We start from the raw sequence: 56,969 nt of genomic DNA, 5'->3' as shown, positions 1-56,969 counted from the left end.
GGACGCCGAGACGCAGAAGTGGTGGAAGCTCACCGACCCCTGCCAGGAGCCCTGGCCCGACCGGGGCGACTCCCGCCAGTGGACGGAACTGACCGAGATCTGGCACCTCGGCCCGCCCGGCGAAGACGCCACCGTCTGACACGGACCGCCCCCGGACCGACCCGACTTGGATCCGCCATGACCTCCGCCCCCGCCCCCGTTCTCATCGACGCGCACCACCATCTGTGGGACCTCGACCAGCGTCCGCAGCCCTGGCTCGACGACCCCGACCTGACATCGATCCACCGCACCTTCACCCCCGACGACCTGCGCTCCACCGCGACCCGCCCCGTCGCGGGCCGTCACCTGCACGGCACGGTGGCCGTGCAGTGCGTGCCGGAGGTGCCCGAGACGGAGGACCTGCTCGCCCTCGCGGAGCGGGAGCCACTGATCGAGGCGGTGGTCGGCTGGGCGGACCTCACGTCGCCGGCGATCGGCGACACGCTCGACCGGCTGCTCGCCGGACCGGGCGGCACCCATCTGCGTTCCCTGCGCCACCTCGTCCAGGGCGAGACGGAACCGGCCTGGCTGCAACGCCCCGATGTCGAACGAGGGTTGGCGGCGGCGAGGGACCGCAGGCTCTCCTACGACGTCCTGGTCCGCAGCCACCAGCTCGACCAGGCGATCCGGCTGGCCGAACGCTTCCCCGACCTGCCTCAGGTGCTGAACCACGCGGGCAAGCCGGACATCGCCGGGCGCCAACTCGCCGAGTGGCGAGAACAGGTACGACGGCTGGCCGCGCACGAGCACGTGGTCTGCAAGCTGTCGGGACTGATCACCGAGGCCGACCACGACAGCTGGACCACCTCCGACATCCGCCCGGTCTGGGACGAGCTGCTCACGTCGTTCGGCCCGGACCGGCTGATGTTCGGCTCCGACTGGCCGGTCGCCAACCTCGCGGGCGGCTGGAACCGCTGGGCCGACACCGTGGACGAACTGCTCACCGACTGCGGGGAGAGCGAGATCCACGCGCTCCTCGCCGGCACCGCGACCGCCTTCTACCGCCTCCCCACCCGCGGCTGACCGTCGGCTCGTGCTGTAGGAACTCTGGAGAACACGATGACACTCGCCGTTCGCTACACGGCTGCCCGCACCCTGGACACGGCTCCCGCATCGAGCGTGGAGCCGGGCCCCGGCGAGGTGGTACTGGCCCCCGCCTACGTCGGTATCTGCGGCACCGACCTGCATATCTTCCACGGCGACATGGACGCCCGCGTCGCCACGCCCGCCGTCCTGGGGCACGAGATGTCCGGCCGGATCGTCGGGATCGGCCCCGAAGTGGAAGGCTGGCAGGTCGGGGACGCGGTGACCGTGATGCCGCTGCGCTGGGACGGCACCTGCCCCGCCTGCCGGGCCGGTCACCGACACGTCTGCCAGCACCTCGACTTCATCGGCATCGACTCCCCCGGCGCCATGCAGCAGCGCTGGACCGTACCCGCCTCCACCCTGATCCGCCTGCCCGAATCACTCCCGCTCGACCGGGCCGCACTCGTGGAGCCCACCGCGGTGGCCGTCCACGACGTCGGCCGGGCGCAGGTCACCGAGGGCGAGAAGGTCGTGGTCGTCGGCGGCGGGCCGGTCGGCGTGCTGATCGCACTGGTCGCGCAGGCCACCGGGGCCGAGGTGCGGCTGGTGGAGCTCAGCGCCCACCGCCGTTCGCTGGCCGAGGGACTGGGGCTGGCCACGTGGGATCCGGCCGCCGACGACATCGACGCCCTGGTCGGCGCCTGGACGGCCGACGCGGGCGCGGACGTGGCGTTCGAGGTGTCCGGCGCGGCAGGCGGTGTCGACACCGCCGTGGAAGTCCTCGGAGTGCGGGGGCGGCTGTGCCTGGTCGCCATCCACCCCCGGCCCCGCGAGGTGAACCTGCACCGCTTCTTCTGGCGCGAACTCACCCTCGTCGGCGCCCGCCTGTACGACCGCTCCGACTTCGAGAAGGCCGTCGCCCTGGTCGCCGACGGCACCATCCCCGCCGACCGGCTGATCAGCAAGGTCGTCCCCCTCACCCAGGCACCCGCCGCGTTCGAGGCACTGGAGAGCGGCGGCGACGTGATGAAGATCCTCCTGGACTGCACCGACGGCACCGACCACTCCGACGACGCCCAGGGAACCGCCGTATGAGCGCCTTCGGCCTCACCGGCAAGCTCGCCGTCGTCACCGGCGCCCGCCGCGGCATCGGCAGGGCCATGGCCCGCGCCCTCGCCGAAGCCGGAGCCGACATCATCGGCGTGAGCGCCAACCTGGAGGAAACCGGCAGCGACGTCGAGAAGGACGTCACCGCCGCAGGCCGCACCTTCGAAGCCATCCGCACCGACTTCGCCGACCCCGACGCCGTCCGCGCCCTCGGCACCGACCTCGCCGGACGCGAACGCCCCGTGGACATCCTGATCAACAACGCGGGCACCATCCGCCGCGCCCCGGCCGCCGAACACCCGGATGACGACTGGGAGTTGGTACTCCAGGTCAACCTCAACGCCCAGTTCGCCCTCACCCGCGCCGTCGGCGCCACCATGGTCGCCCGCGGCCACGGCAAGGTCATCTTCACCGCCTCGCTGCTCAGCTACCAGGGCGGCATCACCGTCCCCGGCTACACCGCCGCCAAACACGGCATCGCCGGACTGACCAAAGCCCTCGCCAACGAATGGGCACCGCACGGCGTCAACGCCATCGCCCCCGGCTACATCGCCACCGACAACACCCAGGCCCTGCGCGACGACCCCGCCCGCAACAACGCCATCCTCGACCGCATCCCCGCAGGACGCTGGGGCAACGCCGACGACCTCGCGGGCGCCACCGTCTTCCTCGCCTCCGACGCCGCCGCCTACATCCACGGCACCACCCTGCCCGTCGACGGCGGATGGCTCGGCCGATGAGCGGCGGCCTCGACTCCGCGCCGCTCGACATCCACGAGGAGGGCGTCATGCCACGCCGGAGAGTCGCCCGCACCTCCGTCGGACTCACCGCCCTCGGGTTCGGCGCAGCGGTGATCGGCAACCTGTACCGCACCACCTCGGCGGCCGACGCGTCGGCCGCCGTCGACGCGGCCTGGGACGCGGGCATCCGGTACTTCGACACCGCGCCGCACTATGGCCTCGGGCTCTCCGAACAGCGCCTCGGGGCGGCCCTGCGGCAGCGCCCTCGGGAGGAGTACGTCGTCTCCTCCAAGGTGGGCCGGCTCCTCGTCCCCAACGAGCGTCCCCAGGGCGTCGACAGTGAGGGCTTCGTCGTCCCGGACGACCTGCGCCGGCAGTGGGACTTCAGCCGCGACGGCGTGCTCCGCTCCATCGAGGACTCCCTGCGCCGCACCGGCCTCGACCGGCTCGACATCGTCTACGTGCACGACCCCGACGACCACTGGCGGCAGGCCGCCGACGAGGCCCTGCCCGCTCTGGCGGAGCTGCGCGACCAAGTGGTCGTCGGGGCCATCGGCGCCGGCATGAACCAGTCGGCCATGCTCGCCCGTTTCCTGCGGGAGACCGCCGCCGACGTGGTCATGCTCGCCGGGCGCTACACCCTCCTCGACCAGTCGGCGCTGGACGACGTGCTGCCCGCCGCGCGGGAAGCGGGCAAGAGCGTCGTCGCGGCCGGTGTCTTCAACTCCGGGCTGCTCTCGCGTCCACGGCCCGCCGAAGGCATGAAGTACGACTACCAGGACGCTCCCCGGGAGCTGGTCGCCCGCGCACGGGCGATCGCGGAGGTCTGCGAGGAGCACGGCACCAGCCTCCCCGCCGCCGCCATCGCCTTCCCGACCACCCATCCCAGCACCGTCAACGTCACGCTGGGCATGCGGGACCGCGCACAGGTGACGCAGAACGTGGCACTCCAGCGGAGCGCCGTACCCCGGGCGCTCTGGGCCGACCTCCGCGACCGAGGGCTGATCAGGCAGGACGTCCCGTCACCACCGGCGGTGTCCCTTGATGCCGCTGAGGGGCGAGCGCGCCCCCCGTCCAGCCTTCCTCGACCGACCCGACCGATTACCCGGGCCACTCCGCGTCCGTCGCCAGGGAAACCCGTACCGCTTCCGCCACTGAGGAAGCACTGAGGAAGCCGCCCCCGTCCGCGAAACCGCACCGACCGCACCCCCGGAGCCGCCGCATGAACGCTTTCCCCACCGACCGATCCAGCAGGAGGGGCAGACGATGAAGCCCTTCCCCTCCACCGTCCGCAGACTCTCGGCCGTACTGGCCACGGCCCTCTGCACGACGCCGCTGACCTCCCTCACCCTGTCGACCCCGGCCTCGGCCGCGACCCAGGCGACGTACTACGTCGCCCCCGACGGCAGCGACACCAACGCCGGGACGATCTCCGCGCCGTTCAAGACCCTGCGGCACGCGCGGGACGTCGTGCGCACCGTCAACGACGACATGACCGGCGACATCAACGTCTTTCTGCGCGGCGGCAACTACCCCGTGAGCAGCACCATCGACTTCACGTCGGCCGACTCCGGGACGAACGGCCACCGTGTCGTGTACGCCGCCTACCAGAACGAGAAGCCGGTGCTGAACGGTGGCGTCCCGGTGACCGGCTGGACGCAGCTCAGCGGGAACATCTGGAAGGCCTCGCTGGACCGCGACGACAAGCTCCGCGCGCTCTACGTCGACGGCAAGCGCGCCAAGATGGCCGAGAAGACGATTACCTCGGCCGGCTGCCACGGCACCTACACCGTCACGGCCGGCCAGGCTCCCTGGGCCTGGGAGTCGGGTTCGCAGTGCGACGGATCCAAGTACAGCCTCGCCGACCTGCCCGCCGTCGCCGCCAACCAGGACGACGTCGAGATCAAGTCGGCCACGACCTGGACCACGGCCATCGTGGGCGTCCGTCAGATCACCACGAGCTCGGACGGCGCCAACCGCGTGGCCCTGTTCCAACAGCCGGGCGCGGCCATCGCCCAGGGACCGCCGAACGGCAGATTCGACACCGGCGGCACCCACACCTTCATGAACGCGTTCGAATTCCTCGACCAGCCGGGTGAGTTCTACTTCAACAAGACGAACCACACGGTCTACTACTACAAGTCGGGCTCCGAGGACATGACATCGGCGAAGGTCTTCGCGCCGAACAACGTGTCCACCCTCCTCAAAATCGCGGGCACGTCCAGGACCGACCACGCGCGGAACATCACGCTCTCCGGGCTCACCGTCGAGCACTCCGACTGGGGCCTGACCAATGTGGCGGGCTCCGTCTTCCGGCAGGGCCAGCAGGGCAACTCCGGTTCCACCGTGTACGCGAGGAAGAACTTCCACGCGTACTCCTACCGCAACGTCGACCTGCCGCCGGGCATCATCCAGATCGAGAACGCCGACGGCATCACCCTGCGGGGCAACACGGTGCAGCACACGGGCGCCGACGGGATCAACATGGTCAACGACGTGACCGACTCGCAGCTGATCGGCAACGTCACCAATGACATAGGCGGCTCCGCGATCACCGTGGGGCACCCCCAGCACGTGTACATCGGGGACTACACCTCGACCAACAACGAGAAGTACCCGGTGAACGTCGAGGGGGTCTGCAAGAACATCTCGATCACGAACAACTACCTCTACGACAGCGCGGTGTTGTTCCAGGGCTCCAGCCCCGTGTCGGCGTACTTCGTGGACTCCCTGTCCGTGGAGCACAACCGGCTCGAGAAGTCCTCGTGGGCGGGCATCACCCTCGGCTGGGGATGGTGGAACTTCGACGGTTCGACGAACTCCATCAATCCCGGGAACCCGACCACCACGGCGAAGAACAACACCATCCGCCACAACCAGATCATCGACCCGATGCAGACGCTCGGCGACTCCGGCGCCATCTACACCCTGGGAGCGCAGCCGGGAACCGAGGTGAGCGACAACTACATCCAGGGCGTTCCAGCCGGCCACAAGTACGGACTCCACCCCGACGAGGGCTCCGCCCACATCAACTACCACGACAACGTGTTCAACGTGGACGTGCGCCTGAGGTCCACCATCCACTCCGGCAATTGGGGCCGGCAGCACGACCTGAGCATCACCAACACCTACGGCACCATCAACAAGATCTTCGACAAGAACGTCACGAACAGCACCATCCAGGACGTGCGCGCCTACCCGGACAACGTGTGGCCGTCACCGGCGTACGGCATCACGGTGAACGCGGGCCTGGAGGACGCCTACAAGGACCTCGTCCCCAGCAGCAGAGTGGCCCAGCAGGACTACGCGCTGCCCGCGAGCACATTCACCAGCAAGGGCGTGTCGTCCATCCCCGTCCGCAGCATCGGTGACGGGACCAGGACGCTCTGGCTGGCTCCCTCCGGTACGACGACGTTCGCCGTCGGCCCCACCATGACGAAGGCGGCCGGAACCGCGACGACCATCACCGTCCCGCCGACGGCCGGCGACTACCGCCTCTACGTCGTGGACGCCCAGGGGAACGCCTCGCCCGCGTCAAAGTCGCTCGTACGGCAGCTCTGGACCTACGTCGACGACAAGGACTCCCCCGTCACCTACTCCAGCGGATGGTCGAACTGGAACGACTCGCGAGACTTCAAGGGGTCCGAGAAGTTCACGAGCACCGCGGGCAACTCCGTCCAGTACTCGTTCACCGGGTCGGCCATCCGCTATCTCAGCATGAAGCAGCCGAACATGGGCAGGGTCGACGTCTACATCGACGGCACCCTGGCACAGGCGGGCATCGACGCGTACGCCCCGAGCGTGACGAAGCAGGCGGTGCTGTTCGAGAAGACGGACCTCGCCGCGGGACCCCACACGATCAAGGTCGTGTGCACCGGCACGAAGAACGCGTCGGCCTCCAACACCGTGTGTGCGCTGGACGCGTTCGCCTCCGTCGTCTTCCCCGTGAACAACGCCTTCTACAAGGTCCTCAACAGGAACGGCGGCAAGGTGGCCGACGTCTCGGGCGGATCGACCTCCGCCGGGGCGAAGGTCATCCAGTGGGACGACACCGGAGCTGCGAACCAGCTCTGGCGGTGGGTCGCGGTGGGTGACGGCAGCTATGAGATCGTCAACCAGAAGAGCGGTCTGCTGCTGGGCGTCACCGACGGGTCGAGCGCGGACGGCGCGGCCATGGTCCAGCAGGCCGACGACAACAGTGCGAGCCAGCGCTGGACACTGGTCGCCGACGGAGACGGCTACTTCTACAAGATCAAGAACGTGAACAGCGGCAAGCTGCTCTCGGTGCCCAACGCGAACGCGGGCGCGCAGCTCGTGCAGACGACGGACACGAACGCCGACAGCCAACTGTGGCTGGCGGTGATCGTGGACTGACCCTTCAGCCACCGCGACCCGCGGCGCGCGACGCGCCGCGGGTCGCGGTGCCGTCGGCGGAGGGCCGTGGTGACGGCACCTCCTGGGGTCCACGGTCTGTCGGCGCCGTCCTCCACGGCCGCCGACAGACCCAGCGTCGCCGTGGCGTCCAGCACGACGACGCCCCCAAGAGCCACCGCCGACGCGTCGTCCCTCTCCCCACCCTCTGCATCGCCCCACTACGCCGGCACCGCATGCGGCAGTCGGCTGCGCGTGTCAAGGCGGGGGAGCGGTGACACGGTGTGTCGTCAGACCTTGTCGACTCGTACGGAGTGTCCCGCGAGGAGCTGAGCCATGTCGTCGGTGTCGGACGTGAAGACGGTTGCCTCAGCTCCCTGCCCGGCTTCCCGCCCTGCCACAGCCGCCAGGATGGCGTCGATCGCGTACTGGTGACCATGCGGACCGGCTGCCTTCAGCATGTCGCGCGCCATGGCGATCACCTGGTCGTCCGTGTGGACGACGCGGATCCGGGCCAGCGTCCAGTTCCACAGCGCCTGCCTCGACGTTTCGCGAGGGTCCCATGCATCCAAGGTCGTGAGCGCCGACGTGACGATCGGGATGTCGAGCCCCGGAGCCGTTTTGATCAACGCGGCCATCTCCCGATCGCCGTGAACCGCCTTGGAGAGGGCCTCGGAGTCGAGCACTCGTATGAATGCGAGTGCTGCTCGTCGTGCCGGCCGTCAATGGCGGCGATACGGTCCAGCGCTGCTTGCTGCTCGTCGTCCGACACGGCGCCGTGCTCTTCTTCTCTCGAGATCCAGCATCCGGTTTTGGGCGTCCCTGGGGGTCGCGATGGCGGACATCGTCTTCGCACGGTCGTCGAAAGCCCGCTGGGTGAGTCCGGACCCCGAGGAGCGCTGAGACCCGGTACCGCGTGGACAGCGGTACCGGGTCTCGACGCGCGTACGCCCGAGGCGGGTCACGCCTCGAAGGTGTCACGGACCAAACGTTCGCGGCCCGTAGGTGTCACGGCCTGAGTGTCGACGCGCGCTCGATGTCACGCTTGTCCAGCCTGGCGTCGTGCTTCGCCAGCGGCTTGGCCGCGTCGGGGTTCGCTTGGACCTTGGCGGAGGCCACGCCGGCCCACTCCAGGATGCGGGCCGTGGCCAGGGCCTTCTCGTCGTCCACCAGAGCGGCGACTTTGGCACCGTGGTGGTTGGCGCCGGGCGTCGTGAAGACGTAGCTGTCGCGGGCGCCCTCGCCGAGGCGGAAGGGCTCGGCACCCCACGGGTCGTTCTCGCCGTACACGAAGAGCATGTGGTGGGCGTTGTGGCGGACCCAGGTGTCCACGTCACGCATCACCCACGGTTGGAAACTCATGGGGATGTCGCGGGGCACGAGGTTGCGCGGGGTCGGATAGCCGTAGCGGATGTACTTCTCCTCGATGTGCGGGAACTCGATCGTCGGCGCACCGAGCTGCGTACCCGCCTGGTACTTGTACGGCATGGTCGGCTGCAGGCCCTGGTCGGTGTACGAGGAGAGGCCGCCGATCGTGTTGACGGACGTCCAGATCTCGTCGTCCGTCGCGTTCTTCGCGTCCTTCGGGATGACGTTGCTGTCGCAGTCCGCCACCTTGCTGAGCTGCCAGAAGTCCCACACGTAGTCGAGCACGACCGCCTCGTACGCCTTGTCCAGGTCGCCGATCGTGTCGAAGGTGAGGCCCCTGGCCTCCGCGTACTCCGCGTACCTCTTCTTCAACGGTTCACGGCGTACGAGCGCCTCGCGCTGTACCGCGTTCAGCCGGTCGCGGCACTCCTTGGTGCCGACCGTCCGGAAGAAGCGGTCGTACGCCGAGTCTTCGTCGTTCACCGCGTCGTTGGGCGCGGTGTACGCGACGACGCCGTCCATGTCGCGCGGGTAGAAGCGCTCGTAGTACGTGGCGGTCATCCCGCCCTTGGAACCGCCCGTGGAGATCCACTTCTGGGAGTAGATGTTCTTGAGCGCACCGAAGATACGGTGCTGGTCGCTCGCCGCCTGCCAGATGTCGAGCTGGGACCAGTCGGCCGGGGCGGGGCGGGACGGTGTGAAGAAGCGGTGCTCCATGGAGACCTCGTTGCCGTCGACGATCCGGGTGGGCTCGCTGCGGCCGGGGGTCATGAAGAGGTTGTAGCCGGTGGTGGAGAAGACCGTCGGGCGGTTGACGTCCTTGTGCAGTACGGTGATCCGCTGCTGGAACGTGCCCTGCGAGGGGTGCCGGTGGTCGACCGGCTGGGTGTAGTTGAGGACGAGGAAGCGGTAGACACCGAGGTGCGGCTTCTCCTCGACAAAACTCATGCCCGGTATCTCGAGCAGCCTGTCCTTGATGTCGGCGCTCCCGGTGATTCCGGTGCTTCCGGTGACCTCCGGCTGGGCGGCGGTGGCCGCTCCCGCCGTGCTGATGGTGCCCGTGAGCAGAACGAGTGCCAGCAGCCATCTGAGCGCCTTGCGCATGTGGATTCTCTCCTGGGGGGTCAGGTGTACGCCGGAACCTAGCGCGGCGGCCGACGTAGACACCAGAAGAGAGGGTGTCAACTCGCCCTGAATCAAAGAAGATTAGGGAAAACCCTGTGGGTGGTGAAGGCACGGTGGCCGCATCCCGTCTGACGGATGACAGATGGGCGGACAGTCGGGCTCCCGCGCAAGGACTCAGACGCATTTCAGGTGGTGAGTCGGCGGTGGCATATGAGGGTGGCGGTGAAGGCGAGGAAGCGTTCCGGCTTTCGCTCCACCCCCAAACAAGCCGAGAGGGCCTGCCAGCAAGCTGACGGGCCCTCATGCAAGATCGAGGTCAGAGCTGAAGGGGACGACCTCCGGACCAGCCGAACCATCGATCGATCTCTACGTGGACCGTCACGAGCGGGTTCTCTCTGGCAGGGTAGTCCTTGCCGAGGAAGTGCCGTGAGAGTCAATCGATGTCGGCGAGTCCCTCATCAGGCTTGATGGACACGACGTGTCCCTGGACGGATACATGCGTGCCGAAGTCGTCCGCTCCCAGCACCGTCAGCGACACGTGGCCGTTGTTCTGCAGGTGTTTCAGGCGGGCGCGGTCGGCGTTCATGCACAGCATGAGAAGTCCGTCATCTTCGATGAGGTACCAGGTCGCTACCGATACGGGGCGGCCTTTCGCCGTGACCGTCGCCATGACGGCCGGGTTCGGCCTGCGGAGAAAGGCCAGGGCGGCCTCTGGCAACGGTGCATCAGACATTGGATCCATCCTTCCATGACGCGGGTCCCGCGGACGCGGCACCCTCCGCCAGATCACATCGCAGACCAACCGCACTGTGCGGTAGGGCTGTTGTCACGCCGCTGCGCGTTCGACCGGCGGCCGGCGCCTTAGTACTGCAACGGTGCTTGCCGTGACTGCTGGCCAGCTCAGTCGTTGGTGTGGTTATGGGTGGGGACCTTGCTGATGTCAGGCTCTGGGCCGGTGAACTGGACGTGCTGCATGAGCGGTTCGTGCACCGGTTCAACCGGGAGGAGCCGCGTCAGTCGGCGCTGGCTTACATGCGGGGACTGGTTGCGCCGCTTGAGCGGAAGAACGGCTGGACGCTGGCTCCAGGCTGTGGAAGCAGTCCAGGCCATCGAGGCCACCCAGGCCGTCGAAGAGGCGGCCAAGCCGCGCCGCCACCGCACCCGTAAGTCGGCGTCCGCGGAGCCCGCGGTGGCTGCCGCCGCCGAGACCGCGGAAGCCGCGCTCGACTCGGCCGAGGGTGCGACCGACACCGAGCCCGCCAAGCCGCGCCGCCGGACCCGTAAGGCCGCGGCGACCGTCGAGGCGGCGCCCGTCGAGACCGTCGCGGAGGAGGCCGCCGCCGAGGTTGCCGCGCCGAAGCGCCGCCGGACGCGGAAGACCGCCGAGGCCGGGGTGGAGGCCCCGGAGGCCGTGACCGCGGAGTCGGCCACGGCCGAGGCCCCGGCCAAGCCGCGCCGTCGTACGAGGAAGGCCGCGGAGGCCCCGGAGGCTGTGGTCGAGGTGGCGGATGGTGCCGCCGAGGCCGCCGTCGACGCGGTCGCCGAGGCGCCGAAGCCGCGGCGTCGCACGCGCAAGGTCGCGGCCGCGACCGAGGCCACGGTGCCGGCGCAGCCGACCGAGGAGCAGGCCACGAAGCCGCGGCGGACGCGGAAGACCGCGGCCGCGGTTGCCGCCGAGGAGTCGGGCGAGGCGCCGGCGCCTCGTCGGCGGACTCGTAAGGCTGCGGCTGTCGTGGAGGCGACAGAGGGCTGACCCCGCTCTCGACCAGGCGTAGGCCCGGTCCCCTTTCCGGGGGCCGGGCCTTTCGTGTGCCCGTCCGAAGTGCAGAACCGGCCATCAGCCCGCCCATCGGGCCCCACCGCCGGTTACCCTCCCCCCATGAGCCGTCCTCCCATGTTCACCCTGCCACCCGGTGCCCGCGCCCACCGTCTTCGTACCGCTCGTGGAGAGTTCGCCGTGATCGAAGCGGGAGTGGCGGTGAAGGGGTCCGTGCTGCTTGTGCCGGGGTTCACCGGCAGCAAGGAGGACTTCATCGCTCTTCATGAGCCGCTCGCGGAGGCGGGGTACCGCACGGTGGCCGTGGACGGGCGGGGGCAGTACGAGAGCGAGGGGCCCAAGGACGACGAAACTCCGTACGCCCAGGCCGAGTTGGCGCAGGATCTGCTCGCGCAGGCACGGGTCGTGGGCGACGGCGACCCCGTCCATCTCGTCGGGCACTCCCTCGGCGGTCAGATCTCTCGCGCCGCCGTGCTGCTGGACTCGGCACCCTTCGCCTCGCTCACGCTGATGGCGTCGGGGCCGGCCCAGATCTCGGCCTCCCAGCAGCAACGCGTGAAGCTGCTGCGGGACGCCCTGGCCGTGATGGGCATGGAGCAGGTGTGGGACGCGATCCAGGCGATGGAGCCGCCGGAGGAGACCGACACGGGCGCCCTCGACGAGGGGCTGGACGACCGCGCCGACCTGCGCCGCCGCTGGCTCGGCAACAGCCCCGCCCAGCTGATCGCCACGGGCCGTCAGCTCTGCGTGGAGCCCGACCGCGTCGCCGAACTCGCCGCCGTCGACCTGCCCAAGCACGTCCTGTCCGGTGAGCGCGACGACACCTGGCCGATCGCGATCCTCGACGACATGGCCGTACGGCTGAGCGCGCACCGCACCGTCGTCCCCGGCGCCGAGCACTCCCCCAACACCGACCAGCCGAAGGCGACGGCCGACGCCCTCATCGGTTTCTGGGACCGGATCAGCGGCTGAGCCCCGCTGGTGCCGCACTCAGTACTGGGCGCGCAAGTGCTCCCAGAAACCGTCCCGCAGGGCCCGTCGCAGGTCCGCCTGGCCCCGCAGCGAGTACTGGAGCAGCCCTTCCGCCTCGACGAGCAGATCCTGGTCGACCGAACCGGGCAGGTATGGGTGGCCGTGGAGGAGTTCCTGGAGTGCCTCCCGGCCCCGTGACGCGAGCCACTTCGCGGCGATCTGTGCGCCGACGAAACGGACATCCTCGCGGGTGGGGCGGACGCCCGCGGCGGCCTCGTAGGTCGCGGCGGTCCGCCGCGACACGTACGGCTTGAAGAAGTCGAGGTCGAACGTCCGCTGGCTGTCGACCTCCCAGAGCAGCGGCTCGGCCTGGTTGCGGCCCTCCGGCGCCTCGATGCCCCACAGATGGACCCGTGCCCCGTAGCCCTGCGCGGCCTCGACCGCCGAGACCAGGTCCTCGTCGCCGCCGAGGAGCGCCGCGTCGCTGATGGCGCGGTGCCGGGCCAGTGACTCCAGGTCGGTGCGGATCAGGGAGTCGACGCCCTTCTGCTGGTTGTTCGCGTTGAGGTTGCCGAGCCGCACCTTCACGTCCGGCAGTTCCGCGATGGACTGCTGTTCCGCCGTATGGATGCGGCGCCGCGCCCCGTCGTACCAGTAGACCCGCAGCAGCCGGCTGTCCGCGAAGATCGTGCGCGCCCTGTCGATCAGCGCGTCGATGAGACCTTCCGCATCGAGGTCGAAGGACCGCCGGTCCTCCGTCCCAGCGACGAGCCGCCCCACGGCCGCGTACAGATATCCGGCGTCGACGAAGATCGCATGCGTCGAGGGCGTCTTCGCCACCTCGGCGAGCATGCGCTGCAACAGCTCGTTCGTACGGTCGATGCGGGCGCCGAGCGCCGCGAGGTCGTCGTTCATATGCATCCATTGTCCCGGCGGTCACGCTGCGAACACAACCGGTCCCAATCAGTCTTCCAGTTTCCTGGTAGACGCACCCACACCAGCACTTACCGAGCACTCACCGAGAGGTACTTAGCTTCTCGAAAATTTTCCTTAGCGTAGGGAATGTTTGTAACATGCATAACGTTGAATCCTCATGGAACCCGGGCACCGAGGACCCGCGTACCACCACCAGTAGTTCTCCTCAGGAGGATGACCAGACGAAGGGAGAAGCCCTTGCGCTTCGAAATCCTGCGACTCGACGACGTCGACGGCACGCCCGTGGACAGCACCGTCGTGGACGCCGCCTCCGTCAACCGGATCGTGCAACAGGCCGCCGCCATCGGGCAGCGCATCTGGATTCGCCCGGCTGACGTGACCGCCTCGTAGGACGCGGTCCGTTCACACTTCAGAGCCCCGTACGGCCTCGATGCCGTACGGGGCTCTGCGTATGCGCGGGTGGCCGACGCGACCTCAGCCGCCCTGGATCACCTGGGTCACGCCGTTGATGATCTGCTGGACGGCGATGGCGGAGAGCATCATGCCCGCGAGCCTCGTCACCAGCACCACACCGCCGTCCTTGATGACCCGGATGATCAGCAGCGAGTACCGCATCGTCAGCCACAGCACGACATGGATCGCGAGGATCGCGACCCACACGGACACCTGGGTGGCCACGCTGTCCGCCTTCTGGACCGCGAGGATCACCGACACGATCGCACCGGGGCCGGCCAGCAGCGGCATGCCCAGCGGGACGAGGGCGACGTTCACGTCCTTGGTCTGCTTCGGCTCGTCCGTCTTGCCGGTCAGCAGGTCGAGAGCGATCAACAGGAGCAGCAGGCCGCCCGCGATCATCAGCGCGGGCACGGACACATGCAGATAGTTCAGGATCTGGTGACCGAGGAGCCCGAAGACGGTGATCACCCCACCGGCCACACACACGGCCTGAAACGCCATCCGCTTCTGCGTCCGCGCGGGACGACCGGCGGTGAGCCCGAGGAAGATCGGCGTGATCCCGGGCGGATCCATGATCACGAAGAGAGTGAGAAAGAGCGAGCCGAAGACGGCGAGATCGAACACAGGGGGACGCCTTGGAGGAGTGAAGAACAAGCGAGCAGCCCACTATGACCGCTGCTGTGACCGCGGTGTGACCACTGTGGGCAATCGTTCCGCAGGGCGATGGGGGCACCGCCCGCTCGAACGAAGTTGAGGTGTGGGGAGGGTGGGCACAGCCAGCAACCGCCGGGTGCCGTACAGCCAAAGGACCAGCTAACGAACCCCGTCGGCCCCCGGGACGGGAAACGCTCCGGTGGCCCGCCGCGTGATCTCCCCGTACACCTCGGGGTCGGTCGTGTACTCGCCGAGCACGCAGGTCTTGCGGCTGCCGTGATAGTCGGAGGACCCCGTGGTGAGCAGCCCCAGCTCCTTCGCCAGGCCGCTCAGTCGGGCCCGGGTCGCCGGGTCGTGGTCCATGTGGTCGACCTCAATGCCGTCGAGTCCGGCGGCGGCCAGTTCGGCGATCGCGGACTCCGGGACGGTCTTGCCGCGCTTGACCGCGGCCGGGTGCGCGAAGACGGCGACACCGCCCGCGCCCTTGATCAGCCGGATCGCCTCGAAGGGGTCGGTCTCGTGCTTCTCGACGAAGGCACGGCCACCGTCGGCGAGCCACTGCTCGGTGAAGGCGTCGCTCACGGTCGGTACGACGCCGAGTTCGACGAGGGCGGTGGCCACGTGCGGCCGCCCCACGGAACCGTCACCGGCGATACGGGACACCTGGTCCCAGGTCACGGGGACGCCGAGCTCGTTCAGCTTGGCTATCATCCCGCGGGCCCGGGGCACCCGGTCGTCCCGTACCAGCTCCCGCTCGGCGAGCAGGTCGGGCTCCTCCGGATCGAACAGGTAGGCCAGCATGTGCATGCTGACACCGTCCAGCCGGCACGACAGCTCGGCACCGGTGACCAGCGTGAGCCCCTCCGGCAGCGCGGCGATCGCCTCGGCGTACCCGCGCGTGGTGTCGTGATCGGTCAGCGCGACGACGTCCAGCCCGGCCTTGGCCGCGTTCCGCACCAGCTCGGCCGGGGTGTCCGTGCCGTCGGAGGCCGTGGAGTGACAGTGCAGATCGATACGCACGACGGGGACTCCAGGCGATGACGGGACACGAACAGAAGCGGACGCTCAAGGATAACGCGCTTCCGAACAGTACGTGTCACACCCGAAACCCCTGGGCGCCCCCTACACACCCAAGCCGAAGCCGCCCACCCGTCCGGCCGAACCGAGCGCTACGGCTCAAGAATCCGCGGCGAAAGCGCCCCGCAAGGCAGCAGCTCGACCTCCGCACCCGCGTCCCGCAGATCCGTCAGCACCAGCTCGTCGTACATCAGCAACCCGGTCTGCTCGGGCCAGACGATCGCCCACAGCCACAACCCGAGCGCCTCACCGGCGAACACCGCCCGGTCGTCGGGCGTACCGGAGACATGCCAGAGGGGCGTCGGGCGTCCGGCGGCCAGGACCTTCGCCTGAGGCGGCTTCTCGACGCTCAGATACGGGCCGGGGTCGGGGCCGTCGATGCCCGCGTACCGCGCGCCGAGGCCGACGCCGAGTTCCTCGGCGATGAGCACCAGCTCCCCTATCCCGCCGAGCGGCCCCGGGCCGGAGCAGGCCACGGCGGTGGCGCGGCCCCCACTACGGTCGTCACCGGCGAAGGCGGCCCCGGTGAACAGCCAGCCCACGGGCAGCGGCCAGGGCATCCACACGGGCACCTTGGCACGGTGCACCACGACACTGAGGGCCTCGACGCTGGGCGGGATCACGGGCTGCAGCGGGTGCACCGTCCCGTGCACAGCGCACTGCCAGGAGTCGGCAAAGAGGCCGGGAGCCCTGACCCGGCCACCACACTTCGGGCAACTGGGTTCGCCCCTCATAGGGCCCAACGGTCCTCCCCGTGCTTCCTCGCGTCAAGGACGATCACCCGTCCGGCGTGTGCGCGTCACATTCCGCTCACGAACACCGGATCCCGGACAGCGGTTCGCCCACTGGACCAACCAACGGGATCAACTACCCGCACGACCAAGGGAAGCGGCGATTTTCGGCCACCTGTCGGGCGTCGTCCGGTCACGTACGCCGTGCCGTCCGTCACACGGGGGAGTCGAGACCGGTCGGTCCCATCAGTCCAGGGGGACCGACTTGCGGACCGGGTCGCGCAGATCCGTGCCCTGCGTGAGCCAGCGCTCCTGGAGGGCCTGGGCGCCGTGCACCCGCTTCCAGGCGGCCTCGTTGGCGGTCATCGGCAGAAGGGGCAGGAAACGTACGGGGTCGGCGGGGGCGTCCAGTTCGAGGTCCTCCACGAGGCCGCCGGACTCGGCGACGAGGACGGAGGTGAAGGGGGCGCCGGGCCAGAGCGGCGCACCCACGTCGAGGGAGGCGCCGGGAGCCACGACCACGCCTTCGACCTGTGGTGACGCGGCGAGCACGGCGAGCGGGCGGAGCACCTTGTCGGTGTCGGCCGTCCCGTGCCGTACGGACAGGACGAGCTCGGCGCGCGGGCCCTTGACGGGGTCGGCGAGCATCGCGGCGGGGTCGGTCATCGGCTGGGCGGACATACCGAGGGTGGCGTAGCGGACGAGGTCTCCGTCGGTGAAGCGGAGGACCTCGATGCGGTCCGTGCCGAGGAAGGTGACCGCGGCGCGCGCGTCCGGTTCGCCCAGCGCGGTGCGCAAACGGGCCTCCACCAACGGAAGAACATCAACCATGAGCCGAGCATAGAACTCGTCAGGAACCGGCAAACGGGCACCTTGGCACTTCAGTCGACTGTTAGTCTTGGGCGCCGGTCAGGTCAACACACGAGCAGCACGCAGAAGCGTCGCTCTCACGACCTCGGCCGAGAACTGACTCCCCTACGGGGAACCCCGAGTGGGGTATGGAACGTCCCTTACGAGGGACCGGCCGGAGGAGGTGGGGCTGCGATGGACCGAAGTCGACCGTGCAGTACCACCCGCTCTTCCGCCCACTGAGTTCCGTAGCTCTGGCTTCAACTCTCTGCTTGGCTGCCACCCTCACTCGCGTCGTGCCGTCGCCGTCTGTCGGTCGCCGCGCAACGGAAGAGCACTTCTTTCCCGTCTTGATCTGAATCGCCGATCTGAATCGCTACCCCAAACGCTGTGCCGAACCAAGCGAACTGATCTGCATCAAGCGAAGCTGTCACCGCGACGGTGCGGTGCTCCCCGCTTTGTGGACGTGCCAAACATCCGCAGTCAAAACGTCCCCATTCCGGGTAGTTCCAACCGTCGTCGGCGGCCCTTTCGTTGCGAAGGAGTCTGCCCATGTCGATGATCAACAACCTGCGTGCCGCGGTCCGCCCGACCCGTACCTCGCGCCTGTCGCTGCGCAAGGACGGGGGCGCGTACGACGCCACGCGCCCGGCGGAGGCGACCACGGCCGTCGTGGACTGCGCCGTCTACCGCGACGGCGTGCGCGTCGTCACCGAGCGCAGCCTGACCCCGCACGAGGCGATCCGTCAGGTGCGTCGGGACGGCGGCTTCGTCTGGATCGGGCTGCACGAGCCCTCCGAGGCCGAATTCTCCGGTATCGCCGCGGAGTTCGGGTTGCACCCGCTGGCCGTGGAGGACGCGGTGCAGGCCCACCAGCGGCCGAAGCTGGAGCGGTACGACGACACCCTCTTCACCGTCTTCAAGACCATCCACTACGTCGAGCACGACGAACTCACCGCCACCAGCGAGGTGGTCGAGTCCGGCGAGGTCATGTGCTTCACCGGGCGGGACTTCTTCATCACCGTCCGGCACGGCGGTCAGGGTTCGCTGCGCGCGCTGCGCCACCGGCTGCAGGACGACCCGGAGTTGCTCGCCAAGGGCCCCTCGGCCGTGCTGCACGCCATCGCCGACCACGTCGTCGACGGGTACGTGGCCGTCGCGGACGCCGTGCAGGACGACATCGACGAGGTGGAGACGGAGGTGTTCTCGCCGGGCCGCAAGGGCACGCCGCGGGGTACGGACGCCGGCCGGATCTACCAACTCAAGCGCGAGGTCATGGAGTTCAAGCGCGCGGTGCTGCCGCTGGTGCGGCCCATGCAGCTGCTGAGCGAGCGGCCGATGCGGCTGGTCGACCCGGACATCCAGAAGTACTTCCGTGACGTGGCCGACCACCTCGCCCGCGTCCAGGAGCAGGTCGTCGGCTTCGACGAGCTCCTCAACTCGATCCTTCAGGCGAACCTGGCGCAGGCCTCCGTCGCGCAGAACGAGGACATGCGGAAGATCACCTCGTGGGCGGCCATCATCGCCGTACCGACGATGGTGTGCGGCGTGTACGGCATGAACTTCAAGTACATGCCGGAGCTGGGTTGGAAGTTCGGCTACCCGATGGTTCTGACCGTCACGGTCGCGATCTGCTTCGGCATCCACCGCACGCTCAAGCGGAACGGGTGGCTCTAGTAGCCGACGGGCGGTTGTGCGGGGCCCGGCTAGGCTGCTGTTCATGACGGAACAGCTGCTCGACCGGGCCCTCATCGAGGAGGCCACCAAGAAGTCCGGGCTCATCTGGGTGCGGGGCGACGGGGTGTCGTCGCGTGCACTGTGGCATGTCTGGCACGAGGGTGCGGTGTGCCTGATCGGCGACGGGCCGGGGGAGCAGCCGTTGCCGGGGCTCGTCGACGGGGGTTCCGCCGTGGTGACCGTGCGCAGCAAGGACAAGGGCGGGCGGCTGGTGACCTGGGACGCGACGGTCGTGGAGCTGGCCGCGGGCTCTCCCGAGTGGGAGGCCGCGGTGGCCGAGCTCAAGGGCAAGCGATTGAACGCGCCTGACGGTGAGGCCATGCCGGAGCGGTGGGGCCGGGAGTGCCGGGTGCTCCGCCTGGAGCCGACGGGGACCACGGTGCCATTGCCCGACGGCGACCTGGCGGCGGTGCCGTTGCCGACGCCCGCGACCACACGGAGGCCGATTCCGGCGGGGTTGCCCAGGCTGCTTCTGAAGCGGCGTAGGAAGGCGAAGAAGGCGAAGAAGTAACGCTCCGCCACTACGACGTCGGCAGCTGCTTGCCGTAGTCGACCACCGACTTCTCGTCCGGTTCCTTCAGGGTGAAGTCCTCGCCCCAGTCGGAGAGGGTGATGGTGCCGGCGTCGCCCGCGCGGACCAGGCGGAGGGGGTAGGGGGTGCCTTCCAGGGAGACGTCGAGGGTGCCGCCGGAGCCCTTGTCGCCGGTGATGCGGATGGTGCGGGTGCCGGACTGATTGTGGTAGCCGTCGGTGGACAGGGCGCCGTGGAGCGTGAGCAGGCCCTCGAGGAGGACGTCCTTGTCTGTGAAGCCGCTGAAGCGCTTGTAGGCGGGGTCACCGGTCGGCACCTTCACATACATGCCGTCCAGCTTGTCCGCGGCGGCCGCCCCGGCGTCGTGGTCACCGCCCTTGCCGTCCTCCTCGTGGGCCCAGAAGTCGGCGTCGGCCTTGAGGAAGAGGTGCTCGCCGACCTTCAGCAGCCGGAAGGTCGAGCCCTCCGCCGTCACAGAGCCCGTACCGCCGTCCGCCTTCAGGCGCATGTCCAGCTTGTACGTCTTGCCGTTGCTCACCACGGCCCCGGAGAGCCGGACCGCGCCCGCCGCGATGGCGGCCGCCTTGGTCTTGCTCTGGATCTGTGCCGGTTGCAGCTTGCCGACGCCGTTGGTGCCCTCGTTCGGATCCTCGCTGCAGCCGGTGAGCCCCAGCCCGCTCGCCACGAGGGTGCAGACGGCGCTCACCAGTGCGGCCCTTCGGGTACGGGGAATGAGAGTCACAGACGACACACCTCTTCGTGGGGAGTCCCGGCGTACCGCAGAGTACCGGGGCTCCCGCCGCGCCACGGAGGCAGTCCGTCCGCACCGCTCACCAGGGCATATCCGATCGGGACGGGCTAGCCTGAAGCCCTCCTCGGCGGACAATCCCGTATGACTCGCGTGATTATCGCGAAAGACTCACTCCCTAGGGAGAGCACAAGACCCACACAAAAGGAAGGGGCGGCTCATGGCGGCGCTGGCGCCCCGGATCTTCGTCTCGCACCTCTCCGGAGTCGCCGTCTTCGACCCGAACGGCGACCAGGTGGGCCGGGTCCGTGACCTCGTGGCCATCCTGCGGGTCGGGCGGAAGCCGCCGCGGCTGCTCGGCCTGGTCGTCGAGCTGTCCACGCGGCGCCGGATCTTTCTGCCGATGACCCGGGTCACGGGAGTGCAGTCCGGACAGGTCATCACCACCGGCGTCCTGAACGTGCGCCGCTTCGAGCAGCGGCCCACCGAGCGGCTCGTCATCGGGGAACTGCTGGACCGTCGCGTACGGCTGGTGGAGACGGGTGAGGAGGTGACGGTCCTCGACATCTCGGTGCAGCAGCTGCCGGCCCGCCGGGACTGGGAGATCGACCGGGTGTTCGTACGGAAGGGGAAGGGCGGGGCGTTCCGGCGGCACCGGGGCGAGACGCTGACCGTGGAGTGGTCGGCGGTCACCGGGTTCTCGCTGGAGGAGCACGGGCAGGGCGCGGAGAGCCTGCTGGCCACCTTCGAGCAGCTCCGCCCGGCCGACCTCGCCAACGTGCTGCACCACCTCTCCGCCAAGCGCCGGGCCGAGGTCGCCGCCGCCCTCGACGACGACCGTCTCGCCGATGTCCTGGAGGAGCTTCCGGAGGACGACCAGATCGAGATCCTCGGCAAGCTCAAGGAGGAGCGGGCCGCCGACGTCCTGGAGGCCATGGATCCGGACGACGCCGCCGACCTGCTCGCCGAGCTGCCGGAGGAGGAGCAGGAGCGGCTGCTGACGCTGATGCAGCCGGACGAGGCGGCGGACGTACGGCGGCTCATGGCGTACGAGGAGAAGACCGCCGGCGGCCTGATGACCACCGAGCCGATCGTGCTGCGCCCGGACGCGACCGTCGCCGACGCGCTCGCCCGGGTCCGCGAGCCCGACCTCTCCCCCGCGCTCGCCGCCCAGGTGTATGTGTGCCGGCCGCCGGACGAGACCCCGACCGGCAAGTACCTCGGCACGGTCCACTTCCAACGGCTGCTGCGGGACCCGCCGTACAACCTGGTCAGCTCGATCCTCGACGACGACCTCCAGCCGCTCGACCCGGAGGCCCTGCTGCCCGAGGTGGCCGGGTTCTTCGCGACGTACGACATGGTCGCGGCGCCCGTGGTCGACGAGAGCGGCTCGCTGTTGGGCGCGGTGACCGTGGACGACGTACTGGACCACATGCTGCCCGAGGACTGGCGGGAGACGGAGTTCCACCTGGACGAGGACGACGGGGACGTCGAGGGGGCGGCCCATGGTTCCTGAGCGCGACGGGCGCGGGGGGCGAGACGGGCACGGAAGGCGAGACGGGCACGGAAGGCGTGACGGGCGGATCGGGGGGCTTGGGGGGCGCGAGCGGGATCACGCGAGCGCCGCGTCCATGCACGAGCGCACGCCGTCCTCCGCGGCACCCGTACGGGAGCGCACGCTCTCCGGGGCCACCGCACGCCCACGTACGCGCCTGGACCAGCCGCTGCGCCGCCGGGCCAGGTTCCTGCCCGAATGGGACCCCGAGGCCTTCGGACGGCTCTCGGAGCGCATCGCACGGTTCCTGGGCACCGGACGGTTCCTGGTCTGGATGACGGTCGCCATCAATGTCTGGGTCCTGTGGAACGTGTTCGCGCCCCGCGCCCTGCGCTTCGACGAGTACCCGTTCATCTTCCTGACGCTGATGCTCTCCCTCCAGGCCTCGTACGCGGCCCCGCTGATCCTCCTCGCGCAGAACCGCCAGGACGACCGCGACCGGGTCAACCTCGAACAGGACCGCAAACAGAACGAGCGCTCGATCGCCGACACCGAGTATCTGACCAGGGAGATCGCCGCGCTCCGTATCGGCCTCGGCGAGGTCGCCACCCGCGACTGGCTACGCTCCGAGCTCCAGGATCTCCAGCGGGAGATCGAGGAGCACCGGACCTTCGCGCTGCCGGAAGATGGTTCCTGACGGCCGCTCCAAGCGCCGTACCATCGTCCTTGTGACTGCGCCTCTCCCAGAGGGAGCGGCCTCTCACTTGAACGCGTCCGCGTCCTCATGACGGACAAGCCCTGTCCGGCGCCACATGGCACAGGCAGGAGACTAGTAGCGAAGGAAGACGGATGGCTGTCCACAGGCCGGGTTCCACCCCTACGAGTGACGCCGTGCACGCAGCACTCGCCACGGTGAACGACCCCGAGATCAACCGGCCCATCACCGAACTCGGGATGGTCAAATCGGTGGAGATCGGTGCGGACGGAGCGGTCGCGGTCGCCGTGTACCTGACGGTCTCCGGCTGCCCCATGCGCGACACGATCACGCAGCGTGTGACGGAGGCGGTCTCGCGGGTCGAGGGCGTCACCCGCGTCGACGTCGAACTCGACGTCATGAGCGACGAGCAGCGCCGTGAGCTGGCCTCCGCGCTGCGCGGCGGCCAGGCCGAGCGCGAGATCCCGTTCGCGAAACCGGGCTCCCTCACTCGCGTGTACGCCGTCGCCTCCGGCAAGGGCGGCGTCGGCAAGTCCTCGGTGACGGTGAACCTGGCGGCGGCGATGGCGGCCGACGGTCTGAAGGTCGGTGTCGTCGACGCCGACATCTACGGCCACTCCGTGCCGCGCATGCTGGGCGCCGGCGGCCGTCCCACCCAGGTCGAGAACATGATCATGCCGCCGTCCGCGAACGGCGTGAAGGTCATCTCGATCGGCATGTTCACGCCGGGCAACGACCCCGTCGTCTGGCGCGGCCCGATGCTCCACAGGGCGCTCCAGCAGTTCCTGGCGGACGTCTACTGGGGCGACCTGGATGTTCTGTTGCTCGACCTGCCCCCGGGCACGGGCGACATCGCGATCTCCGTCGCCCAGCTGGTCCCGAACGCGGAGATCCTGATCGTGACGACCCCGCAGCAGGCGGCGGCCGAGGTGGCGGAGCGGGCGGGCTCGATCGCGGTCCAGACCCACCAGAAGATCGTCGGCGTCGTCGAGAACATGTCCGGCCTCCCCTGCCCGCACTGCGACGAGATGGTCGACGTCTTCGGCACGGGCGGCGGCCAGGTCGTCGCCGACGGCCTCACCCGCACGACGGGCACCACGGTCCCGGTCCTCGGCAACATCCCCATCGACGTCCGCCTCCGCGAGGGCGGCGACGAGGGCAAGCCGGTGGTCCTGACCGACCCCGACTCCCCGGCGGGCTCGGCCCTACGAGCGATCGCCGGCAAGCTGGGCGGCCGCCAGAGGGGCTTGTCGGGCATGAGCCTGGGCATCACGCCGAGGAACAAGTTCTAGAGCAGGTATCGAAGGGGCGCGGGGGCCTGCGTGAGCAACCACACACAACCCGAAGTCCCCGACAAACCCCAATCCCCACGGCGAAGAAGGGCACCGCACCCAACGAGGCGGTGCCCTTTGCGCTATGCGTACTCCCCGATGTCCTTGATCATGGCGAAGCCAAGCCCGTACGCGCTCATCCCTCTTCCGTACGCACCCACGTGCACCCCCTCAGAGGTCGACCCGGCGAGCACCCACCCGAACTCGGACTCCCGGTAGTGGAACGGCGTCGGCACCCCGTCCACCGGCAGGGACAGCGTCGACCAGTCCGGCCCGGCGAGATCGTCGGCCAGCACCCACGCCGCCTCGGTCTGCTGATCCAGCCAGTCGTCCCGCAGGGAGTGGTCCAACTGCCCCGGCCACGTGAACGACAGCAGCCCCACCCCCGCGAGCCACGCCGCCGAGGAAACCGATGTGGCTTCCAGCAACCCCGTGCCGTCGGCGCTCCTCCGGGACGGATTCGCGGCGATGGTCACCACCACCGCGAACCGCTCCTTGGCCTCGTCGTCCGCTCCGGTGGCGTACTCGTTGCGCACCGAGGGTTCGTCGCCGTGTCCGATCGAACCGTGCTCGACGGCGCCTTCCGCCGACGTACCGACCTGCATCAGCCAGCGCGGCCCCGTGAAGGCCTCGTCGAGGCCGTACCACGGGAAGGGCGCCAGCAGGTAGCCGTCGACCGTGCGTCGGGCGGAGGGGACCTGTTGTCCGCCCTCCGCGGCCGACGCCTGCGCGCCTACCCGACTCGTCGTCTCCATCTGCCCGGACGCCTCCTCGCTCTAGGCGGACCGGAGCGGCCCGCCCCCCTCGGGCGTCGTCGCTCGCTCTCCATGCGGTCCGCACAACAACTGGGCAGCATAGCCACAGCACTCCGAGCAGCAGGGAAACCGCTCGGCGCGTAGGACGGCGTACAGGCGGCTTCAGGCCGTACGGAGAGGCGTGACCCGTATGAATCGCATCACGTAGGGGGCGCGGCAGCACGCGGAGGTACGGCGTACGGCTCAGGGACGGCGTACGGCTCAGGTGGCGTCCGCGTCGTAGGGCGGGCGCTCGTCCTTCTCGAGTGCGGCACGCTTCTTGCTCATGTCGACGGAGCCGCCCGAGGAACCCGACGTGGAGGCAGCGGCGGCGGACGAGGGCTCGGATTCGCGGCCCTGGACCGCGTCCGTGAGCTCGGCCATCTCCTTCTTGAGGTCGAAGCTGCTGCGCATCTCCTTCAGCCCCAGGTCGTCGTTGTCCAGCTGCTTGCGGATGAACGTCTTGGGGTTGAGGTCCTCGAACTCGAAGTCCTTGAACTCCGGGCCGAGTTCGTTGCGAATGTCCTGCTTGGCGCTGTCCGAGAACTCACGGATCTTGCGGATCGTGCGCGTGACGTCCTGGATCACCTTCGGGAGCTTGTCCGGACCGAAGACGAGCACGGCAAGGACGATGAGCGTCACCAGCTCGAGCGCACCTATGTCATTGAACACCTGAAGCTCCTTGCGATGTCCTCGGTCGCGGCCCTCGGTAGATCTTCCGCGGTCCGGCAGGTCTTCCGTGGTCCGGGCCGGGTCCACGGTACCCGGCGATCCTGTCGATCGGGTACTGCCGGGCACCCTCCGACCAGGGTCGCACGGCTGGTTTTCCCAGCTGTTTGCCTGGCGGGAGGGGGCCAGGGACCCCCTACTGTGAAGTTCCTGTCAGTACGTCGAGCCGTCCGGCCCCGTCCGAGCCGCCCTTTCAGTCACCGTCGGACGAGCCGAGGGTCAGACTGACCTTCTGTTCCCTGCCGTCGCGCTGAAGAGTGAGCTCCAGCCGGTCGCCGGGGCGGTGGGCCCGTACCTTGACGATGAGTTCGTCGCCGGAGTGGACGCGCTGGCCGTCGACCTCGGTGATGACGTCACCCGACCGGATGCCGGCCCGGTCGGCCGGCCCGCCCGCGTTGACCGCGGCGCCGCCGTCGTCGTTGCCGATGCGGGCGCCGTCACCCGAGTAATCCATGTCGAGGGTGACGCCGATCACCGGGTGGGTCGCCTTGCCCGTGTTGATCAGTTCCTCCGCGACGCGCTTGCCCTGGTTGATGGGGATCGCGAAGCCGAGCCCGATCGAACCGGCCTGCCCACCGTCCGACTCGGAACCGCTGCCGGCGGACCGGATGGCGCTGTTGATGCCGATGACCCGGGCGTTGACGTCGACGAGCGGGCCACCGGAGTTGCCCGGGTTTATCGGCGCGTCGGTCTGCAGCGCGTCCACGTACGACACATCGCTGGCGTCGCCGCTCTCACCGCCGGCCGTGATGGGCCGTTCCTTGGCGCTGATGATGCCGGAGGTGACGGTGTTGGCCAGGTTGAAGGGGGCACCGATGGCGACGACCGGGTCGCCGACCTGGACCTCGTCGGAGTTGCCGAGGGGCAGCGGCTTGAGCCCGTTGACGCCGGTCACCTTGACGACGGCGAGGTCGTAGCCGGTGTCCCGGCCGACGATGGTGGCCTCGGCGGTGTCGCCGCCGCTGAAGGTCACCGATATCTCGCCGGAGGTGGCGGCGGCCTCGACGACGTGGTTGTTGGTGAGGATGTGGCCCCGTTTGTCGAGCACGAAGCCGGTGCCGGTCCCCTGCGCATCCGATCCGCTCACATGCAGGGTCACGACGCTGGGCAGCGCGCTGGCGGCGATTCCGGCGACGCTGTCGGGGGCCCGCCCCGTCCCGCCGCCGCCGGACTGCGGCAGCTCGACCTCGCCGACCCCGCCGTTCCGCTCCAGATACGCGCCCATGGCTCCGCCGACGCCTCCGGACACGAGAGCGATCAGCGCGGCGCCGACCACCAGGATCTTCAGCCCTCGCTTCCGCCGCGCCTCCTCGCTCACCACGGCGGCCCCGTTCTGCTGCAACGGGGCGGAACCTGCCCAGGGGTCGTAGTTCTGCCAGGGGTTGGGGGCGGCTTGCGGCACGGCTCGGGACGCGTCCGCGTACGGCGGCTGGGGGGAGGGGGACGGGTACGAGGGCGGGGCGGCCTGGGACGCGTCCGGGTAAGGGGTGGCGGCCGCAGGCTGCGGGGCGTCCGTGTACGGGCCCGTCGCGGGCTGGGGAGCCGTGGGCGGTACGGAGGTGCCGTGGGCCTGGGTCACCGGTGACGGCGAGGGTATCGCCGACGAGGCGTGTGTGCCGTTGGCCGAGGGGGCCGGCGGCAGGTGAGCGGCAGGGGCCGCTGATACCGGCGAGGTGCCGTGCGACGGGCTCGGTGCGGCGGCGGACGGCGGGGGCGCCGCCGCAGTCGCCGTGTCGTGCGACGGGGGCGCCACGGGGGCGGGCACGACAGGTGGCTGGGGCGTCGCGGGGGCGGGCACCCCATGCGTCTGGGGTGCCGTCGGATGAGGCTCACCGTGCGCCGGTGCCGTTGCCTGAACGTTTGTGCCGTGCGCGGGCGTCGTCGCCGGATGCTGGACCGGCGGCGCGGGCGCCCAGGGGCCGGGCTCGCCGTACGGCGGGGTGCTGTAGGGATCGGGGTCGTGCAGCGGCTTGGGGCGCTCAGAGGGCGCTCCAGGGCCACCCAGGGCACCGCTCTGCCCGCCCGGCGCTCCCGCACCTTGGGCTGCCGTGTCCTGGACCGTGTCTCCGTGCACCGAGGCGCTCTTCGTCAGGCTCAGTCGCGTGGTCGCCTCACCGCTCATCGTGACCTCGTCGGCGGCAGGCGAACTCTCCTCACCGACCGACGAATTGCTCTGCTCCAGCCCAGGAGGCGCGGCCACTTCGCCCGGAGCGCCCTCAATGGACGCGGCCACGGCGCCCGTGCCCGCACCGCCCGCAGCGGGCCGCAACTCGAAGTCGCCCCCGGCGTCGGCGCCCGAAGCGGAGTCACCGGGCCCGGAGTGAACCAGTCGTTCGGAGCCGTTCGGCGTCAAAGACGATGCCGGGCGGGCCAGTTCGAAGTCGTCGTCGGGGCCGGCCCCACCGGGGGCGGGCACCGTCGCAGGTCGCTCCAACTCGAAATCGCCCCCATCGCTTTCCCCGCGAACCGCGTCCGCGGCCACCCCGTCGCCCCCCGTCGGCCCGGTGTGGTCCCCCATCGTCCCGTCTCCCGCGTCCTGCGTCCGGGATCGGCTCCACCACGTCGCCTTCGTGGGCTTCCCCTCGTCCATGTTCTCCCCAACCTAGGACCCGTCGTTCGGATCACGCCTGGGCCGCAATCATGAGGCACCGCGTCCCGAAGTCGGCATGATCCGAACAACGGGCCCAGGCCCGTCTCGAAGACCGGCCCACTGCCCACCGTTCACCGAGTACCGCAGGCCGGAACCGGCAAGTGCGGACACGGCCCATTCTGGATTCAACCAGGTTCGCGGGCCGGCGCGCAGAACTCGGGGTCAGCGGAGGGCACGGGAGGTGGGAGGGGGAGACGAGGTGGCGTCGGGTGCCGTCAGCAGACCCGGAGCGGTGACCTCGGGTGCCGGGGGCCACCCGGTCAGCTGGAACGGCGGAGCGGCGGCGAGCGGAGGTATGAGCGGGGACATGGCGGCGGCGCCGGCCAGGAGGGGCGTGGTCAGCGGGTGCTCGGTCTGCCGGACCTGGCCGACCGGAGCGGGGACTCCGGGCAGCAGGGGCGCTGAGAGTGCCGTCGGCGCCACGGGCACCTCGCCCGTGGACCGCTGGCCCTGTCCGAGCAGCGGCCCGACGGCTCCCCGGCGGCGCTGCGACTCGGGGGCGGCTCCCGTGGCCTGCGTCCGCAGCGGTGTCACATTGCTGCCGGAGCCCGAACCGCCTCGGGCGTCCACCGTCTCGGCGGGCACCCCGGTGGTCATGCCGCCGAGCGCGATCGCGGCCAGCGACACCGCGCCGGCGGCCACGAAGGCGAACCGAAAGCCGCGCGAGGCCGAACGCTCGGCCTCGTGCCGGCTCACGTCATGGATCCGAAAGCCACGGTCACCCGTGACTCCGCGGTTCTCGGTGGTCTCGCCCTCCCGGTCCTCAGCGGGGTCGGCGTCCACCGAGAAGCCGCGGCCTCGGTCGAGGAAGCCTCGGTCACCCGACGAGGCACCCGGGGCGCCACCACCCAGCGCCCCTCGGTCGCCCAGGAAGCCACGCCCGCTCAGAAAGCCGCGGTCACCGAGGAACCCACGGCCGCCGGAAAGGCCCCGGCCGCCGAGCAGTCCGCGGCCCTCCGACGGCGACAGAGCGCCGCCGTGCGGTCCCGACGGGAGGTATCCGAAGGAGTCGGTCCGGGGTCCGAAGACACCGAAGTCCGCGAAGTCCCTGCTGTCAGAGGAGTTCATGGAGTCCATGGGAAGACCGGGCCCACCGGCCGTCCCCCTGAGTCTTCCCCCGAAGCCGCCGCCGTCCAGCGGCGAACCACCGTCGGTGTCGCCGCCCGCCGGGAGCATCTGGAGGCGGGCCAGGAAGCTCTCGGAAGGGGGCGGTGGGGCGGCCTCCGCGAAGACGTTCTTCAGACGGCGCTGTGCGTCCGCCTCCGCCTTGCACTTCGAACAGGTGGCGAGATGCGCCAGGACGCGCTCGCGCGCCTCATGACCGAGCTCTCCGTCGACCAGCGCGGAGAGACGGTCTCCCAAGTGCTGGTCAGCGACGCGCCGCTCGGCTGAATTGGGTCGTGATCCAGTCACGCGGTCGCGCCCCCTCCTCCCAGGGCGGGCACCCGCGGCACCGCGAACCCTCGACGCTCGGCCCGGGCTTCCGGGGAGCGGTGCGCGAGGGCCTTGCGGAGCTGGGAGCGGCCGCGGTGGATCCGGGAGCGGACCGTGCCGAGCTTGACGCCCAGGGTCGCGGCGATCTCCTCGTACGACAGTCCTTCGATGTCGCAGAGGACGACGGCGGCGCGGAACTCGGGCGCCAGGGTGTCGAGGGCCTGTTGGACGTCGGCGTCGAAGTGCGCGTCGTTGAAGACCTGCTGCGGGGTGGGCTCACGGCTGGGGAGCCGCTCGGCCGCGTCGTCCCCGAGGGCGTCGAAGCGGATGCGCTGCTTGCGCCGGACCATGTCCAGGAAGAGGTTCGTGGTGATGCGGTGCAGCCAGCCCTCGAACGTGCCGGGCGTGTACGTCGACAGGGAGCGGAAGACGCGGACGAAGACCTCCTGAGTGAGGTCCTCGGCGTCGTGCTGGTTGCCGGTCAGACGGTAGGCGAGGCGGTAGACCCGGCCGCTGTGGGTGCTGACGATCTCCTCCCAGGTGGGCGGAGTCCACGCCTGCGCGTGCGCGTCCGTGGTGAAGGTCGCGGTCTGCGCGGCGTCGGCGGCGTGGCTGTGGTCAGCGGTGTCGTTCACGGATTTCGGCCTGCCCGCCGACCCGAGAAAGCGCCGCAGCACTCCTCCCCGATCCACAGGCGCGGCCGCACCTCCCCTGTCGGCTCTGGTGGTGTCCAGTGGAGCCCCTACCATAGCCACCTCGCCCGTTAGCTCCGGATAAGCGGTTTTATAAGAAATTGATGTGCGCAGATGTGGCTCATATGGCTGATGCGGCTCATATGGCTCAGTCAGCAGCTGCGTCTGCGCCCGCTCCCGCTCGGCGTACTGATCCATCCCTAGACCCCCGTCCGATCCCCCGTCGCTCACTCACCCCTTTAAACGACCGGTCCCATCAGCAGGTTCCCGGCGGCAACGGATACAGTCACGCCCAGGCAACCAGGGGACATAAGGAGAGGGTCATTACCGGCAACCGGCTGACGAGCTGGGCGTTCGCCGACGCCTTTGTCGCCGAGGACGACGCGCTGCGCTGGGCCCGCGACCGGGCCCGGGAGGCAGGGCTGCGCTCGGTGTCGCCCGGCACGGGCGCCGCGCTGCGGGTGCTCGCCGCCACCGTGGACGCGAAGGCGGTGGCGGAGATCGGGACCGGGACCGGTGTGTCCGGGATCCATCTGCTGTACGGCATGCGGCCGGACGGGGTGCTGACCACCGTGGATCCGGAGCCGGAGCACCAGCAGTTCGCCCGGCAGGCGTTCCGCGCGGCCGGCTTCGCCAGCAACCGCGCGCGCTTCATCCCCGGCCACGCCCTCGACGTACTGCCCCGGCTCGCGGACTCCGGGTACGACCTCGTCTTCTGCGACGGCGACCGGCTGGAGAGCCTCGACTATCTCGCTGAATCGTTGCGCCTGCTCAGACCCGGTGGCCTCGTGGCCTTCGAGGGTGTCTTCGCCAGTGGCCGCACCGTGGACTCCGGCCCTCAGCCCACCGAGGTCATACGCCTGCGGGAGCTGCTCCGCGCGGTCCGCGAGAGCCCCGAGCTCGTACCGTCCCTGCTCCCGGTGGGCGACGGCCTGCTGTGCGCGGTCAAGCGCTGAGGACCTCCCCGGACCGGCTTGGCGGTCACACCCGGCACAACCCCGGTACAACAGCGCCCCGGCACTCGCCGAGTGGCGGTGCCGGGGCAGCTGAAAGGGTATGGTCGCTACGCGCGTCAGCCGACGACCTTCTTGAGGGCGTCGCCGAGCGCGTCGGCCTCGTCAGGGGTCAGCTCGACGACGAGCCGCCCGCCGCCTTCGAGCGGAACGCGCATGACGATGCCCCGCCCCTCCTTGGTCACCTCGAGCGGGCCATCGCCCGTCCGCGGCTTCATGGCCGCCATGCTCGTACCCCTTCCTGAAACCAGCTCATCGCCAAAGCCGACGGCCCTGGAGGGCAGGCGCGGTCCCACCTGCGGGCACGCGACACCGGCATCGAACACATTGCTTCCAGGCCATTATCCCGCATCTCATGACCCGATGACCAACATCAGTCGGCATCGCTTGGGCAACGCGCGCGAGCAAAACCACTCAATTCGGCGATGTGACTGCGATACTGCGCCACCGCACGGTCCTCGGCGGCCGCTCGGCCGATCGAGATTCTTTGACGCAGGTCACACGCTCCGCCCACGCCGCCGCCCGTGATCTCCGCCATGCTGTGCTGTGACGCAGGGCGTACTGACCAGTACGTCGCCAGCCGCGACATCGGAGGGGAACCGCCATGGCCGACACCGTGCTCCACGAGGTGAGCGACGGGCTCGCGACGATCACGCTGAACCGCCCCGAGGCGATGAACGCGCTGAACGTCGCGACCAAGGTCGCGCTGCGGGAGGCCGTGGAGGCCGCCGCCTCGGACGACGCCGTACGGGCCGTGCTGCTGACCGCCGCCGGCGACCGGGCGTTCTGTGTGGGGCAGGACCTGAAGGAGCACATCGGGCTGCTGGCCGAGGGCTCGGGGCAGGTCATGAGCACGGTCAAGGAGCACTACAACCCCGTCGTGAAGGCCCTCACCGGCATGGCGAAGCCCGTGGTGGCCGCGGTGAACGGTGTGGCGGCCGGCGCCGGCTTCGGCTTCGCGCTCGCGGCGGACTACCGCGTGGTCGCCGACACCGCCTCCTTCAACACGTCATTCGCCGGGGTCGCGCTCACCGCCGACTCCGGGGTCTCCTGGACCCTGCCGCGGGTGATCGGCCCCGGTCGCGCCGCCGACCTGCTGCTGTTCCCACGCAGCATCAGTGCGCAGGACGCGTACGAGTTGGGGATCGCCAATCGGGTGGTTCCGGCGGCGGAGCTGGCCTCCGAGGCTGCGAAGGTCGCTCGCGCGTTGGCCGGGGGGCCGACCCTCGCGTATGCGGCGCTGAAGGAGTCGCTGGCGTTCGGGCTCACGCACTCATTGGAGGAGGCGCTGGAGAAGGAGGACGAGCTGCAGACCAGGGCCGGGGCCTCCGAGGACCACGGAATCGCTGTGCAGGCGTTCGTGAACAAGGAAAAGCCGAAATTCCTGGGCCGGTGACGGTTCGCGGGGAACTGCGCGTCCGTTGTGGCTGGTCACGTGGTTCCCCGCGCCCTAAAGGGGCACGCTCCTCGCCACGCAGGTCTCCAAGTGGTCGTCGACCAGACCGCACGCCTGCATCAGGGCGTATGCCGTTGTGGGGCCCACGAAGCGGATGCCTCGCTTCTTCAGGGCCTTGGACAGGGCCTTCGACTCATCGGTGACCGCGGGGACGTCCGCCAGGGTCTTCGGGGTGGGGCGGGTGGTCGGGTCCGGGGCGTGGGACCAAATCAGGGTGTCCAGTTCGCCGGGGGTCCAGTCGGCCAGGACCTGGGCGTTGGCGATCGTCGCTTCGATCTTGGCCCGGTTGCGGATGATGCCGGGGTCGGCGAGAAGGCGGGCCTTGTCGGATTCCGTGAAGGTGGCGACTTGGGCGATCTTGAAGTCGGCGAAGGCGGTGCGGAAGCCCTCGCGGCGGCGGAGGATCGTGATCCAGGACAGGCCCGACTGGAAGGCCTCCAGGCACAGCCGCTCGTACAGGGCGTCGTCACCGTGGACCGGGCGGCCCCATTCCTCGTCGTGGTACGCCACGTAGTCGTCGGTGGACAGGGCCCAGGGGCAGCGGAGTGCGCCGTCGGGCCCCGCCAGCGCCATACCGTCACTCACTGGTGATCGCCCTCCTCCCGCTTGTGCAGCGAGTTCAGGGTCGCCTCGCGGGCGCCGGCGAGGGCGGACTCCAGGTCGGCGATACGGGCGTCGCGCTCGGCGATCTCGGCGCCGAGGCGGCCGAGGGCGTCGTCGACGTCGACCATGCGGTAGCCGCGCAGGGCGAGCGGGAAGCGGAGCGCCTCCACATCCGCCCGGTTGACCGGGCGGTGCTCCGGCAGCGGATCCTGGAGGCGCTCGCCCGCGGCCTCCGGCAGTGCCGCGCTCTCGCCGCCGCCCACCACGGCGAGCGTCACCGCGGCGACCACGACCGCGAGCGCGACGACCAGGAACAAGAACATGAACATCGTTGAGGTCCCCACGCTTCGGCTGTTGTCTCGGATCCGAGTTCTCTCCGGCTCCGATCGTGCCATGCGAGTCTGACAGTTAGGGTCGCAGGCGGTTAAGTCGCAGGTGGTCCACAGGGCGCAGGGGAAGAGGGCACAGCGGATGCTCAGACTGGGCAGGCGGGAATTCGGCGTGCACGAGCCGGTGATCATGGCGATCGTGAACCGGACCCCCGACTCCTTCTACGACCAAGGGGCCACCTTCCTGGACGAGCCCGCGCTCGCGCGTGTGGAGCGTGCGGTCGCCGAGGGGGCCGCCATTATCGACATCGGCGGGGTGAAGGCCGGGCCCGGGGAGGAAGTGACCGCCGAGGAGGAGGCGCGGCGGACGGTGGGGTTCGTCGCGGAGGTGCGGCGCCGGTTTCCCGATGTGGTCATCAGCGTCGACACCTGGCGGCACGAGGTCGGTGAGGCCGTCTGCGAGGCCGGGGCGGATCTCCTGAACGACGCGTGGGGCGGGGTGGACCCCCGGCTGGCGGAGGTCGCGGCGCGGTACCGGGTGGGGCTGGTGTGCACGCATGCCGGGGGGTCCGAGCCTCGTACGCGGCCGCATCGGGTCGAGTACGGCAATGTCATGGCCGACATTCTTCGGGTGACCGTGGGGCTGGCGGAGCGGGCGGTGGCGCTGGGGGTGCCGCGGGAGTCCGTGCTGATCGATCCCGGGCACGACTTCGGGAAGAACACGCGGCACAGTCTTGAGGCGACTCGGCGGCTGGGGGAGATGGTGTCCACGGGGTGGCCGGTGTTGGTGTCTCTGTCCAACAAGGACTTTGTGGGCGAGACGTTGGATCGGCCGGTGAAGGAGCGGGTGGTGGGGACGCTGGCGACGACCGCCGTCTCGGCGTGGTTGGGGGCTCAGGTGTTTCGGGTGCATGAGGTGGGCGAGACGAAGCAGGTGCTCGACATGGTGGCGTCGATCGCGGGGCACCGGGCGCCGGCCGTTGCCCGGCGGGGGCTCGCCTGAGGGTTTTCTCGCCCCCGCCGCCCCTACCCGTCCCATCCTCGTCCCATCCTCCAGGGGCTGCGCCACTTCGACCCCCTGCGCGGGAGAGCTCGGGAGTCCGGTGTGTGAGGCGGGTGCGGGTGAGTGGGGGCTTGTCGCGCCCACGCGGCGGAGCCGCAAATCGACACAGCCCCGCGCCCCTGAAGCCGGGGGCCACGCCCCGGCTTCAGGGGCCCGCAGGTCAGCGGCCGGCCTCCTTGGAGACCAGGGCTACCGCCTCGTCCACGTCGTCCGTGACGTGGAACAGGGTCAGGTCCTTCTTCGCGGCCTTGCCCTCGGCCACCAGGGTGTGGGTGAGCCAGTCGACCAGGCCGCTCCAGTAGGACTCGCCGAAGAGGACGATGGGGAAGCGGGTGACCTTCTGGGTCTGGACGAGGGTGAGGGCCTCGAAGAGTTCGTCGAGGGTGCCGAGGCCGCCGGGCAGGACCACGAAGCCCTGGGCGTACTTGACGAACATCATCTTCCGGACGAAGAAGTAACGGAAGTTGAGGCCGATGTCGACGTAGGGGTTGAGGCCCTGTTCGAAGGGGAGCTCGATGCCGAGGCCGACGGAGGTGCCGCCGGCTTCGAGGGCGCCCTTGTTGGCCGCCTCCATGGCGCCGGGGCCGCCGCCGGTGATCACGGCGAAGCCCGCCTCCACCAGGCCGCGCCCGAGCCGCACGCCCGCGTCGTACTCGAGAGAGTCGACCGGTGTACGGGCCGAGCCGAACACGCTGATCGCGGCGGGGAGTTCGGCGAGCGTGCCGAAGCCCTCGATGAACTCCGACTGGATGCGCAGGACCCGCCAGGGATCGGTGTGGACCCAGTCGGAGGGGCCGCCCGCGTCCAGCAGGCGCTGGTCGGTCGTGCTCGCCTGCACCTGAGTGCGCCTGCGCAGCACAGGTCCCAGCCGCTGCTCCTCCGGTGGCTGCTTCTTGCCCTCGGGGTTGCCGGTCGCCATGTCCGCTCCCTCCGCCATGCTGGTGGTTCACCTCAGCGTAGATCCACGAGGGTTACGGACGGGGTACGCGCGCGTGTCCGCCACAATCCGCCACCCGGTACTTCTCCGAACTTCTCCGAACTTCTCCGACAGACGTGGTCTCACGCCGTCAGCCATGCCCTCAGGCGCTCCTCCCCCGCCAGGATCGTCGCCGTGTCCACGCGTTCGTCGCGCTTGTGCGCCAAGTGGGGGTTGCCGGGGCCGTAGTTGACGGCCGGGACGCCGAGCGCGCTGAAGCGGGAGACGTCCGTCCAGCCGTACTTGGGCTGAGGCGTGCCGCCGACCGCCTCGATGAACGCCGCGGCCGCCGGGTGGGAGAGGCCTGGCAGGGCGCCCGGGCTGTGGTCGTCCACGACGAACTCCTCGACGCCGCAGTCGGCGAAGACCTCGCGGACGTGGGCGAGTGCCTCCTCCTCCGTACGGTCGGGCGCGTAGCGGAAGTTGACGGTGACCACGCATGCGTCGGGGATGACGTTGCCCGCGACCCCGCCCCCGATGCGTACGGCGTTCAGGCCCTCCCGGTACTCCAGGCCGTCGATCACCGGGTAGCGCGGCTCGTACGCGGCGAGGCGGGCCAGGATCGGGGCCGCCGCGTGGATGGCGTTGGAGCCCATCCAGCTGCGGGCGGAGTGGGCGCGCTCGCCCTTGGTCTTCAGCAGGACCCGCAGCGTGCCCTGGCAGCCGCCCTCCACCTGGCCGTTCGAGGGCTCCAGCAGGACCGCGAAGTCGCCCGCGAGCCACTCGGGGTGGGCCTCGGAGACGTGCTTCAGGCCGTTCAGTTCGGCGGCGACCTCTTCGTTGTCGTAGAAGACGAAGGTCAGGTCGCGGTTCGGGGAGGGGACCGTGGCCGCGATGCGGAGCTGGACCGCTACGCCCGACTTCATGTCGCAGGTGCCGCAGCCCCATAGGACGCCGTCCTCGTCGAGACGGGAGGGGACGTTGTCGGCGATGGGGACGGTGTCGATGTGGCCGGCCAGAATCACGCGCTCCGCCCGCCCCAGGTTCGTACGGGCGACGATGCTGTTGCCGAAGCGGTCGACCGTGAGATGCGTCAGCGGGCGCAGCGCGGCCTCGATCGCATCGGCGAGCGGCTTCTCCGTGCCGCTCTCGGAGGGGAAGTCGACGAGCTGCGCGGTCAGCCGCGCGGCGTCCTGCGTGAGGTCAATCGGGATCTCGGCCATGCCGTCGACCCTAACGCGCCACCGGAACCGCCCCGGACGGCGCCGGGCGGGCAGCATGCGCGGGGCTCGGCGGGCAGCGCGCACGAGACCCTGCCAGGCAGCGTGCGCGAGGCCGGGCACGCGCCACGCACGACGCCAGGCAGACGGCACGCGCGAGACCGGGCAAGCGGCGTGCGCAAGGCCGAGCAGGCAGCGTGGACGAGACCGACCGTACAGCGTGCACGAGGCCGGGCACGCGGCATGCGCGGGAGCAGGCGGGCAGCGTGCACGACACCAAGCGGATCTTGGTTGTGCAGCTCCGCTACAACTACCGGGCCTACCCGGACGCCGCACAGCGCCGTGCGCTGGCCAGTGCGTTCGGGTGCGCCCGCGTGGTGTGGAACGACTGCCTGCGCGACCGGAAACAAGCGCACGCGGCGCGGCTGCCGTATGTGAAGTCGGCCGAGCTGTCCCGGCTTCGCATCACCCAGGCCAAGCGCACCGAGGAACGCGCCTGGCTCGCCGACGTGTCGGCGGTCGTCCTGCAACAGTCCCTGCGGGACCTGGACACCGCCTACAAGAACTTCTTCGACAGCCTCAAGGGCAAGCGGCAGGGCCGCAAGGCCGGCCCTCCCCGCTACAAGTCGAAGAAGGACACCCGGCAGTCGATCCGCCTCAACACCAACGCCTTCTGCCTGAAGGGCGACGGGCACGGTGTACGTGGCCAAGGTCGGCAACCTCAAGGTCAAGTGGTCTCGCAGGCTTCCGGCCGCACCCACGTCCCTGACCGTCACCAAGGACAGCTGTGGCCGGTACTTCCTCAGCTTCGTCGTGGACACCGGGCCGGACAGCCTGCCCGAGCTGGAGACCGACGCCGGTATCGACCTCGGACTGTCCGCCTTCGCCGTCCTGTCCGACGGCAGGAAGATCGACAGCCCGCGCTTCCTGCGCCGGGCGGAGAAGAAACTCAAGCGTCTTCAGCGGGAGCTGTCCCGTAAGGCCAAGGGATCGAAGAACCGGGCCAAGGCCCGCATCAAGGTCGCACGCCAGCACGCCAAGGTGGCCGACCGGCGCCGGGACTTCCACCACAAGGCATCCACACAGATCATTCGCGACAACCAAGCGGTGTACGTGGAAGACCTCGCGGTGTCCGGCCTCGGCCGCACCCGGCTCGCCAAGTCCGTGCACGACGCGGGATGGTCCGCGTTCGTCGGCATGCTGGAGTACAAGGCGGCTCTGCACGGCCGCACCTTCGCCAAGGTGGACCGCGCTTTCCCGTCCTCTCAGGTCTGCTCGGCCTGTGGATTCCGGGACGGTCCCAAGCCCCTGCACGTCCGGGAGTGGACGTGCGGCGAATGTGGCACCGTGCACGACCGCGACCACAACGCAGCACGCAACGTCCTCTTCGAAGGACGCCGAATCGTCGCCGCCGGACGGGCGGAGACGCTAAACGCCTGTGGAGCGCCGGTAAGACGGGCACCCGTGCCCGCACAGCGCGGTGAAGCAGGAAGCCCCCGGAAGGGTCAGACGACCCAGGCCGGAATCCCTGGGCTTTAGGCCAGGGAGCACGTCAAGAGTTGCACATCTCGCTCACGCCGCCGAGGGTCGGCCGAAGCGCTGCGGCAGTGCTAGGGAACGACTCTGAGTAGCCTGTTGGGTGAACCGCTCCCGATGTTCCGTAGGACTCCGATCGTCGCTCCGCTGACGAGGGCGCTGTGTACGGCCGCCGGGCCGGCGGTGGGGTGGGTCGTGAGGTAGACGGCCGCGGCCCCCGCGACATGAGGGGCTGCCATCGAGGTGCCGGAGAGCGTGGCTGCCGCCGTGTCGCTGGTGTGCCAGCCGCCGGTGATCGACGCACCGGGGGCGAACAGGTCGAGCAGGTAACCGTAGTTGGAGAAACCTGCCCTGAAGTCAGTACTGGTGCTGGCCCCCACCGTGAGGGCAGAGCTCACCCGGGCGGGTGAGGAGTAGACGGCGTTTCTGTTGTCGTTGCCGGCGGCAACCGCATAGGTGACACCGGAGGCGATGGAGTTGCGCACCGCGGTGTCCAGTGCCGTGCTGGCGCTCCCGCCCAGCGACATGTTGGCGACGGCAGGGCCGGTGCGGTGCGAAGTGACCCAGTCGACGCCCGCGATGACACCCGAGGTGGTGCCGGAGCCGTCGGCGTCGAGCACTCGTACCGCCACGATTCTGGCTGCCTTCGCCACGCCGTACGTCGCGCCGGCGACCGTGGTGGCGACGTGGGTTCCGTGACCGTTGCCGTCGGAGGCGATGGTGTCACCGTCGATCGCGTCGTAGCCGTATGCGGCACGCCCGGCGATCTGGGTGTGAGTGATGCGCACGCCCGTGTCGATCACATACACGGTCGCTCCCCTGCCCGCCGAATCCGGGTAGGTGTACGACCGGCTGAGCGGAAGGCGGAACTGGTCGATCCGGTCAAGACCCCACAGCGGGTTGAACTGGGTCGCGTCGAGGTGGACCTTCTGGTCCTGCTCGACGGACGCAACGGCCGGGTCGGCCGCGAAGCTCCGCGCTCCGGCGGCGCCCACGCGGACGGCGTAGCCATTGAGTACGGAGCCGTAGGTCTTCCACACCGTGGCACCGTACTTGGCCGCCAGTTGGCCGCCTTTCCTTGAGTTCGCCTTGAAGCCGACGGAGTTCTTCAGTGTGACGATGTAACGGCCGTCGACGGCGTCGGGCGAATCCTCGTACAGGACCCTTCCGGCGGCGGGAGCGGCCTCGGCGGGCAGGACGGTGCCGCACCCGATGGCTGCGGCCGAGACCATGGCGGCAACCGCCGAAACAGTCCGCCTTCGGGGGGTGAACGTTTCTCGCATCTTGAAGGGCCTTCCTCGGGCGGATCCGCGACAGTGATCGCTGATACTGCTGATCCGAGGATGGCCAGACGATTCATCACCGATAGGCCTCTTTGGCTACTTTCACTCATATTTATTACTGATTCTCATGTTTATGTGAGCTATTGAGGCCTGCGCTGGAATGTTCGGCGACATCACCCATGTGGACTGCTTCTACCGGCGGCCGCGGCAAGAGTGTCCGGCTCCGCCCGCAGCACTTCTGGTTCCGCGGCTGCAAAAAGCAAAGGCAAGGAGCGCGCTCTCCTTGCCACTCTCAACGTACAGCCCGCTGGGGGGCTTGCCGCAAGACCCGGGTCACGGCGCAGAATCGTCGGCCGAGGCCACAGCACAGTGGTGGGGCCGGGAGTGCAGTCGCGGACGATCGGTGCGGAGGTGCGGGGGTGCGCGCCGTCCGACTGGGCGGAGCGGCCGGCCGACTCGTCAGAGGGAAGGCAACCAGGGATGAAGACGTGCTCGACAAGAGGTTCGACAGAGTTGGAGGCGCTGGTGATTCGATCGGCCGGCGCAGTGCAGCGGAGCACGGTCGCCCCGGAGGTACGGCAATGACCGAGCGGTACGTGCGGGATCTTCAAGAGGTTGACGAGACGCAGGTCGGGGTCGTTGGGGGCAAGGGCGCGCACCTGGGCGGGCTGTCGGGGATCGAAGGCATCCGCGTGCCGGGTGGCTTTTGTGTGACGACGGACGCCTTCCGGCGGATCATGGCGGAAGCGCCGTCGATCGACGATCGGCTCGATCAGCTGTCGCGCTTGAACCCGGACGACCGGGAAGCGATCCGCACGCTCAGCGCGCAGATTCGCCGAACCATCGAAGGGGTTGCCATTCCGGGCGATCTCGCGGCGGCGATCACCCGCGCACTCGCCCAGCTCGGCGAGCAAGCCGCCTACGCCGTCCGATCCAGCGCTACGGCAGAGGACCTGCCGACGGCCTCCTTCGCCGGCCAGCAGGACACGTACCTGAACGTGGTGGGGCCGGCGGCGATCCTCCAGCACGTCAGCCGGTGCTGGGCCTCGCTGTTCACCGAGCGGGCCGTGACCTACCGCCAGCGGAACGGCATCGACCACCGTACGGTCCACATGGCCGTGGTCGTGCAGCAGATGGTCTTCCCGCATGCGGCCGGCATCCTGTTCACGGCCGACCCCGTCACGGGCAACCGGAAGGTCGCCACCGTGGACGCCGGCTTCGGCCTCGGCGAGGCCCTGGTCTCCGGCCTGGTGAACCCGGACGTCTTCAAGGTGCGCGACGGCGAAGTCGTCGCCAAGTCGATCGCCGCCAAACAGCGTGCCGTTCACGCCCTGCCGGACGGCGGCACGCAGGAAGTGGCGATCGACTCGCAGCGGCAGGAGCGGCCGACGCTGACGGATGCGCAGGTCGTGCGGCTCGTACAGCTCGGGCGGCGAATCGAAGCCCACTTCGGCCGCCCGCAGGACATCGAATGGTGCCTGGCCGATGAGGGCTTCCACATCGTTCAGAGCCGGCCGATCACGACGCTGTTCCCCGTCCCCGAGACCGGCGACCAGGACAATCACGTCTACGTCTCCGTCGGTCATCAGCAGATGATGACGGACCCCATGAAGCCTCTGGGGTTCTCCATGTGGCAACTGACGGCGATGGTGCCGATGCACGAGGCCGGCGGAAGGCTGTTCGTGGATGTCACCCGGCGCCTGGCCTCGCCCGCGAGCCGCGCCGGCCTCCTGGACGTCATGGGGAGGGGCGATCCGCTGGTCAGGGACGCGCTGGAGACCGTCCTCGACCGCGACGACGATTTCGTCCCGTCACTCCCGGACGCGGGACCCGGCAGGCCGCCGGCCGGCGGTGCCTCCGCCCAGATCGAGACCGATCCGGCCATCGTCACCGAGCTGATCGAGCGCAGTCAGGCGTCCATCGCCGACCTGGAGCGCGACATCCGGACGAAGACCGGACCGGCGCTGTTCGACTTCCTGCTGGAGGCCTTCGAGGAGCACAAGCGGGTCCTCAGTGATCCGCTGAGCCATCAGGCGATCATGGCGGGGATGGAGGCCACGTGGTGGCTCAACGACAGGCTGCGGGAGTGGCTGGGCGAGAAGAACGCGGCTGACACGCTCACACTGTCCGTCCCCGACAACGTCACGTCGGAGATGGGACTGGCGCTGCTCGACGTCGCGGACGTGATCCGCCCTCAGCCGGAGGTGGTGGCGTTCCTGCAGGGCGTCGAGGACGAGGGTTTCCTGGAGGAACTGGCGAAGCTCGCGGGCGGGACCGAAGCGCGCGACGCCATAGAGGCCTACCTCGACCGGTACGGTATGCGCTGCGTCGGCGAGATCGACATCACGAGGCCACGTTGGCGCGAGCGACCCACCACGCTCGTGCCCGTGATCCTCGACAACGTCAGGAACTTCGAACCGGGCGCCGCCGAGCGGCGCTTCGAGGAAGGTCGGCAGAAGGCGCGGAAGAAGGAACAGGACGTGCTGTCACGCTTGCGGGCCCTGCCGGACGGGGACCAGAAAGCCGACGAGGCCAAGCGGATGATCGACCGGGTCCGAACCTTCATCGGGTACCGGGAGTACCCGAAGTACGGCATCGTCAGCCGCTACTTCGTCTACAAGCAGGCCCTGCTGGCGGAGGCCGAGCGCCTCGTGCAGGCCAACGTGCTTCCTGCGAAGGAGGACATCTTCTACCTCACCTTCCATGAACTCCATGACGTCGTGCGCTCGAACCAGGTGGACGACCAGCTCATACAGCAGCGCAAGGACGCGTTCCGGTCGTACCACGCGCTCACACCGCCCCGCGTGCTCACATCGGACGGCGAGGCCGTCACCGGGGCATACCGGCGCGACGACGTGCCGGCCGGCGCCCTGACCGGCCTACCGGTGTCCGCCGGGACCATCGAGGGAAGGGCCCGCGTCATCCTTGACATGGCGGAGGCCGATCTCGAAGCGGGCGACATCCTGGTCACGACCTTCACGGACCCCAGTTGGTCGCCGCTGTTCGTCGGAATCGCGGGCCTGGTGACGGAGGTGGGCGGCCTGATGACCCATGGCGCAGTGATCGCCCGGGAGTATGGCTTGCCCGCCGTCGTGGGCGTGGAGCAGGCCACCCGGCTGATCCGGGACGGACAGCGGATCCGCGTGCACGGAACCGACGGGTACATCGAGATCCTGCCGTGACCGACCACACCGAGAAGCCCCATCTCGCCCTGGCCGACAGCGGCCTCAGCCGTATCTCCCGGTCTTCTCCGCCGGAATGGCGGCCGGTGGAGCGATCTCATCATGCGCCGCATCAAGCAGGCATTCAGCGCCGGTAGTTGTTCGCGGCGGCGATGGTGGCCAACTCGAGCGCCACCACGTGCCCGATCGCGATGAGCGAGTCCGGATCCTCGGCGTACACCGGTCGCAACCTGCCGCGCCTTTCGTCGTTCGGCTGCGTCGCCTTGAACCAAACGGGTGCGTACGGTGGTCCGTCCCGTACGGTCGAGGTGCGGGCCGGTGCGATGGTCCGGCACCGCTTCGACCTGCGTGCGAGCCGCCGCTGGTACGACCTGACCGTCACGTCCGCCGCGGATCCGACGTTCCTCCGCCGGTTCGCGGGGCACGTGGAGAACGGGCGTGTGGGAGTGAGTGATCCGGCGCTGGGGTCGTAACCGGGCGTCTAATAGCTCGGGGGGAACTGCGACGAGGCGGCTGCGGCCGTACGTGGCTGATCGCGCAGTTCCCCGCGCCCCTTTACGGGGCGGGAGTGAGGTGACCCGGCGCCGGGGGCCCTGGCTGGAGGGGGAGCAGGGGCGGCTCCATCGGGGCGTGCCTGGGTTCCAACGCGAGGACCGCCGCCACCGGGTGGTTCTCGTCCACCGGCCGGACCTCGACCGGCGGCACCCGCGTCAGCAGCACCACCCCCCGTGCCGCCACCACCGCGAGCAGCACCCCCGCGACGCCTCCCCGCAGTCCCTCGCCGAGGAGGAACAGGCCGCCGACCGCGCAGGCGGCCACCAGGAGGGCGACCACGACGACCTGCGCGTTGAGGAGGTACACCGTCGGCCCGTACGCCTGCCCGGTGTCGACGAGTCCGGCGGTCTCCAGCATCCGCGGCGGGGCGAGCGGGAACGCCAGATGCAGCAGCAGGGCGGCGGCGGTGAGGGCGGCGAGGACCCGGCGCGCCCACACGTAGTGGGCGGGGCGCCGCAGGGGTACAGCCAGACCAGGAAGGCCGCGGTTGCCGGGAAGTGGATGGTCGCGTAGTAGACGTTCGCGACGTGGACCAGGCTGTCGCTCTGCAGCGGCGCGGACTGCACGGAGCACTCGCCCGGCAGCCCCAGGGCACGCTCCCAGCCCCACACCTCGTGGGCGTTGTGGAAGGCCTCGGCGGTGTGGCCGTTCGCCAGCAGTCGCCCGACCTTGTGGAGCAGGAAGAGCCCTGCGACGAGCAGGAGTTCACGGACGAGGGGCGGCCGCGATATCGCGGCGGGCCCTTCTTCGGCAGGCTCGGTGTGGCATTCCATCCCCGGCCCTTTCACTGACGGTGCTGGTGGCGCTGGTGGCGCTGGCTCTCACGGCGGTACAAGCGATCGATGCGCGCGGGTACCGATACGTTGTCGTACCGATACGCGGGTGCACCGATACGCGGGTGCACCGATACGACGCTGTACCGAAACGATGGAGTATCGAAACGGTCAGGTATCGACACGCCACTGTACCGATACGGAGCCGTTCCGGTACAGTGGCGTATCGAAGGGCCGATGGGCGCCGGATCGACCGAAGGAGACCAGAGCCATGACGTCGCAGGCCGCGGACCGGCCGGAGACGGCCGTCGCCTCGCGCCGCTCCAAACTCACGCCCGAGCGTGAGCAGGAGTTCTTCGACGCCGTGCTCGAACAGATCAGACAGTGCGGCTACGACTCCGTGACCATGGAGGGCGTCGCCGCGAGCACCCGGTGCAGCAAGTCCACGCTCTACCGTCAGTGGAAGACGAAGCCCCAGTTCGTGGCGGCGGCCCTGCGCGCGCGCCGCAGTGTGCGCTTCGCCGGCATCGACACCGGCACGCTCGCCGGTGACCTGCGCGAGGTGGCCCGGCAAGCAGGCGAGGGCTACGTCATCGAGGGCCGGCTGTTCCAGGCGCTCGGCCACGCCGTCGTACAGGACGAGGAGTTGCAGGCGGCCCTGCGCGGCGCGCTCGTCGAGCCCGAGATCTGCGCGCTCAGGGCGATGGTCGACCGCGCCGTCGCCCGGGGCGAGGTCCCAGCGGACCACCCGGCGCTGGAGTTCATCCCGGCGCAGATCTTCGGCGTACTGCGGGCCCGCCCGGTCCTGGACGGGCAGGACGCGGACGAGACGTACATCATCAAGTTCATGGAGGCGGCCGTGCTGCCGACGCTCGGCCTCACCTGAGACTCAGGGCGCCGTCCGCGCGATGACCGGACGACGACCTGATCGCGCCGCACCGTGGGGACGGGGGCGGCGTGCACCCGCGGCCGGGTGGGGTTCCTCTGGAGCGGAGAGGAACCCCACCCGGCCGACTCGTCGCCGGGCGCGTCGGGTCAGACCTCCTGACCGCTGCCGCCGCTGCTGATCGACGCCTCCTTGATGCCTTCGGTGATCTCGTCGATCACCGACTGCTCGGGCGCCTCGTCACTGACGTCGATGCCGAACCGGACCACGACGAGCCGCGAGGAGTCGGCCGGGGAGGGGAACGCGAGGGACTCGACGTAGCCGTCGTCGCCCTTGCTCGTGACCACCTTCCAACGGACCAGATAGCCCTTCTCGCCGGCCACGGTCACCGCCTTGGAGGCCAACTCCTCGTGCGAGCTGATCTCGCCGTACGCCTCGCTGCCGTAGGCGTCCTCGGCGTTCTTGGAGATGTCCTCCTTGGCGGCCGCCTCGGCCGTGGTGGCCTTCAGCTTCAGCAACTCGGCGGGCATCGAGTAGGCACCGCCACGCGTGCACGTCTTCGAGTTGTCGGCCGGGCATTCGTACGACGCCTCCGTCACCACCTGCGCGCCGGCCTGGAGGGGCGAGGTGACCCAGCCGTCGGGCACCGGGATGCTGATGCCGCTGGCCGCGTCGGTCGCGTACCCCTCCTCGGTCTGCGGCGGCCGGGCGGACCCATCGGGCGCCGGACTCTGACCGCCGGGACCACCGGAACCGCCCGAGCCACCCGAGCCGCCGGGCCCGCCCTGGCCGCCGGAGTTGCCGCCCGGACCGCCCTGGCCGTTCTGCCCGCCGGGGCCCTGGGACGTCGTGCTGCCCTCGCTGCCGCCGTCGCCGCTGGTCAGGGCATACACACCCACCCCGATGCTCGCCAGGACCGCCGCCGCCACGGCGACGGCTATGCCCGTGCGCAGGCCGCGCTTCGGAGCGGCGACCGGATACCCCGGATACCCCGGATACCCCGGATACCCCGGATACCCCGGATACCCGGGGTGCGGCCCGGCACCCGGCGGGAAGGCCGGGGGACCGAACCCCGCGGCCGAGCCCGCGGGCCGGATCTGGTCCGTCCACGCCTTGCCGTCCCACCAGCGCTCGGTGGCGGGCGCGTCATTCGTCTGCCCGGGGTCGGGATACCAATCGGGAGGAGTCACCTGCGTCATGGAGTCACCGTATGAGGCCGGAGTGAAAAGCGGATGAGGGGGACGGTTGTTCGCCGCGACCCGTCGGGTTCTCCCCCGACGACGAGCCGCCCCGGCGGGCGCACGCGAGGAGGGCGGCGAGTCGATGGTGGAGAAACAGCTTCGGATCACGTCCAGTTGACTGTTCATCACCTTCAACGCAGCAGGTGGGCGGCCGGATGCGTCGCCTCGCTGCCGCACGATGTCACCCGACACGGCAATACCTGCACGGACCAGCCTTCACATCGACAGCCGGAGGGCTACGCTCGATGACCTGTACGTCATTTGGGCGACCTGGGGAGGTAGCGGGATGACGGAGGACCGGCCCGAAGCGGCCGCCTCGGCTTCCCTGTGGGAGCGCGACGCGGAGATCACCGCCATCACGGAGGCGATCGACGAACTGCGCGTCGACAAGGCGTCCCCGGGCACCGTCCTGGTCTTCAGCGACGAGGCGGGCATCGGCAAGACCGCCCTCCTCACCGAGGCCCGTCGCGTCGCCGAGGAGCGCGGCTGCACGGCCTGGTACGCCCGCGGCGGCGAGACCGTCACAGCCGTCCCCTTCAACGTCGTACGACAGTTGCTGCAGCCCGCGCTGCTCGGACTGCTGGAAGAAGAGACCCGCGACTACCTCGGCGACTGGTACGACATCGCCGGACCCGCCCTGGGGCTCGCCGAACCGGGCGCGACACCCGCCGACCCGCAGGGCGTGTGCGACGGACTGGTCGCCGCCGTGAACCGGCTCGTGCGGCGCGACTGGCCGCTCGTACTGCTGATCGACGACGCCCACTGGGCCGACCAGGAGACCTTGCAGTGGCTGTCGGCGCTCTCCGACCGGCTGACCGAGATGTGCGTCCTCGTCGTGGTCGCCCACCGCCCCGGCGAGGCCACCGGCGACCGCGCCCGCCACCTCACCCGAATCGCCGCCAAGGCCCGCCCCGTCACCACGCTCAGCGCGCTCACCCCCGAGGCCACCGCCGGCATCACTCGCACCACGATCGGCGACCACGCGGACGACGCGTTCTGCCGCGAGGTGTGGGCGGTCACCGGAGGCAACCCGTACCTCACCGTCGAACTGCTCGCCAAGGTGAAGGACAGCCAACTGGACCCGGTCGAGGACTCCGCCGCGAGACTGCGCGCCCTGAACAAGGCGGCACGCGGCGACGGCCTCGTCGCCCGCCTCGAGAAACTGGGTGTCGAAGCCACCCGGTTCGCCTGGGCGGCGGCCATCCTCCACACCGGTATCACCGGGGAGATCGTGGCCCGGCTCGCCGGCCTGCCGCCGGACACGGCGGCGGAGTGCGTGGAACTGCTCACCCAGGCCCGCATTCTCACCGCACCCGATCCGGCGAACCGCCAACCGGACGACGGCGACCTGGTGTTCGTCCACCCGCTGATCGCCACCGCCGTCTACGACTCGATCCCGCCCGGCGTCCGCACCGCGTTCCACGGTGTGGCCGCGACCGTCGTCACCGAGTCCGGGCGCGGTCCCGCGGCGGCCTCCCGCCACCTCATCGAGGTACACCCGGACGGCGAGTCCGAACTCGTCGAGCAACTGCGCGCCGCCGCCACCGAACACCTCGCCGTGGGCGCCCCCGACGCGGCCCGGCGCTGTCTGGAGCGCGCCCTGAAGGAGCCGCCGGCACCGGACGTCCGCGTCCACGTGCTCTACGAACTGGGCTGCGCGACCCTCCTCACCTCACCCGCCACCACCATCGAATACCTGCGCTCGGCGCTCGCCGAACCGGGCCTCGACAGCACCGAACGCGTGGACGCCGTCTTCCGCCTCTCCCAGGCGCTGCTCCACAACAACCAGCTGGAGGAGGCCGTCCGTACCGTCGTGGCGGAAGCCGCCCGGCTGGAACCGGGGCCCGACCGGATGCGACTCCAGGCCGCGCGCTACATGTGGGAGGGCATCCACGCGGGCGAGGCACTCACACCCACCCACTCCCAGGAACTCGCCGTGCTCGCCGCCACCTGCACGGGCAGGGACAACGCCGAACGCGCGCTGCTCATCCTGCGTGGCTTCGACGCGATGGTGCGCGGCGAGAACGCCGAGGAGGTCGTCGAGTTCTGCGACCGCGCGCTCGTCAACGGCCGCCTGGCACCGGGCCTCGGCTGGACCGACTCCGAGTGGGGCATCGAACTGCTGCTGATGCTGGCCACCGCGTACGCCTATGCCGACCGGCTCGACCGGGCGGAGAGCCTCTACACGGAGGCTCTGCGCACCTATGAGTCCGCCGGGTGGACCGGCGGCCATCTCGCCATGGCCTATGCCCACGTCGGACACGGACATCGCAGGCGGGGCCGGCTCAGGCAGGCCGAGGAATCCCTGCGCAAGTCGCTGGCCTTCGCCGAGGGGGTCGGCCGTGGACTGCCCCTGCACTGGTCGACGACCTGCAATCTCGTCGACACGCTGCTCGCCCGCGGCCATGTCCAGGAGGCCTGGAAGGTCGCCGAGAAGTACGGTTTCGCACCGCCGTACCCGTCCCCCATCGTGCTGCCCGACCCCCGCTCCATTCGGGGTCGGCTGCTGCTCGCCGTCGGCCGCACCGAGGAAGGCATCAACGAACTGGAGGGCGCCGAGAAGGCCGCCAACACCCGGGGCCACCACAACACGATCGTCGCCCCCTGGGGCGGTGACCTCGCCCGAGCCCTTGCGGGCGACGACCCGCGCCGGGCCGCCGAACTCGCCCTGAGCGTCCGCAGCCGTGCCGAACGTTTCGGCACGAACACGGCCATCGGCGAGGCCCTCCGGGTCGAAGCCGCCCTCGCCACCGGCAAGCAGGCCGCCAAACTCTACGCCAAGGCCGTCACCTACCTGGCCGCCTCACCCTGCGGCTACGAGCACGCCGCGGCCCGCGTCGAATACGGCATCGCGATCCGCTCGGCCTCCGAACTCACCCGCGGCCTGACCCTGGCCGAGTCGTGCGGCGCGGACGGCCTGGTCCGACAGGCACGGGAGGCACTCGCCCGGCTCACCTGAGGAGGCACCCTCAGCCTTGCCCGGCCTCCTCCTCCGCGAGGACCCGCTGGGCCGTGGCGAAGGCCGAGTTCGCGGCCGGGACTCCGCAGTACACGGCGGTTTGGAGGAGTACGGCGCCGATCTCCTCGGGGGTGAGGCCGTTGCGGCGGGCGGCTCGGATGTGCATGGCCAGTTCGTCGTAGTGGCCGTGGGCCACGAGGGCGGTGAGTGTGATCATGCTGCGTTCGCGGCGCGAGAGGGTCGGGTCGGTCCAGATCTCGCCCCAGGCGTAGCGGGAGATGAAGTCCTGGAACCGGGCCGTGAAGGGTGATTGACGGGCCTGGGCGCGGTCCACATGCGCGTCGCCGAGGACTTGGCGGCGTACCTCCATGCCGCGCTCGGCGTAGCCGTCGAAGTGTGCGCGCAGCGCGGCCAGTACGGCCTCCGGGCGCTCAGCGGGGGCGAGGTGGGAGGCGCCGGCGATCTCCGTCAGCGACGACCCCGGGACCGCGTCCGCGATCTCCCGCAGATGCGCGGGCGGCGTCGCCGGGTCCTCGCGGCCGGCGATGAGGAGCGTGGGGGCGGTGATCCGGGAGAGGTCCTCGCGGATGTCGAACGCGGCCAGCGCGTCACAGCAGGCCGCGTACGCCTCCGGGTCGGCGTCACGGTGGTCGTCCACGAGCTCCGGCACGGTGAAACCGGGCGTGAACCAACGGGAGTTCGCCGTCTTTGCGAGTCCGGCCAGCCCCTCCCGGCGCACCAGCTCGGCGCGCTCCCGCCAGGGCCCCGCGCCGTTGAAGTGGGCGGAGGAGCAGATCACCGCGAGGGACGAGACCCGCTCCGGGTGGTGCGCGGTGAGGTGCAGACCGACCGCGCCGCCGAGGGACACACCCGCGTACGCGAACCGCTCGATGCCCAGCGAGTCCGCCGACGCGAGCACCAGGTCGGCCAGGTCGGCGACCGTCGCCCCCGGGCCGATGAGACCGGCGGGGGAGCCGCCGTGTCCCGGCAGGTCCCAGCGGACCACCCGGTGCGTGATCGACAGCTCGGGCGCCACCCTGTCCCACAGCTTGGTGGAGGTGCCGAGGGAGGGGCCGAGCAGCAGCGGGGGAGCGGAAGTCGGGCCCTCCGCACGGTGGTTGAGCAGCTTGTCGGTCAACGTCGCTCCAGGGCACGGTCGGTGAGGGCTCCGGCGGAGCCGGTGTAGCGGGTGGGGTCGGTCAGGTCCGCCAGGTCGAGGTCCTTCAACTCCGGCTCTTCGGTGAGGAGTTCACCGAGAGAGCGACCCTCGGCATGGACGCGCTCGGCGGCCCGGGTGAGCAGCTCCTTGGCGCGGGCCCGGCCGAGCACCGGAGCCAGCTCGGCGGCCAGCCGTTCGGAGACGATCAGCCCATGGGTGAGATCCAGATGCCGGCGCATGGTGTCGGCGTTCACCCGGAGTCCCCGCGTCAGTTCCACGGCGTCCCGGGCCGCGCCCCCGACCAGCCGGAGCAGATCGCGCAACGGCTCCCACTCGGCGTGCCAGGCCCCGGCCGGCCGCTCGTCCTCGGCGGCGAGCGAGCCGTACAACGTGGCCGCCAACTGGGGTGCCCGCCGGGCGGCCGCCGCGATCAGCGTGGACCGTACGGGATTCGCCTTGTGCGGCATCGCCGACGAACCGCCGCCGCTGCCCTCGGCGACCTCCGCGATCTCGGTGCGGGCGAGGGTGAGCACATCCACCGCGACCTTCCCGAGAGCCCCCGCGCTGAAGGCGAGCGCTCCGGCGAGGTCGGCGATCGGAGTGCGCAGGGCGTGCCAGGGCAACTCCGGCTCACAAAGGCCCAGTTCACGGGCGTACGCGGCGCTCAGCGCATGGCTGTCGGTCGCGCCGAAGACCGTGAAGGCCGCCAACGTGCCCGCCGCGCCCCCGAGTTGGGCGGGCAGGCTCGCCCGTACGACCGCGAGCCGGTCCCTGGCGTCCAGCACCAGTGACCGCCAGCCCGCCGCCTTCCACCCGAACGTCGTCGGTACGGCGTGCTGGGTGAGGGTCCGCCCGGGCATGGCGGTGTCCCGGTGCTCGGCGGCGAGCCGGGCCAGCGCGGCCTCCGTACGGCCGAGGTCGGCGAGGACCAGGTCGAGGGCGCGCGCGGCGACCAGCATCGTCGCCGTGTCCATGATGTCCTGGCTGGTCGCGCCCCGGTGGACGTACGGGCCGTACTCCGCGCCGACCGCCTTGGTGAGGTCCGCGACCAGTGGGATCACGGGGTTCCCGCCGCCGCGGGCGCGCTCCGCGAGCGACGATCCGTCGATGGCGCCGGTGCCGACGCCGGCCGCGGCCGTCACCGCCGTCGCGGCCTCGGCGGGGGCCAGCCCCAGCGAGGCCTGGGCCCGGGTCAGCGCGGCCTCGGCGTCGAGCAGCGCCTGGAGGTAGGCCGTGTCGCCGGTCGCGGCCGCCGCCGGGGAGCCGGTCCACCCGGGGGCGAGCAGACCGGTGTCGGGAACGTCAGCTGTCACTGGAACTCCAGGAAGACCGTCTCGCCCTCGCCCTGAAGGCGGATGTCGAAACGGTAGGTGCCGTTGCCCTGGTCCTCGGCGATCAGCGTGCCGCGGCGCGCCTCCTCCACCCGGGAGAGCAGCGGGTCCGTGGCGAGCGCCGCCTCGTCGCCCGGCAGATAGATCCGGGTGAACAGGTGCACGAGCAGGCCGCGCGCGAAAACACACGCGCTGAGGTACGGCGCGTTCCGCCCGCGCGCGCCGGGCCGCAGCGTACGCGCGACCCAGTGGCCGTTCTTGTCCGTCTGGATGCGGCCCCAGCCGGTGAACTCCAGGCCGTTGCGGCCGAGGAAGCCGCCGCTCGCAGGGTCGCGCCGCATCGAGCCGTCGACCTGCGAGACGTTGCCGTCCGGGTCGGGGCCCCACAGTTCCACGAAGGCGTCCGGCAGCGGGTTGCCCTGGCCGTCGTAGATGTAGCCCTGGAGGGAGATGGTGTCCGGGTGGCCGATCGGGGCGATGTCACCGCCGCCGGGGAACGGCAGGGCATGGCCGTAGAAAGGGCCGACCGTGTGGGACGGGGTCGGGAGCACCGTCTCGGGGCGGCTGGTGTCGATCTTCGTCATGGCAGCTCAGCGCCCTTCTTCGATCCAGGTGGCGTTCGGCCCGTCGAGCACGATGTCCCAGACGTAGCCCATCGAGAACTCCGGCACGGACAGGCTGTGGTCGTAGGTCGCCACCAGCCGCTGCCGGGCCGCGTCGTCCGTCACGGACTGGATGATCGGGTCGTACGGGAAGAGCGGGTCGCTCGGAAAGTACATCTGCGTCACGAGCCGTTGCGTGAACGCCGTACCGAAGAGCGAGAAGTGGATGTGGGCAGGACGCCAGGCGTTGAGGTGCTGGCTCCACGGGTACGGGCCCGGCTGGATGGTCGTGAAGTGGTAGTGGCCGTCGTCGTCGGTCAGCGTGCGGCCGACGCCGGTGAAGTTCGGGTCCAGCGGGGCGTCGTGCTGCTCACGCTGGTGCGCGTAGCGGCCGGCCGAGTTGGCCTGCCAGATCTCGACCAGCTGACCGCGGATCGGGCGCCCGTCACGGTCGAGGAGCCGGCCGGAGACGGTGATGCGCTCGCCGATCGGCTCGCCGTTGTGCTGCCGGGTCAGATCGTTGTCGATCTCGGTGATGTCCCGCTCGCCGAAGGCGGGGGAGTGCAGCTCCACCAGCTCCGGGTCCTTGGAGACGTCGATCGCGATCGGCGGCTGCTTCGGATGCCGCAGCACCGAGGACCGGTAGGGGGCGTAGTCGCGACGCGGCTGATGCTCGACCGGCGCGCCGTCGGCGACCCGCTTCTCGTACGCGGCACGCTCGGCCGCGATCTCCAGGTTGATGTCGTGCTGGGTGAGGGTCATGGGTGTTCCTGGGGTTCGGGGTTCTCATCGAAGTCGGGTCCCTGCCGCGCCACGATGGGCCGAAGGCCCAAAGGGGCGCGGGACTGTATCGATATGCGGCTCCACCGCGCGGGCGCGACCAGCCACAGACGGCCCGCAGCCGCAAACAGTGCTCAGCGTTCCAGTACGAGGGCGAGGCCCTGGCCCACGCCGATGCACAGCGTGGCGACGCCCACGCCGCTGCCGCGCCGGGCCAACTGGTGGGCCACCGTCCCGGCGAGCCGCGCACCGGACGCACCCAGCGGATGCCCGAGGGCGATGGCCCCGCCCTGCGGGTTGAGGATCGACGGGTCGAACTCGGGCCACTCGGCGACACAGCCGAGCACCTGCGCGGCGAACGCCTCGTTCAGCTCCAGGACCGACAGATCGCCAAATCCCTTGCCCGCCTTGGCCAGCGCACGCGTAACCGCCTCGACCGGGGCCAGACCGAAGTAGTGCGGGTCGATCGCGGACACCCCGGACGCCGAGACCCGGGCCAGCGGTTCGCGACCGGTGGCCGCCAGACCCTCCTCGTCCACCAGCAGCAGCGCGGCGGCACCGTCGTTGAGCGGCGAGGCGTTACCGGCCGTGACCGTCCCCTCGGAGGTGCGGAAGGACGGCTTCAGCTTCGCCATCGCCGCGAGGGAGGCATCGGCCCGCACACATTCGTCGGCACCGAAGACGACCGGGTCGCCCTTGCGCTGCGGGATGGAGACGGGCGCGAGCTCGGCGTCGAACAGACCCTCGGCCTGCGCCTTCGCGGCCTTCCGGTGGGAGGCGAGCGCGAACTCGTCCTGCTGCTCCCGGCTGATCTTGTGCTTGTCGGCGATGAGCTCGGCGGACTCACCCAGCGGGATGGTCCACTGCGGGTCCATCCTGGGGTTGACCATGCGCCAGCCCAGCGTGGTCGAGTACAGCTCGGTATGCCCGGCCGGGAAGGGCCGGTCGTTCTTGGGCAGGACATAGGGGGCGCGGGTCATGGACTCGACACCGCCGGCGACGGCGATCGAGGCGTCACCGAGCGCGATGGCCCGGGCCGCCTGGACCACGGCCTCCAGACCGGACGCGCACAGCCGGTTGACGGTCACGCCGGGCACGGAGGTCGGCAGGCCCGCGAGCAGCGCGGCCATGCGGCCGACGTTGCGGTTCTCCTCGCCGGCGCCGTTGGCGTTGCCGAAGTACACGTCCTCGATCCGGGCCGGGTCCAGGTCCGGGGTACGGGCGATCAGTTCGCGGATGGCGTGCGCGGCCAGGTCGTCGGGGCGCAGGCCCGCCAGAGCGCCGTTGTAGCGGCCGATCGGCGTACGCACCGCGTCGACGATGTAGACGTCCTTCAGACCGTTGCTCGGACCATCGCTCATGACTGGATCTCCTCGGGGATGCGCACCTTGGCGGCGGTCTTCGCGACGATCTCCTCGACGGTGACGCCGGGCGCCGTCTCCACCAGCATGAGGCCCTCGTCCGTCACGTCGAGCACGCCCAGGTCGGTGATGATCCGGTTCACGCACGCCTTGCCGGTGAGCGGCAGCGCGCACTCCTCGAGGATCTTCGCCGAGCCGTCCTTCGCAGTGTGCGTCATGACGACGAGGACCGTACGGGCGCCGTGGACCAGGTCCATGGCTCCGCCGATGCCGGTGATCATCTTGCCGGGGATGGCCCAGTTGGCCAGGTCGCCGCCGGCGGAGACCTGCATGGCGCCGAGGACCGCGACGTCGATGTGACCGCCGCGGATCATCGAGAACGACAGCGCCGAGTCGAAGTACGACGCGCCGGGCAGGACCGTTACGGTCTCCTTGCCCGCGTTGATCAGATCGGGGTCGACCTGGTCCTCGGTCGGGTACGGGCCGGTGCCCAGGATCCCGTTCTCGGATTCGAGGATCACCTCGACGTCGTCCGGGAGGTAGTTCGGGATCAGCGTCGGCAGACCGATGCCGAGGTTGACGTACTGGCCGTCCTGAAGCTCGCGCGCGGCGCGGGCGGCCATCTCTTCACGGTTCCAGGCCATTACTCGCTCACCGTTCCCTGCGCCGGAGGCACGGAGACCGTGCGCTGCTCGATCTTCTTGTCCGCCGCCTGCTCGGGGGTCAGGGCGATGACCCGCTGTACGAAGACGCCCGGCAGGTGTACGGCGTCCGGGTCGATCTCGCCCGGCTCGACCAGTTCCTCGACCTCGGCGATCGTCACCTTGCCGGCCATCGCCGCGAGGGGGTTGAAGTTGCGGGAGGACTTGTTGAAGACCAGGTTGCCGTGCCGGTCGCCCTTGGCCGCCCGGACCAGGGCGAAGTCGGTACGGATGCCGCGCTCCAGCACGTACTCCGTGCCGTCGAACTCGCGTACCTCCTTCGGTGGTGAGGCCAGCGCGACGCCGCCGTTGCCGTCGTAGCGCCAGGGCAGCCCGCCCTCGGCGACCTGCGTGCCGACGCCGGCCGGGGTGAAGAACGCGGGGATGCCGGCGCCGCCGGCGCGCAGCCGCTCGGCCAGCGTGCCTTGGGGGATCATCTCGACCTCCAGCTCACCGGCGAGGTACTGTCGCGCGAACTCCTTGTTCGCCCCGATGTACGAACCGGTCACCCGGGCGATCCGGCCCGCCGCGAGCAGGACCGCGAGCCCGGACTCCATGGCCCCGCAGTTGTTCGACACCACGCCGAGGCCCGAGACGCCGCGCTCGTACAACGCCTGGATCAGTACGTTCGGCACCCCGCTCAGCCCGAAGCCGCCGACGGCGAGTGTCGCGCCGTCCGGCACATCGGCCACTGCCTCAAGGGCTGTGGCGACCACCTTGTCCATCCGTGAGGCCCCATCTCGTCCGAGCGCCCGGTGACCAATTAATCAGGGCACTGAGTATTTCGGTGAAGTTTCCTTCACGCTGCCACTCGCCGGGTCCTGCGTCAAGGGCCGGGAGAAGAGTGAGGCCAGAGGCATGCACGGCTGTGGACAGGCTGCGGTCGTCTGTGGGTATCGTTCAGTGCACCAACATTTTCCAGCGCGTCAACGATTTGCCGACCCCGTCGACCAGCCGAGGAGCGCACATGGCCGCGGTGGACCTCTCCACCCACCCCGGGCACCTGGCCCGACGGCTGCAGCAGGCCCACTATCTGCTGTGGAACGTGATGGTCTCCGAGGAGATCACCTCGCCGCAGTTCGCGGTGCTCAACACGCTCGTCGCCGAGCCGGGCCTTGACCAGCGCACGGTGGGGGAGCGGGTCGGGCTCGACCGCTCCACGATGTCCGAGGTCATCAGCCGGCTCGGCCGCCGAGGCCTGCTCGACAAGGTCCGCGATCCGCAGGACGGTCGGCGGTTCCTGCTGCGTCTGACCGAGGAGGGAGTGCGTACACATCGCAAGCTCACGGTGCGGACGGCCCGGATGAACCAGGTGTTCCTGGCGCCGCTGTCCGACGGGGAGCAGGAGATGTTCTTCGAGCTCATACGGCGGGTCGCCGATGCGGCGGAGGAACTGCGCAGCCCGGCGGAGATGGCCCGTCCGTAGGCCGTCCCAAGGCCCAGTAGGCAGTCCCCCAGAGTCACTTCTTCGCGTAGACCACCCACACCTGGCCCTTCGCGAAGTTCAGCGGCTCGCCGTTCCGCGTCGTGAAGTCCGTGCCGTCCGTGGCCGTCTTCCGCTCCCAGTCCGCGTCGAAGGCGCGGCCGCCGCGCAGGATCTCCGCCCGGCCCGAGCCGACCGTCTCCGTGTAAGGGGTGTTGTTGCCCAGGAAGTCGCGGAACCGGGACTCGCGTACCGTCACGTACTGCACGACCACGGTCGACGCGGCCACCCGGGTGCCGTCCGTTGTCACGGTCGGTGTGCCGTCCATGGAGACCTGCCAGCGCTGCTCGCTCTGCGACCAGGTGAAGGTGAAGCGGGCGGCCGGGTAGCGGATCGTGCGGGAGTTCTCCCGAGTGCCACCCGTGGGGGCGGGGCCGTAGCGGAAGCCGGTGGTCAGGGCGTCGGCGCCCGGTGGGGAGTCGATCAGTCGCTCGGGGCGCAGGAAGAGGTTG

Annotated in this window: 51 protein-coding genes and 5 pseudogenes (2 of these 56 running past the window's edge); 25 read left to right on the top strand and 31 right to left on the bottom strand. The window is 70.1% G+C overall.

Annotated elements, in window-relative coordinates; all coding sequences use genetic code 11:
- The 7 genes and pseudogenes from CES90_RS44555 to CES90_RS50780 all read left to right on the top strand — a co-directional run.
- Positions 1-139, top strand: partial view of an L-rhamnose mutarotase gene (locus CES90_RS44555; protein WP_189788316.1) — the 3' portion only. 209 nt of this gene lie to the left of the window's left edge; 139 of the gene's 348 nt are visible here — the last part of the coding sequence; the start codon falls outside the window, past its left edge; its stop codon occupies positions 137-139.
- Between the two features lie 38 nt (positions 140-177).
- The gene (locus tag CES90_RS44550; protein WP_189788317.1) at positions 178-1,062 is read left to right on the top strand and encodes an amidohydrolase family protein; all 885 of its coding nucleotides are present in this window, start codon (positions 178-180) and stop codon (positions 1,060-1,062) included.
- 36 nt (positions 1,063-1,098) lie between these two features.
- Positions 1,099-2,160, top strand: a complete 1,062-nt coding sequence (locus CES90_RS44545; RefSeq protein WP_189788318.1) for a zinc-dependent alcohol dehydrogenase — start codon at positions 1,099-1,101, stop codon at positions 2,158-2,160.
- Positions 2,157-2,912: an SDR family oxidoreductase gene (locus tag CES90_RS44540; RefSeq protein ID WP_189788319.1), complete on the top strand. Its 756-nt coding sequence runs from the start codon at positions 2,157-2,159 to the stop codon at positions 2,910-2,912. The genes CES90_RS44545 and CES90_RS44540 overlap by 4 nt, the downstream gene beginning before the upstream one ends.
- 47 nt (positions 2,913-2,959) lie before the next feature.
- Positions 2,960-4,081: an aldo/keto reductase gene (locus CES90_RS44535; RefSeq protein ID WP_189788326.1), complete on the top strand. Its 1,122-nt coding sequence runs from the start codon at positions 2,960-2,962 to the stop codon at positions 4,079-4,081.
- A gap of 97 nt (positions 4,082-4,178) precedes the next feature.
- Positions 4,179-7,286 carry an RICIN domain-containing protein gene (locus CES90_RS44530; protein ID WP_189788320.1) on the top strand — a complete coding sequence of 1,036 codons (3,108 nt, stop codon included), beginning with the start codon at positions 4,179-4,181 and terminating at the stop codon, positions 7,284-7,286.
- 107 nt (positions 7,287-7,393) lie between these two features.
- Positions 7,394-7,555, top strand: a pseudogene (locus tag CES90_RS50780) (site-specific integrase); the annotation flags it as partial.
- Between the two features lie 18 nt (positions 7,556-7,573).
- Here the strand turns inward: CES90_RS50780 and CES90_RS44525 are convergent.
- The 3 genes from CES90_RS44525 to CES90_RS44515 form a co-directional block, all read right to left on the bottom strand.
- The gene (locus CES90_RS44525) at positions 7,574-7,969 is read right to left on the bottom strand and encodes a hypothetical protein (RefSeq protein WP_189788321.1); all 396 of its coding nucleotides are present in this window, start codon (positions 7,967-7,969) and stop codon (positions 7,574-7,576) included.
- Between the two features lie 322 nt (positions 7,970-8,291).
- Complete coding sequence (locus tag CES90_RS44520) at positions 8,292-9,755, bottom strand: S28 family serine protease (protein ID WP_189788322.1); 1,464 nt, start codon at positions 9,753-9,755, stop codon at positions 8,292-8,294.
- Positions 9,756-10,209: 454 nt separating this feature from the next.
- A complete protein-coding gene (locus tag CES90_RS44515; protein WP_332836414.1) occupies positions 10,210-10,509 on the bottom strand; it encodes a pyridoxamine 5'-phosphate oxidase family protein in 300 nt (99 codons plus the stop codon).
- A gap of 185 nt (positions 10,510-10,694) precedes the next feature.
- On the opposite strand from CES90_RS44515, the pseudogene CES90_RS50775 reads away from it, so the two are divergent.
- From CES90_RS50775 to CES90_RS44505, 3 genes and pseudogenes are all read left to right on the top strand, one after another.
- Positions 10,695-10,895 (top strand): annotated as a pseudogene (locus CES90_RS50775) (IS701 family transposase); the annotation flags it as partial.
- Positions 10,867-11,529 (top strand): hypothetical protein, encoded by a 663-nt coding sequence (locus CES90_RS44510; RefSeq protein WP_232791378.1) that lies wholly within the window; start codon positions 10,867-10,869, stop codon positions 11,527-11,529. The pseudogene CES90_RS50775 and the gene CES90_RS44510, both read left to right, overlap by 29 nt.
- A gap of 126 nt (positions 11,530-11,655) precedes the next feature.
- A complete protein-coding gene (locus tag CES90_RS44505; protein ID WP_189783839.1) occupies positions 11,656-12,525 on the top strand; it encodes an alpha/beta fold hydrolase in 870 nt (289 codons plus the stop codon).
- Between the two features lie 18 nt (positions 12,526-12,543).
- On the opposite strand, the gene CES90_RS44500 is transcribed toward CES90_RS44505, so the two are convergent.
- The gene (locus tag CES90_RS44500; protein WP_189783838.1) at positions 12,544-13,440 is read right to left on the bottom strand and encodes an NYN domain-containing protein; all 897 of its coding nucleotides are present in this window, start codon (positions 13,438-13,440) and stop codon (positions 12,544-12,546) included.
- A gap of 258 nt (positions 13,441-13,698) precedes the next feature.
- Between CES90_RS44500 and CES90_RS44495 the strand changes: the two genes are divergently transcribed.
- Positions 13,699-13,851 (top strand): hypothetical protein, encoded by a 153-nt coding sequence (locus CES90_RS44495; RefSeq protein ID WP_149826552.1) that lies wholly within the window; start codon positions 13,699-13,701, stop codon positions 13,849-13,851.
- Between the two features lie 84 nt (positions 13,852-13,935).
- Here the strand turns inward: CES90_RS44495 and CES90_RS44490 are convergent, their stop codons facing one another.
- The 4 genes from CES90_RS44490 to CES90_RS44475 form a co-directional block, all read right to left on the bottom strand.
- A complete protein-coding gene (locus CES90_RS44490; protein WP_189783837.1) occupies positions 13,936-14,541 on the bottom strand; it encodes a MarC family protein in 606 nt (201 codons plus the stop codon).
- Positions 14,542-14,730: 189 nt separating this feature from the next.
- On the bottom strand, positions 14,731-15,591 hold the full coding sequence (locus CES90_RS44485) for a PHP domain-containing protein (RefSeq protein WP_189783836.1): 861 nt from the start codon (positions 15,589-15,591) through the stop codon (positions 14,731-14,733).
- Positions 15,592-15,740: 149 nt separating this feature from the next.
- On the bottom strand, positions 15,741-16,382 hold the full coding sequence (locus CES90_RS44480) for a DUF6758 family protein (RefSeq protein ID WP_189783835.1): 642 nt from the start codon (positions 16,380-16,382) through the stop codon (positions 15,741-15,743).
- 243 nt (positions 16,383-16,625) lie between these two features.
- On the bottom strand, positions 16,626-17,210 hold the full coding sequence (locus tag CES90_RS44475) for a suppressor of fused domain protein (RefSeq protein WP_189783834.1): 585 nt from the start codon (positions 17,208-17,210) through the stop codon (positions 16,626-16,628).
- Positions 17,211-17,780: 570 nt separating this feature from the next.
- Here CES90_RS44475 and CES90_RS44470 point away from each other — a divergent pair.
- A complete protein-coding gene (locus CES90_RS44470; RefSeq protein WP_189783833.1) occupies positions 17,781-18,905 on the top strand; it encodes a magnesium and cobalt transport protein CorA in 1,125 nt (374 codons plus the stop codon).
- A 43-nt stretch (positions 18,906-18,948) separates the two neighbouring features.
- A complete protein-coding gene (locus CES90_RS44465; RefSeq protein WP_189783832.1) occupies positions 18,949-19,476 on the top strand; it encodes a hypothetical protein in 528 nt (175 codons plus the stop codon).
- 10 nt (positions 19,477-19,486) lie between these two features.
- Here the strand turns inward: CES90_RS44465 and CES90_RS44460 are convergent, their stop codons facing one another.
- A complete protein-coding gene (locus CES90_RS44460) occupies positions 19,487-20,239 on the bottom strand; it encodes a hypothetical protein (RefSeq protein WP_189783831.1) in 753 nt (250 codons plus the stop codon).
- A gap of 226 nt (positions 20,240-20,465) precedes the next feature.
- Here CES90_RS44460 and CES90_RS44455 point away from each other — a divergent pair, with 226 nt between their 5' ends.
- The 3 genes from CES90_RS44455 (at position 20,466) to CES90_RS44445 (ending at position 23,747) form a co-directional block, all read left to right on the top strand.
- Positions 20,466-21,761: a magnesium transporter MgtE N-terminal domain-containing protein gene (locus CES90_RS44455; RefSeq protein WP_189783830.1), complete on the top strand. Its 1,296-nt coding sequence runs from the start codon at positions 20,466-20,468 to the stop codon at positions 21,759-21,761.
- Positions 21,762-21,876: 115 nt separating this feature from the next.
- Complete coding sequence (locus tag CES90_RS44450) at positions 21,877-22,437, top strand: DUF1003 domain-containing protein (protein WP_189783829.1); 561 nt, start codon at positions 21,877-21,879, stop codon at positions 22,435-22,437.
- 152 nt (positions 22,438-22,589) lie between these two features.
- Positions 22,590-23,747, top strand: coding sequence for an Mrp/NBP35 family ATP-binding protein (locus tag CES90_RS44445; RefSeq protein WP_189783828.1), 1,158 nt, complete (start codon positions 22,590-22,592; stop codon positions 23,745-23,747).
- 122 nt (positions 23,748-23,869) lie between these two features.
- Here CES90_RS44445 and CES90_RS44440 read toward each other — a convergent pair whose 3' ends face one another.
- The 5 genes from CES90_RS44440 to sigE all read right to left on the bottom strand — a co-directional run bounded on the left by CES90_RS44440 (position 23,870) and on the right by sigE (position 30,070).
- Positions 23,870-24,541 carry a hypothetical protein gene (locus tag CES90_RS44440; protein WP_189783827.1) on the bottom strand — a complete coding sequence of 224 codons (672 nt, stop codon included), beginning with the start codon at positions 24,539-24,541 and terminating at the stop codon, positions 23,870-23,872.
- 261 nt (positions 24,542-24,802) lie between these two features.
- Entirely contained in the window at positions 24,803-25,252 is a 450-nt protein-coding gene (locus tag CES90_RS44435) for a sec-independent translocase (RefSeq protein ID WP_189783826.1), read from the bottom strand.
- Positions 25,253-25,502: 250 nt separating this feature from the next.
- Entirely contained in the window at positions 25,503-27,827 is a 2,325-nt protein-coding gene (locus CES90_RS44430; RefSeq protein WP_308437864.1) for a S1C family serine protease, read from the bottom strand.
- 294 nt (positions 27,828-28,121) lie between these two features.
- A complete protein-coding gene (locus CES90_RS44425) occupies positions 28,122-29,372 on the bottom strand; it encodes an anti-sigma factor family protein (protein WP_189783825.1) in 1,251 nt (416 codons plus the stop codon).
- Positions 29,369-30,070, bottom strand: coding sequence for an RNA polymerase sigma factor SigE (gene sigE / locus CES90_RS44420; protein ID WP_189783824.1), 702 nt, complete (start codon positions 30,068-30,070; stop codon positions 29,369-29,371). Before sigE ends, CES90_RS44425 begins: the two co-directional genes overlap by 4 nt.
- A 338-nt stretch (positions 30,071-30,408) precedes the next feature.
- On the opposite strand from sigE, the gene CES90_RS44415 reads away from it, so the two are divergent.
- Positions 30,409-31,041 (top strand): O-methyltransferase, encoded by a 633-nt coding sequence (locus CES90_RS44415; RefSeq protein ID WP_308437866.1) that lies wholly within the window; start codon positions 30,409-30,411, stop codon positions 31,039-31,041.
- A gap of 116 nt (positions 31,042-31,157) precedes the next feature.
- Here CES90_RS44415 and CES90_RS44410 read toward each other — a convergent pair whose 3' ends face one another.
- Positions 31,158-31,325: a DUF3117 domain-containing protein gene (locus tag CES90_RS44410; RefSeq protein ID WP_003966491.1), complete on the bottom strand. Its 168-nt coding sequence runs from the start codon at positions 31,323-31,325 to the stop codon at positions 31,158-31,160.
- A gap of 377 nt (positions 31,326-31,702) precedes the next feature.
- On the opposite strand from CES90_RS44410, the gene chcB reads away from it, so the two are divergent.
- On the top strand, positions 31,703-32,494 hold the full coding sequence (gene chcB, locus CES90_RS44405; RefSeq protein ID WP_189783823.1) for a 2-cyclohexenylcarbonyl CoA isomerase: 792 nt from the start codon (positions 31,703-31,705) through the stop codon (positions 32,492-32,494).
- A 54-nt stretch (positions 32,495-32,548) separates the two neighbouring features.
- Here chcB and CES90_RS44400 read toward each other — a convergent pair whose 3' ends face one another.
- On the bottom strand, positions 32,549-33,139 hold the full coding sequence (locus tag CES90_RS44400) for a DNA-3-methyladenine glycosylase I (RefSeq protein WP_269801982.1): 591 nt from the start codon (positions 33,137-33,139) through the stop codon (positions 32,549-32,551).
- Entirely contained in the window at positions 33,136-33,486 is a 351-nt protein-coding gene (locus CES90_RS44395; RefSeq protein WP_189783822.1) for a DivIVA domain-containing protein, read from the bottom strand. Before CES90_RS44395 ends, CES90_RS44400 begins: the two co-directional genes overlap by 4 nt.
- A 142-nt stretch (positions 33,487-33,628) precedes the next feature.
- Here CES90_RS44395 and folP point away from each other — a divergent pair, with 142 nt between their 5' ends.
- On the top strand, positions 33,629-34,489 hold the full coding sequence (gene folP, locus CES90_RS44390; protein ID WP_189783821.1) for a dihydropteroate synthase: 861 nt from the start codon (positions 33,629-33,631) through the stop codon (positions 34,487-34,489).
- A gap of 220 nt (positions 34,490-34,709) precedes the next feature.
- On the opposite strand, the gene CES90_RS44385 is transcribed toward folP, so the two are convergent.
- Both CES90_RS44385 and dapE read right to left on the bottom strand, forming a co-directional pair.
- Positions 34,710-35,468, bottom strand: a complete 759-nt coding sequence (locus tag CES90_RS44385; protein ID WP_189783983.1) for an LOG family protein — start codon at positions 35,466-35,468, stop codon at positions 34,710-34,712.
- A 140-nt stretch (positions 35,469-35,608) separates the two neighbouring features.
- Positions 35,609-36,688, bottom strand: coding sequence for a succinyl-diaminopimelate desuccinylase (dapE, locus tag CES90_RS44380; protein WP_189783820.1), 1,080 nt, complete (start codon positions 36,686-36,688; stop codon positions 35,609-35,611).
- Between the two features lie 290 nt (positions 36,689-36,978).
- Here dapE and CES90_RS44375 point away from each other — a divergent pair.
- Positions 36,979-38,224 (top strand): annotated as a pseudogene (locus CES90_RS44375) (RNA-guided endonuclease InsQ/TnpB family protein).
- A gap of 71 nt (positions 38,225-38,295) precedes the next feature.
- Here CES90_RS44375 and CES90_RS44370 read toward each other — a convergent pair.
- Positions 38,296-39,453 carry a S8 family peptidase gene (locus tag CES90_RS44370; RefSeq protein ID WP_373313619.1) on the bottom strand — a complete coding sequence of 386 codons (1,158 nt, stop codon included), beginning with the start codon at positions 39,451-39,453 and terminating at the stop codon, positions 38,296-38,298.
- A 632-nt stretch (positions 39,454-40,085) separates the two neighbouring features.
- Here CES90_RS44370 and rph point away from each other — a divergent pair.
- Positions 40,086-42,686: a rifamycin-inactivating phosphotransferase gene (gene rph, locus CES90_RS44365; RefSeq protein WP_189788218.1), complete on the top strand. Its 2,601-nt coding sequence runs from the start codon at positions 40,086-40,088 to the stop codon at positions 42,684-42,686.
- A 124-nt stretch (positions 42,687-42,810) separates the two neighbouring features.
- Here the strand turns inward: rph and CES90_RS50770 are convergent, their stop codons facing one another.
- Complete coding sequence (locus CES90_RS50770; protein WP_229914477.1) at positions 42,811-42,906, bottom strand: hexameric tyrosine-coordinated heme protein; 96 nt, start codon at positions 42,904-42,906, stop codon at positions 42,811-42,813.
- 52 nt (positions 42,907-42,958) lie between these two features.
- Between CES90_RS50770 and CES90_RS44355 the strand changes: the two are divergent.
- Positions 42,959-43,159: pseudogene (locus CES90_RS44355) on the top strand (phospholipase domain-containing protein); the annotation flags it as partial.
- Between the two features lie 82 nt (positions 43,160-43,241).
- Here the strand turns inward: CES90_RS44355 and CES90_RS52280 are convergent.
- Positions 43,242-44,014 (bottom strand): annotated as a pseudogene (locus CES90_RS52280) (phosphatase PAP2 family protein).
- A 271-nt stretch (positions 44,015-44,285) separates the two neighbouring features.
- Here CES90_RS52280 and CES90_RS44340 point away from each other — a divergent pair.
- Positions 44,286-44,900, top strand: coding sequence for a TetR/AcrR family transcriptional regulator (locus tag CES90_RS44340; protein ID WP_189788219.1), 615 nt, complete (start codon positions 44,286-44,288; stop codon positions 44,898-44,900).
- Between the two features lie 149 nt (positions 44,901-45,049).
- On the opposite strand, the gene CES90_RS44335 is transcribed toward CES90_RS44340, so the two are convergent.
- A complete protein-coding gene (locus tag CES90_RS44335; protein WP_189788220.1) occupies positions 45,050-46,099 on the bottom strand; it encodes a DUF2510 domain-containing protein in 1,050 nt (349 codons plus the stop codon).
- Positions 46,100-46,427: 328 nt separating this feature from the next.
- On the opposite strand from CES90_RS44335, the gene CES90_RS44330 reads away from it, so the two are divergent.
- Positions 46,428-49,100: an ATP-binding protein gene (locus tag CES90_RS44330; protein ID WP_189788221.1), complete on the top strand. Its 2,673-nt coding sequence runs from the start codon at positions 46,428-46,430 to the stop codon at positions 49,098-49,100.
- A gap of 10 nt (positions 49,101-49,110) precedes the next feature.
- Here the strand turns inward: CES90_RS44330 and pcaDC are convergent, their stop codons facing one another.
- From pcaDC to CES90_RS44295, 7 genes are all read right to left on the bottom strand, one after another.
- Positions 49,111-50,238 carry a bifunctional 3-oxoadipate enol-lactonase/4-carboxymuconolactone decarboxylase PcaDC gene (pcaDC, locus tag CES90_RS44325; RefSeq protein ID WP_189788222.1) on the bottom strand — a complete coding sequence of 376 codons (1,128 nt, stop codon included), beginning with the start codon at positions 50,236-50,238 and terminating at the stop codon, positions 49,111-49,113.
- Positions 50,235-51,572 (bottom strand): 3-carboxy-cis,cis-muconate cycloisomerase, encoded by a 1,338-nt coding sequence (pcaB, locus tag CES90_RS44320; protein WP_189788223.1) that lies wholly within the window; start codon positions 51,570-51,572, stop codon positions 50,235-50,237. The genes pcaDC and pcaB overlap by 4 nt, the downstream gene beginning before the upstream one ends.
- The gene (gene pcaG, locus CES90_RS44315) at positions 51,569-52,174 is read right to left on the bottom strand and encodes a protocatechuate 3,4-dioxygenase subunit alpha (protein ID WP_189788224.1); all 606 of its coding nucleotides are present in this window, start codon (positions 52,172-52,174) and stop codon (positions 51,569-51,571) included. Before pcaG ends, pcaB begins: the two co-directional genes overlap by 4 nt.
- Positions 52,175-52,180: 6 nt before the next feature.
- Complete coding sequence (pcaH, locus tag CES90_RS44310; RefSeq protein ID WP_189788225.1) at positions 52,181-52,954, bottom strand: protocatechuate 3,4-dioxygenase subunit beta; 774 nt, start codon at positions 52,952-52,954, stop codon at positions 52,181-52,183.
- 152 nt (positions 52,955-53,106) lie between these two features.
- Complete coding sequence (locus CES90_RS44305) at positions 53,107-54,309, bottom strand: thiolase family protein (protein ID WP_189788238.1); 1,203 nt, start codon at positions 54,307-54,309, stop codon at positions 53,107-53,109.
- Between the two features lie 20 nt (positions 54,310-54,329).
- Complete coding sequence (locus CES90_RS44300; protein WP_189788226.1) at positions 54,330-54,977, bottom strand: CoA transferase subunit B; 648 nt, start codon at positions 54,975-54,977, stop codon at positions 54,330-54,332.
- Positions 54,977-55,759: a CoA transferase subunit A gene (locus CES90_RS44295; protein ID WP_189788227.1), complete on the bottom strand. Its 783-nt coding sequence runs from the start codon at positions 55,757-55,759 to the stop codon at positions 54,977-54,979. The genes CES90_RS44300 and CES90_RS44295 overlap by 1 nt, the downstream gene beginning before the upstream one ends.
- Positions 55,760-56,001: 242 nt before the next feature.
- Here CES90_RS44295 and CES90_RS44290 point away from each other — a divergent pair, with 242 nt between their 5' ends.
- Entirely contained in the window at positions 56,002-56,460 is a 459-nt protein-coding gene (locus CES90_RS44290; RefSeq protein WP_189788228.1) for a MarR family winged helix-turn-helix transcriptional regulator, read from the top strand.
- A 34-nt stretch (positions 56,461-56,494) separates the two neighbouring features.
- Here CES90_RS44290 and CES90_RS44285 read toward each other — a convergent pair whose 3' ends face one another.
- Positions 56,495-56,969: the final stretch of a DUF3048 domain-containing protein gene (locus CES90_RS44285; protein ID WP_189788229.1), read on the bottom strand. It continues 518 nt past the right edge of the window; the window shows 475 of its 993 coding nt (coding positions 519-993); its start codon lies off the right edge, out of view; the stop codon is at positions 56,495-56,497.

The organism is Streptomyces capitiformicae (genome assembly GCF_002214185.1).
Taxonomy (GTDB): Bacteria; Actinomycetota; Actinomycetes; order Streptomycetales; family Streptomycetaceae; genus Streptomyces; species Streptomyces capitiformicae.
Note: the sequence above shows the minus strand (reverse complement) of the source record. Positions and strands in the feature narration are given on the sequence as shown.

Excerpts from the sequence above, each read along its gene's own strand:
- CES90_RS44550 (WP_189788317.1), top strand. The coding sequence starts at position 178 with ATGACCTCCGCCCCCGCCCCCGTTCTCATCGACGCGCACCACCATCTG.
- CES90_RS44545 (WP_189788318.1), top strand. The coding sequence starts at position 1,099 with ATGACACTCGCCGTTCGCTACACGGCTGCCCGCACCCTGGACACGGCT.
- CES90_RS44540 (WP_189788319.1), top strand. The coding sequence starts at position 2,157 with ATGAGCGCCTTCGGCCTCACCGGCAAGCTCGCCGTCGTCACCGGCGCC.
- CES90_RS44535 (WP_189788326.1), top strand. The coding sequence starts at position 2,960 with ATGCCACGCCGGAGAGTCGCCCGCACCTCCGTCGGACTCACCGCCCTC.
- CES90_RS44530 (WP_189788320.1), top strand. The coding sequence starts at position 4,179 with ATGAAGCCCTTCCCCTCCACCGTCCGCAGACTCTCGGCCGTACTGGCC.
- CES90_RS44520 (WP_189788322.1), bottom strand. The coding sequence starts at position 9,755 with ATGCGCAAGGCGCTCAGATGGCTGCTGGCACTCGTTCTGCTCACGGGC.
- CES90_RS44515 (WP_332836414.1), bottom strand. The coding sequence starts at position 10,509 with ATGTCTGATGCACCGTTGCCAGAGGCCGCCCTGGCCTTTCTCCGCAGG.
- CES90_RS44505 (WP_189783839.1), top strand. The coding sequence starts at position 11,656 with ATGAGCCGTCCTCCCATGTTCACCCTGCCACCCGGTGCCCGCGCCCAC.
- CES90_RS44500 (WP_189783838.1), bottom strand. The coding sequence starts at position 13,440 with ATGAACGACGACCTCGCGGCGCTCGGCGCCCGCATCGACCGTACGAAC.
- CES90_RS44480 (WP_189783835.1), bottom strand. The coding sequence starts at position 16,382 with ATGAGGGGCGAACCCAGTTGCCCGAAGTGTGGTGGCCGGGTCAGGGCT.
- CES90_RS44475 (WP_189783834.1), bottom strand. The coding sequence starts at position 17,210 with ATGGTTGATGTTCTTCCGTTGGTGGAGGCCCGTTTGCGCACCGCGCTG.
- CES90_RS44470 (WP_189783833.1), top strand. The coding sequence starts at position 17,781 with ATGTCGATGATCAACAACCTGCGTGCCGCGGTCCGCCCGACCCGTACC.
- CES90_RS44465 (WP_189783832.1), top strand. The coding sequence starts at position 18,949 with ATGACGGAACAGCTGCTCGACCGGGCCCTCATCGAGGAGGCCACCAAG.
- CES90_RS44455 (WP_189783830.1), top strand. The coding sequence starts at position 20,466 with ATGGCGGCGCTGGCGCCCCGGATCTTCGTCTCGCACCTCTCCGGAGTC.
- CES90_RS44450 (WP_189783829.1), top strand. The coding sequence starts at position 21,877 with ATGCACGAGCGCACGCCGTCCTCCGCGGCACCCGTACGGGAGCGCACG.
- CES90_RS44445 (WP_189783828.1), top strand. The coding sequence starts at position 22,590 with ATGGCTGTCCACAGGCCGGGTTCCACCCCTACGAGTGACGCCGTGCAC.
- CES90_RS44440 (WP_189783827.1), bottom strand. The coding sequence starts at position 24,541 with ATGGAGACGACGAGTCGGGTAGGCGCGCAGGCGTCGGCCGCGGAGGGC.
- CES90_RS44430 (WP_308437864.1), bottom strand. The coding sequence starts at position 27,827 with ATGGGGGACCACACCGGGCCGACGGGGGGCGACGGGGTGGCCGCGGAC.
- CES90_RS44410 (WP_003966491.1), bottom strand. The coding sequence starts at position 31,325 with ATGGCGGCCATGAAGCCGCGGACGGGCGATGGCCCGCTCGAGGTGACC.
- chcB (WP_189783823.1), top strand. The coding sequence starts at position 31,703 with ATGGCCGACACCGTGCTCCACGAGGTGAGCGACGGGCTCGCGACGATC.
- CES90_RS44395 (WP_189783822.1), bottom strand. The coding sequence starts at position 33,486 with ATGTTCATGTTCTTGTTCCTGGTCGTCGCGCTCGCGGTCGTGGTCGCC.
- folP (WP_189783821.1), top strand. The coding sequence starts at position 33,629 with ATGCTCAGACTGGGCAGGCGGGAATTCGGCGTGCACGAGCCGGTGATC.
- CES90_RS44385 (WP_189783983.1), bottom strand. The coding sequence starts at position 35,468 with ATGGCGACCGGCAACCCCGAGGGCAAGAAGCAGCCACCGGAGGAGCAG.
- dapE (WP_189783820.1), bottom strand. The coding sequence starts at position 36,688 with ATGGCCGAGATCCCGATTGACCTCACGCAGGACGCCGCGCGGCTGACC.
- CES90_RS44370 (WP_373313619.1), bottom strand. The coding sequence starts at position 39,453 with ATGGTCTCGGCCGCAGCCATCGGGTGCGGCACCGTCCTGCCCGCCGAG.
- rph (WP_189788218.1), top strand. The coding sequence starts at position 40,086 with ATGACCGAGCGGTACGTGCGGGATCTTCAAGAGGTTGACGAGACGCAG.
- CES90_RS44340 (WP_189788219.1), top strand. The coding sequence starts at position 44,286 with ATGACGTCGCAGGCCGCGGACCGGCCGGAGACGGCCGTCGCCTCGCGC.
- CES90_RS44335 (WP_189788220.1), bottom strand. The coding sequence starts at position 46,099 with ATGACGCAGGTGACTCCTCCCGATTGGTATCCCGACCCCGGGCAGACG.
- CES90_RS44330 (WP_189788221.1), top strand. The coding sequence starts at position 46,428 with ATGACGGAGGACCGGCCCGAAGCGGCCGCCTCGGCTTCCCTGTGGGAG.
- pcaG (WP_189788224.1), bottom strand. The coding sequence starts at position 52,174 with ATGACGAAGATCGACACCAGCCGCCCCGAGACGGTGCTCCCGACCCCG.
- pcaH (WP_189788225.1), bottom strand. The coding sequence starts at position 52,954 with ATGACCCTCACCCAGCACGACATCAACCTGGAGATCGCGGCCGAGCGT.
- CES90_RS44300 (WP_189788226.1), bottom strand. The coding sequence starts at position 54,977 with ATGGCCTGGAACCGTGAAGAGATGGCCGCCCGCGCCGCGCGCGAGCTT.
- CES90_RS44295 (WP_189788227.1), bottom strand. The coding sequence starts at position 55,759 with ATGGACAAGGTGGTCGCCACAGCCCTTGAGGCAGTGGCCGATGTGCCG.
- CES90_RS44290 (WP_189788228.1), top strand. The coding sequence starts at position 56,002 with ATGGCCGCGGTGGACCTCTCCACCCACCCCGGGCACCTGGCCCGACGG.